Source organism: Paraburkholderia sp. JHI869 (genome assembly GCF_038900775.1).
Lineage (GTDB): Bacteria > Pseudomonadota > Gammaproteobacteria > Burkholderiales > Burkholderiaceae > Paraburkholderia.
The window spans coordinates 1-49,024 of sequence record NZ_JAYMSC010000051.1 but is presented as its reverse complement, the minus strand read 5'-3'; the positions used below and the strand labels follow the sequence as shown (position 1 = coordinate 49,024).

The window sequence follows — 49,024 nt, the reverse complement described above, 5'->3', positions numbered from 1 at the left end:
ACGGATCGTCTCATACGTGACCACAACACCACGCTCAAGCAGCAACGCCTCGACGTCGCGCAGGCTCAGGCTGAACCGGAAATACCAGCGAACCGCGCAGCTGATGACGACGGCAGGGAAGCGGTGGCCGTGATAAAGCGGTTTTGCCTTCTTCATTACGTCATTTCTACCGCCCCCTCTCCATCAACCTGACAGAGCCGAATGCGGTCCTGTTTGATCGATAAGCCTTCCTACGTATATGAACTTTCTCAACCTGCTTACCTATTTTCACCAGAACCGTCGTGGACAGCCACAACAATGGCCTTGTTGTCTGCCGTCACGGGGCGGCAAGAGCCCGATCTTCTTCCGAAAACCTTTGCTCGCGCGTTGCGACAGCACCGACTTGCCCCACGCAACAGCCGTGGGTGCCCGACATCACGTGAATTGTATGGCCGTCGCCCTTTAGCCCCGCAGCGATCTCCTCAAGAGCCGCCGCGACGTCCCTTACGTTGCCTTCTCCATGGAACCCCCCAAATTTGCACAGCACCAAGGGTGTCACCGGTAATTTTTGCGAGCTCTGCCATATAAATTTACGAAGGAGATATTGGAAACGCGTTGTGATGCACCGCGTAACATCAGCAAGGTGTCCAACCATTCCTGAGCAGCTAGTGACTCAACGACCATACCTGATCCTACTGATGTAAGACGTGCCGCTCACTACTCTGAATCAATCTTTCAACAGTTGGTGAGCCCACTTGGTTACCGCCCACTGCCCGCGCGAGGTAGAAGTTTGCCTCGTGGGTAGGAGAGACGCAAGACAATTAACATCAAAATAATTAATATGTAGTTCAGCCAGAACAAACTGTGTGGGGCAGCAGTTTTCTTCATGCGGTCCAGTGCAAACATTTCCACTGGCCGCCCTGACCTTGATGTAGCCTGGAGAGCGTCGAGCAGTACGGTAGCGGTCCGAATCGTGAGAATACACGACGACCTCGTCTCCACACCTGCTGCCTTCGGTATGTCAACCCGCAGCACCGGTAGTCTTCGCCGCATGACGGCCGCGCTCGCGAGACGAATTGTTCAGGGCGCCTAGTGAGAAGCCCACTTTTACACGTCTAGTCAAGGACACTGCCGGCCGCAGAATCACACCATTCTCCGTCGCGATCTCTTAAAGCGCTCTGGTGCAAATAGACGGTCCCTCAGCCCATGTCAATTGTCGCGTATTGACAGAATGCTTACAAACGAAACGACGACTGTCGCACGTCGGCGGTCCGCACAACAACCTACATTGGATACCAATCCGCCTGACAGCGTCGCACTGTGCCTGATGGCTCCTTGAGCCGACTAATCTAAGTCGGCACGATTGGTGCTCTGGAAATATGAAGCGATTTCGCGATCACGCCGTATGACGTCTCGGGCGTCACACGGTAAAGCCTAAGTTGCACCGATACGCTCTCCAAAAAAATGCAAAAGCAAATGCACATATCAACGATACAACGGCTTTTTCTGCTGCAGCGCTTTATTGGAACGAACGAGCTTCGGCGCAATCGTGGCAACACGTCGCAGCGCCGTGCATAACGACGTCGTCGAGTGAAACAAGAGCTTGTCACTCATGCGCTCCTTTGGGAAATCAAATTATGCGTCGTTGGGAAAGGTCGATATCTGTAGCCGTATTTGGTGCGTCATCCTTGGCTCAAGCACAAAGTACTGTGAATCTGTATGGCGTTCTCGACGAAGGCATCATGTACCAAAGCAACGTTGCTGATGGCAAGAGAATTTCGCTTGACTCGCTTAGCGGTCTCATAGGAAGTCGATGGGGCATGACCGGTGACGAGGACCTCGGCAGCACTCTACATGCGACTTTCACACTTGAGTCAGGCATAAACCTAAATCAAGGTCAGGCTGGTCAGGGCGGCCTGCCATTTGGTCGTCAAGCCTTCATCGGTATCAAAAGCGACAACTGGGGCGGCCTGACATTTGGACGGCAATACGACATGATCTTCTACTTTCCCGAGCCGCTCACTGCCGAAGCGCTGGTCGGAGGCGCACCTGCGGGACACCCAGGGGATCTGGACAATGCGTCCAACACTGTTCGACTGAATAATTCTGTCCGATACATGATCCCTGACATCTACGGCGCGAGCTTCGGAATTGAGTACAGTTTGGGTGGTGTTCCCGGTAACTTCACATCTACCAGTGGTTATTCTGTAGGCGCAGGTTACGCAAACGGACCATTGAAACTGGGGGCAGCATTCGAGTATTTTAAGAACCCAACCGCAGCGCCAGGCACAGGGTTTTTCACTGCCTATTTGAATGGGATCTCTACTCTTCAAGGTGCTATCAACGGTGGATATGCCTCTTCCCGAGCGTACCAGTCGGTAGTCGTAGGATCCAACTACACGATCGGCCAGGCCATCGTGGCAGCATCGTTCTCCAATGTTCAATACGCAAATCTCGGCCTGTCTCATCTGTACGGAACAGTTATATTCAACAACTTCGATGTCGGAATAATGTATCGCTTTAGCCCAGCGTGGACAGTCGCTGCATCATACGACTACTTGCTGTCGAATGGCATTCCAGACGTTGCGGGACGCATACTCGGAAACCAGCACTTCAACCAGGTAACGATTTCAACAGACTACTTTCTATCCACGCGCACCGACGTCTATTTTGGAATCGGTTGGCAACAAGCATCTGGAACATCGTCCCTTGGAGCCCCCGCTCTTGCCAGAATCGCCAATTTGGGCGATTCATCCAGCAATCGCCAGATCCTTGCTCGCGCCGCGATCCGTCAAAAGTTCTGACTAGAGGCTAAACATGCCGGGATGCGACGACTCACAGCGCCGATCCCAATCATCCAAATCACCTGGCTGACACGGCCAACGTTGGCGAGTCCCGCCCCCAACTTTCGATGCACAACGGATCTTTGTAATCTGATCAACATCCTGGCCGCGTTGCCTCTCATTGGTTAAATTGGCCAAAACCATCACACCAATTTCTGCCCTTGAACTTCGACAGGTTGCTACGACTCATGCATTAATTTGAATACGTTCCGCCGTCTATCCGCAATATCATCGAATCAACGAAAAATGTTGATCTTGAATAAGTACTACTTGAAAAATTATAATACTATGATTGAACGCGCCAGACGGAAATCACCACACTAAGCACCACTCGCGTGGGAGCCCACGTCTACGACAAAGTTCAATCGATCGGCAAACATAGACTGAAAGAGGATCTCTACGTCAACGACTGGATCATCGCTCGCGCGCGTAGATGCCTGTTGGGTGCCCGTGCGTCCACTAACAAACCTCACCTGGAATTCATCAGAATGCAAAAATACGACCTCCCAAAAGAAGTATCGAATCGAATCGTCGATCCGAAGTCCCACACGGACATCGATGGTCTCCATGAAATCTACACTTGGGCACGCGCAAACAACCCTGTCGGGAGAGCAACTGCTGACGGGCATGACCCGTTTTGGGTGGTTACCAAACACGCCGACGTCTCTATGATCTCACGGAACAATACTCTATTTCACAATGGAGATTATTCTGTCGTGTGTCGACCTAAAGCATCGATAGAGCATATTATGTCCGCCACCGGTTCGCCGAACATTGTTCGATCGCTCGTGCATATCGACGGCGAAGAACACAAAAGTCTACGCGCGCTGACTCAATCCTGGTTCATGCCGAACAGTATTCTCCAGCTTGAAGACCGTATTAGATCGCTAGCACGTACGATGGTCGTGAAGCTACAGCAACACAACGGGGAGGTTATCGATTTTTCAGGTGCATTCGCGTCGCAGTACCCACTGAACGTAATCATGGATATTCTCGGTGTCCCTCAGGAGGATTTCCCTCGCATACTTGCACTGACTTACGAGATGTTCGGGAGTGAGGACGCCGAATACACACGCGAGACGCAGCGCCCAGGCGACGCGAGCAGTGCGACGGGCAAGGTGCTCCTGTCTGTAGTAGACGACTTCAGAGAATACTTTGAAAGCTTGAACGAAGCCCGCCGGAAGGACCCGCGCAATGACGTCGCGAGTTTGCTAGCCAACGCGGTCATCAATGGGCAGCCTATCGATGACGTAACCCGCCTCGGCTATTATGTGATTATCGCTGCCGCAGGGCATCATACAGTGTCGTCGTCCACGTCGGTCGCAATGTGGGCGTTGTGCCGCTTTACGGAGTTGCTACCACAGCTTCAGGCAAATCGATTGCTCATTCCAAAGTTTATCGATGAATGTCTTCGATTCGCATCACCGGTTCATCATTTCATGCGTACGGCGACTGCGGATACTAACATCCGAGGCCGCAAAATTTGCAAGGGAGATTGGCTGATGTTGTGCTATGGCTCGGCGAATCGCGATGAGGAAGTCTTCCCTTCGCCATTCACATTCAATATTGATCGCAGACCAAACCCACATATCGCATTCGGTGTCGGCGCCCACGTATGCCTTGGTCAACATCTCGCGCACATGGAGATGCGGATTCTGTTCGAAGAGCTGATTCCGAGATTGCAACGCGCCGAGCTAATGGGTGAAATCGAATGCATGGAGTCAAACTTCGTTTGTGGACCAAAACACCTTCCCGTTCGCTGCATGTTGCAATAACACAACCCGCGATATCCGGATGCACGATGCAGCTAGCCGTGTATCGAACAGGCACGTCAACAATAGGGGTGGCATCAGAGCCCCGAGCAGTCACCAGCACCATGGATCTCGACAAAAAGCTCATGCGTTACATAGGCCAATTCAACAAGCAGGCGCTTCCATTGAAAGTACTCCAATCCATCGCGGCGAATCCGGTGCAATTCATCCGGGTCAACGGACTAGTTCCGTAACAACGCGACGAAATCGCCGCCGATGTTAAGCAGTTGGTTGTTACCACTTCTTTTGCCAGTCCTGACCAAAATGCCGGGAGTCGGAGGCAGAACCGCCGCCAGACCCTCACCGAGGCCTTGCACTAACCCTTCAATTCGGCAGGTCACGTGGCGACCTACGCTGGCGTCGCACCAGTTCCCTGGCTTTCAGGCTCATCTATCCGAGCCGAGCAACCGTCCAAGCGCTGCAACAACGTGCTCGGCGACTTGCTTCAATCGACCGTCGTGGTCTTTGAGACCTATCTCACGGCCTCTCTACGCACGCAAAGTCCAGCAGTCCATGCGACAAAACCAAGCGCTCATTGCACTGGCACGGCGACGCTACGACGTCCTGTTCGCCATGCGACGGGACCTTTTCCGAACACAAGTCAGCCCCTAACGCTTGATGAACCGCATAGGGGCATCCCAACATGACAATCAAGACATCGATCCACTGGCGACGCATCTTGTCGAGATCGAACAGATTCAGGATTGACCCGCCCTGACTTGGGCCTACCGGCTTCTGCGGCACGACCGGGTCGTCGTCGTCCTTCATCAGGTTGTTGTCCTGACGATACGCGCCCTGCACACCTTGAATATAGTCGTAGCGGTTCGACGTGACAGCCTGCGCCTTATCGCGATCGTCGATGATGACCGGACGCAGGAATATCATCAGATTCGTCTTTTCGCGGCTCTTCTGCTCCGAACGGAACAGATGGCCGATCCACGGCACGTCGCCTAGCAGCGGCACCTTGCTGTTGCCGTTCACGCAATTATCTTCTATCAGGCCCGCCGAGCACGATGATCTCGCCATCATCGGCCAGCACCGTCGACTGCACCGAGCGCTTGCTGATCGTCACGCCGCCCTGATTGTTCGTCGAGGCCGAATCGACGGACGAAGCTTCCGAATAAGATTTGCAGCTTTATGGTGCCCCCGTCGGTGATCTGCGGCTTCACGTGCAACACGATCCCGACATCCTGTCGATCGAACGTGTTGAATGCGGTCACGGACGTTCCAGCATTCGCGGTCGGCGTGGCGTATGAACCGGTCACTACACGCACGTTCGAGCCCACGACGATCTTCGCCTCTTCGTTATTGAGCGCGATGAGGTTAGGTGTCGATAGGACGTTCGCGTCGCTCGACTGCGATAGCGCCTGCAACAGGGCACCGAGACCGAACACGTCGCCGAAGCGGTGCAGGAGGCCTACGTTCAGGCCGTTGTCCAGCAGGTCCGTGCCCTTCGTCGCGAGCGCTGCGGCCGGGTCGTTCGCGATGATCGCCCCCTGCGCAGTCAGGTTCACGATGCCCTGGCTGCCGTTGGAATTGAAGTTGGAGTTGCCGTAGAGACCGTTGTTTCCGCCATGCGACAGCAGCACCCCCTGCCACTGGATGCCGAGGTTCGCGTTTGTCGTCGCCGACAGTTCGACGATTAGCGCCTCGATATATATTTGTGGACCGCTGCGAACCTCCTGCTGCTGCTGTGACTCGAGCGCCCTGATCTGCCTGGTAGCGAGCAACAGCCGTTCGAATTCGCGTTCGATCTCGGCGCACAGGGCTGGCAACAGCTGTGTGGTGTGCTGCGCCCACGCGCGGCCACCGATTCGCTCGGGCCGCAGGTTGTGGAGTACCAGCAGCGAGCGGATGCGGTTGCTATGGGCAGTGCGCTCCTACCGCAGGCGATCGAGTTCACGGTGTACCCGCCGCTCATCTTCCTGTTCGGGGATGGGGATACGTGCGACCGCCCAAACCCGGCGCTCACCACCGTAGTAACACATCAGCATTGACAGCAGCTTGTCGCTGTCGAGACGGTCGGTCTTGGCGCGACGTCTGCGCCGGTTCACTTCGATACTGGCTGAATCCACCACCAGGTTCGTGATCTCATGTGCTTCCAGGCAGCGGCGCAGCCAGAAACCGTTACGCCCGGCTTCATAACAGCTGCGCACCGGGGCATCGATGGTCAGATGACAGCGCGCTTTGGCCTTTGAAATCGCCGTGAAGACTGCGGCCGTATCGCCAGCGGCCACTGTGCAGCGGCTCGGCGAGCGCACCCCACCGCCCAGCGAGAGCTTCCAGCTCCTGTCACCCAGTTCAAAGGCGACATACAGCGATCCGGTGATGGTTGTATCCTGCCCATGAAGGGCCGTGCGAGGCGCATTCATTTGCGTACTCCTCTCGGGAAAACGGGTGTTGGAATCTCCGTTTTACTCCAGGAGGCTTACTTCCGCGGCCCCTCCATAGTATCTAGTCACTACGTGGAACCCATCGAAATTCTGACCGAGCCGGAGCGCCGTCGTCGGCGCACTGCGCAGGCAAAAATCGCCATCGTGCAGGAAACACTGGAGCCGGGAGTATCCGTGTCGGTGGTGGCACGCCGGCACGGCGTGAATGCCAACCAGATGTTCGGGTGGCGCAAACAATACCAAGAAGGTAGTCTGGCGGCAGTGAAGGCAGGTGAATCTGTTGTGCCCGCATCTGAACTAGCTGCCGCCATCAAGGAAATCAAGGCCCACGTAGCGCACCTCCCCACTTACGGCTACGGACGTATCTGTGCACTGCTCCGCCGTAGTCGAGAACAGACCAGCGCGCCGTGCATCAATCACAAGCGCGTGTATCGGGTTATGAGTGAGCACCAGTTGCTGCTGCGTCGCCCCGGCGTGCGGCGAGACAGTCGGCGGCATGACGGTCGCGTTGCCGTTGACTGTAGCAACATCCGCTGGTGCTCCGATGGCTTTGAGTTCCGGTGCGACGATGGCATGCCGCTGCGCGTCACGTTCGCGCTGGACTGCTGCGACCGGGAAACGATTAGCTGCGCGGCGGCGACCGGTGGCCATAGCGGTGATGTGGTGCGCGACATGATGTTGGCCGCCGTCGAACAGCGCTTCGGCACCACGCAGGCTACACAGCCCACCGAATGGCTGTCGGACAACGGCTCGGCCTACATCGACCACCGCACACGCAGCTTCGCTCGTGAACTCGGACTTGAGCCGCTGACCACGCCGGCCCGTTCGCCGCAGAGCAAGGAGTAGGCTTCACATTGCACCTTGTCCGGTAGCTTGACCGGTTATAAAGGTTGGTTGTGTTGCTTTGCGTCCGCCTGTGCCCCTCACAAGCACGACGTCGCCGAGGGGTTCGTACAGGCACCGATGATCGTGCCCGTAAATCTGGCGCCTTAGAAGCCCTTGCCGTCCCCATTGATGAACGGTTGTCTGGCTAACTTCGAGCTGCGCAGCGAGTTCTGCACCGGTAAGCAGGCCGCGCGAGCGCAGTCGCTCAAATCGGCTCGGAAGCCTGTACGTCGTCCGAACCAATGCGACCTTCCTCGCAGTGAATGCCTGATGTTGCCAGTTCGTATGCCCGAGTTCATTGAGTCGCGTAGCGACCTCCTGATCGGTACAGGTCTCCAGAAGCTCATCGATGACCGACACGACAGCCGGTTGTGTCTTGCGAACAAGTGCCATCGGTTTGGGTTTGTCGACTTCGAGTGACGTCGTGCGGCCTCCCCGGAAACGCACGTGAATCGAGATCCTCTCCGACTTTACCAGAGTAACGTCTTCAATCAGGAGTCCGAGGATACGCTTGCGTTCGACAGATTCAACACGGCTGTCGTTCCATATGTTGGCGAAGTCATCCGAGAGAGCACGGATACGAGTGCGGGCCTCATCGCCGAGTAGTTTCTGGTCTGACTGTCGTAAGCGATCATGTTCTTGCTGTAGTGCGTCGAGCCGACGCAGTCGGTCGTTCCAGTCGGCCTCAAGCGTATCGGCAACCATCCGGTTTGCGGGATCGACATTCATATAACGACGGCGGGCGAGTTCTGCTTCGTAACGCGCGCGCTCCAGTTGTTTCAGACGCATGGATTTGGCTTGCTCGATACGCCCGGCGATCTCGTCTTCGACTGCGAGCGCTACTTCGATGGCGGCCGGTCGAACCATCTCCATGAGTAATGGACCAATGACATCATCGATTGCGCGCCCCCGTACCGACTGGCACGGCTTACCCGCATCGTGAGCGGCGACGTCGTGACATACGTAGTATGGTTCCAGTCTTCCGCTGACCCTCTGATAGCGCACACGCATGCGATTGCCGCATCGGCCGCAAATGACGCGCCCCTGTATCAGCCCGTCTCCCTCCCGAGGGAACGTCCCTCGCACGAGTTCCGAACCAAAGCCGTTTGCACTTTGCCTTAGCGTCACCTGGTTACGCTCGATTTCGTCCCAGTCGATATAGCCGACGTGAGCGTCGCGTATTAGAACCTGTCAGTCGGATTGCGCGACCCTCAGTTGCGTACTCGTCAGGTCGGCCTTGCGTCCAGTCCTTGTGCGACCGTAAACAAACGCGCCAGCGTATCGGGGATTGTGGAGGATTTGCAGCACGTGCGACGTGTTCAGCGCTCCCCAATGTAGATGCCCATCGATGGGTAAAGTGCTCAAGCGCGTCCGCCCCCCCAACTCAACGAACCGCGACGGCTTGGAGTTTTGCGATGTTGAGCGGTAAGCGCTCAATTAAATGGCAGCGGGTTAGCGGCAATTCGGTGACCACGTGCACGAGGTAGGCGTGTCGATGAACGTTGCGATCTCAGCATACGAGCACGACTCCGCCCACGGATCAGCTACCTGCGCTTAATCTAGATACGATCGCCGCGCGCTCCTGCCTATCCGGTTCCCGGTGAACATCGAACTGCTGAGCCAGTACGGCCAGCGCGCCTTTGCATCGAACGGCGGCCAACACCAACCTCTTCCCTAAGCCGTTGATGAATGCGCGAGCCATTTTTGTCAGCGCACTGGTTTCCCGTCAGCATTTGCGAATGCCCAATAATCAGTCGATCGCGCCGCCGCGTGAACTCCAGCCCCCCCCGCCGGGCCACCAATGGAGGGTAAAACTCTCTAAAGGGTTTTCCGCCTCCTGCCACGTGCATTCCTTATCCGAAGCAGCAGCCAGCACCGCCGCCCCCACCAGCGCGGCGGCCATCAGAGCACCACAGAGCACCCTCTTTAGCTTCTTCATAACTGCCCCTGTCGTCCAACGTTAATATTCCTAATCGTCTTCGTTTCATATCACTCGCCGTACTGCCCACCATATCACATACATTACGTGACTCTTCCTGTCACTGACAGGATAACGAAACAAATATATCTATGTTAATCGAAGTCGCCACTGATCCGAACATTCATTCCGGCCCAAAGCAACTGGAATATTCCGCACAGTCCCCACAGCTTGAGGCCCGGCAGGCGTTCAACGCCTCGCTTCCGCAAAGTTCCTTGTAGAGAAATTTCTTCCACTTCATGCCGTGAACGTTCTTTTCAGCAAGCGCCGGAAACCAGTACTCGAGAAGCGCCGACAATTCGTCGCGCGAAGAAAGGCGTAGCTCCTGCCACAAATGTTTTTTTCCTGCGCAAGCGCAGACCAGCGCGTGAGAAATGCAATTGATCTCGGTCGTTGTGCCTGCCCCCGGATTGGCGTGTGTCTTTAACAACATTACAAGATCGATGTCATGATAAGACGGTCCTAGCTGTGAATCCGCAGCCGACGCGCCAAAGTAAAGACCCAGAGAACTCTCGGCATGGGGGAACCAGCGAGCAAGCAGCCAATGTGTCTCCGCGGCATCCAGTCCTGGGATAGGCAATCTTTCCGTACCGCCTTCGTCGACCGCCGCTGCGAGCACGCCGGCGACCGCCAGCACCGTCAAGTCGTCCGGGTTTGTCGCATGGCACATTAACGCCGCATAGTAATCCATAGGAATCCTCACTTGCTCACAATTGAGCCGCAGCATGTGTGTAGCACCCTTTCGGGCACATCTTCGCACATGCCATACAGCCAACGCAGAGACCTCGATGCGCAATTGTCATGACCTTCTTTTCATGCTCGTCCTCGTCTTCATCGTCATCATCCAGTGGAACATGATCGCCCGCTTCATCGATGCCTAACAGTTGAAGTACGCCGCGAGAACACACCCGGAAGCATCGCCCGCAACCGATGCATTTTTGTTCATCGAGTGAATCAACAAAGTGCGGTATCCAGGCCTCTCCGCTTGGGAGTGTCACACTAAAAAGATGGCTCATTTGGAGGTCCGGAGTTTAATCGGAAGCCGAAGCTGCGGTCTGACGTGCCTGCATCAACGCGGCATGCGCGTCGTGACAGCGTTGCGCGACTACCATTATCTGCTCCCAACCCGTTGGCAGATCTTCTGACAGATCATGCAAATCCATCTTGGCCTGCGTGGCAAACGCGTTGAGCTTTTTCAGGCGCGTCTTAAGTTCCCGAGAATCGTTACTCATCATGTCCTCCTTATCGGACGACGCACTACAGGCGTCACTGGCAGCAAGAACCGTCATACTACGGAGATCGGGTTTAGCCAGGCGGCGGTTCATCGTCCCCTGCAAAATCGTACGATCTGCCACGTTCCCTGGCGAGCTTCTTGCGCAACCACGGAGGCGGCGTGCCTTTCAGAACCCTGTTCAGCTTGTTTAGAATGTCTTCGATCGGCAATGGCTGCGAAACTTTCACTGGATGGATCTTAAGTGCTACTACGCGCGCAGCCGCAGTACCGCCTATGGCCGCGACATACAAGATCGCGCAGTCGCGGATCACTTCGAGCTTCGGCGCAAGTTTCTCATCTTCACCGTCCTGCATCAGCTTGTCGCCGAAATCAAAAATCTGTAAAAGTGTATGCCCTTCCGTCGTCACGTCGTAGACGGCAATGCTTTTCGCCCAGCCAAAATGAGCGTCGACGTGCACTTTGTCCTGTGTCGCAAAGGCGATCTTCATGCGCTGGTCTCCTCATCAAGTTCAAGTTACGGCATGTAACACCCTTTCTCTTAAACCTAACCATGAACCGAAACATCAAGACCGCCTGATGATTGCGGCAGTCTCCAGTCGCCGGGATGAGGTTGCGAGATTCTCTCGAACATGAGATTGGCAATCTCGAAAATAAGATTCATTGTGCCGCGATAACCTATCTGGCAACGATGGGCGTTGCCGACGCGGTCAAACACAGGAAAGCCCACGCGCATCAGCGGCTTTCCGAGGCGACCGGCCATCTGCCTGCCGTGCGAATGCGTGATCAGCAGGTCGCAGGTACTCGCGCCTCGTTCCATGTCCTCCAAGTCCCCCAAGATGACTTCGCTTGCTGGCAACAGCGCATGCGATGCCGAAGCAGTGGTACTGATGCAAACAGATAGTTCCGCACCCATTTCACGGAGCAGCGAACCGATCGAAAGCAACATGTCCGGCTCCGCTCCAATCGCCACTTTGAGACCACCCGTATAAAAATGGCTGTCGAGCATCGCATCCAGTAGTTGGCTGCGCTGCCGGCGATACCGGGCCGGGACTGCACGCCCCGAAAGTTCGGCAAGGCGTTGCAAGAACCGGTCGTTCGGCTCCAGCCCCGTTAGCCGCTCGAGGATCTCGAACGGCACGCCGGCAATTGCTTCGAGCGTCTTGGCGGCGTCGCGCGTTTGCTCACCGACGCCAATTGTGAATGACGACGCCCCCGCGGCACGGATCTGATCAATCGTCGTTCCGCCCAGCGTCGTGCCACGCCACGCAGAATCAAGGTGGCCGTCGAGGGAGCCGGAAACATCTGGAAGCACAATCGGCTCCAGCCCGAATGCGCGAATAATCTCGCGAAGCTCGTCGATGTCGCCAGGCGATAGATGACTGCCCGGCACCAGATTGATCTGCTGAGGTACCGTCGGCAACGGCTTCACCAGTGTCTCGACGATCGCGGTCACAGTGCGCCTGTAGCCGTCCTCAAAGGCACCAATATAGTCCGGTGTCGATACGAAGATGAGTTCAGTATCGTCCAGTTCGCGCTTGCGTTTTCGCACCATCGCAAGGTGCCCCTGCACATCTTCGCCGTTCGTCTCAGTCAGGCCAGTCGTGCAGAGCACAATGATCTTAGGCGCCGCGCGCTTGCGAATGTTCAGCAGCGCTGTCTCAACGTTCTCGTATCCGCCGAGAATCGTGGTGACCTCGCTCATCGCCGTTGTTTGCAGCGGAATGGCTTCTTTGAAATGGCGCACCAGTAGTACGAGCGCGAACGACGTACAGCCTTGCGAGCCGTGCATTACCGGCATGCATGCATCAAGCCCCATGGCTGCATACGTCGCGCCGAGCGGTTGACTCATTCTTAGGGGATTAACGGTACAGGCTTTTTCTGACTCGACGACTATCGCCATGATATGTGCCCCACTCCGAAACTCAACTCGATACCGCCGCGCGGAAGTTCCAATCGTATGCCTCACCGTCTGCGCCCCGCGGAATCGGATTGATGTGCGCGTACGACTTAAGAATCCACTCGCGATGCACTTCCCCTTCGTCGTCCCACGGCGCAGGAATACGCACCTGCTGCCAGACTGGGTTCTGGATTGCACGGTCGATCTCCTGCACCAATTTAACAATGCCCTCGTAGCCAGCGTACGGATGGTGTCGCTCCTGATTCACGTCGAGCCACGGCATGCGCGCCTTAAGCGCGACAAACTGCGAGCGCCCGCCAGACAGCATGATGTCCGCCTTCGCATCCCGGAGCATGTTGTACATCTCGCGAGCCGTCAAATTGTCGACCATACGCGTATCATTGCCCATGATCTCCTTGATTCTTTCCTTATCCCCCTCCGTGCTCTTCTTCACACTAGTGCCGACGATCTCGAGCCCGGCCTCCTGCAGCGCCGCGACCACTGACCATGACTTCACGCCGCCCGTGATGAGCAGCACACGTTTGCCATCGAGCCGCTGCCTGTAAGGAGCAACGCGCCCCCATACGCGCGCCTCTTCTGCCTTGATCAGGTGCTCGGTGCGCACGATAAGATCGTCCGCCGCACCCTGCTCCACCAGTAGCCTCGCGACCCCGCGCAGCGCGTCGCTCGTGTCGCCAATTCCGTAGAAGGAACCCTCGAGGTATGGAATACCGTACCGCTTCTGCATATTTGTCGCAACGTTGAGCATGGACTTGGAGCACACCACCATGTTGACCTTCGCGCAGTGTGCGCTCGCGATCTCGCTGTAGCGGCCGTCTCCCGAGATGCAGGACAGGATCCGGATGCCGAGCGCCTCGAACAACGGCTTTATCTGCCACAACTCGCCCGAGAGGTTATATTCACCGATAAGATTGATATCGAATGGTGTCTTGTACGCCGGCTCGCGCGTGCCGATGACGTAATCGAGGATCGTCTCTCCTGCGAGCTTGTTGCCGAAGTTTTTGGATCCTGCGAAGCCGGGCGCATTCACCGGTATGATGGGCTTACCGAACTTTTCCGACGCGTGCTTGCATACGGCGTCTATGTCATCGCCGATCAAAGCGGTCACGCATGTCTGATAGACGAACACGGCGGGCGGATCGTACTTTTCGAAAATTTCACGCAGACTCCTGAAAAGCCGCCTCTCACCGCCGTAAATTACATCGAGTTCATTGATATCGGTTGTGAACGCGGTGCGGTAGAGAGTCGGCCCAGACGATGCCGAATGGCGGTTGTCCCAAGAGTTTCCTTCACATGCAATAGGCCCGTGCACCAAGTGTGCAACGTCGACCACGGGCTGCAATGCGATCCGCGCGCCGTCGAATGCGCATCCGCCAGCGGCCGCCCCCGGCGAAGCCTGCTTCGAACAGCCTTGCTTGCGCTCCTTTTCGCTCTTCGCCAGGTTCTTTGCGCAACCCGGTTCGTTGAAGATCTCGACAGCGCTCGTCTTTAGCCACATCGTAGATGTCCCGACAATAGAAGTCCACGACTACAGGCAAATTGCGTACCACCATCGTAGCCCACGCTAGCGGTCATAGCGGCGCTATGCCGACGCCGGATTTGTCGTCCTTGTTACCTGCGTTGAAGAAGTTGAACCAATCACTACAGTGATGCGACAGGCAAGAACCTGCCGGTAGTCTTCTCGCCCAGTCTCTCCAAATGCATCCGCGCAGCCGCCGCGGCCGTCAGAAGCGGCGCAGCTTGATCCCGTGTTTACGCAGTGCGTAGCCGATCTGCCGCGGCGTGATATGTAGGAGTCGTGCGGCCTTCGCTTGCACCCATCCACAGCGCTCCATTGCCCACACAAGCTGTTCCCGCTCGCTCCCCGGCATGTCGCTACCGTTTGGCGTCTCGAAGCTACCCCCATTCCAATCACCGGCACTTACGCTCGCCAGGGCATTCGGCACTTCACTGTTTGTAGCGTCCAACGTGCGGGCAGCACGCACAGCGTCTTCTCGTTCGATGTAATGTAGTCCTTTGGTGAGGCACCGGCCTCTCTCACACAGAAAGGAAAATCGATCTATCGTGTCGTGATCCGCCATGGTCGCGGTACGCTCAACGCAATTTTCCAGCTCACGCACATTGCCAGGCCAGTAGCAGCTGGAAAGAACCCGAAACGCTTGTTCATTGAAATGCAAAGATCGACGATTGTCGCGGTTAAAGCGATCCAGAAAGTGCTGCGCCATTGCCGGAATGTCCTCACGGCGTTCGCGCAGCGGCGGCAAAAGGATACTCACGACGTTGATGCGGTAGTATAGATCCGCACGAAATTCCCCCGCCTTCACCATTTGTTCGAGGTTGCGGTTCGTGGCAACGATCAGCCTCACGTCGACTCTTACCGGAGTGGTGCCACCCACCCGTTCGAACTCTCGTTCCTGCAAAACTCGCAACAATTTGGCTTGGAACGAAGGCGAGATGTCGCCGATCTCGTCGAGGAAAAGTGTCCCGCCGTGTGCTAGTTCAAAACGCCCTTTGCGTTGATACTGCGCACCGGTAAACGCTCCCTTCTCATGGCCGAACAATTCGCTTTCTAGCAGTGTTTCAGTGAGCGCCGCACAGTTCACTGATATGAACGGCTGGTCCTTGCGGGGCGATAACCCATAAATCGCGCGCGCGATCAGCTCCTTTCCCGTTCCGCTCTCGCCGCGCAAAAGCACCGTCGTCCGCGCGGGCGCTACTTGATGAACTTGCGAAAAGACGCGTTGCATAGGGGCAGATTCTCCGAGCACATTGTCGATCCGATACGAAGTCTGGTCTGCGTTGACCGCTCGTCTCATCTCCTGTCGCGCGGTTTGGTGCATCTGCCCCGACGCACGATCAAGCAGAAGTGCCTGGCCCATCGGCGCCGCGACGACCTTCATGAGTTGGAGGTCGCTAGCAAAGGCGCGCTGTCCGTCCGTGTTCTCGCAGAACGCAACGAGTACGCCGAGCGGCCGCCCTTCATACCTGATCGGCGCCCCGAGCAGTGCCACATGCTCACCTTCCAATTCGTCGAACATATCGATGCTGTTCACGAAGAGTGGTTCATCACGCAGTCTCGCCACCACCACGGCCGAGTCGTTTGTGTGTATTCGCCCCAATACCCCGTCATTGGGCAGGAAACGCAGACGTTCACGCCAGCCCGCTGACAACCCCGTGCCACACAGCCCGCCCAGATGGCCGTCTGGGTCAGCGACCGCAATAAACGCGGAGCGCCATCCACACGCATATGAGAGGTAATGCAAAGATCTCTCCAACGTTCTTTCGGTATCTCGTGACGAGGTCAACGTCTTTACTACTTCGTAGACCACATCAAAATTGAGATGACTCTCATTGACATCGAGATGCGACATAGGTCTGAACTCCGGAAATTGCACGTTAGCGCCGCGGGACCCGAGTCCCAACACAATGAATGACGGCGCTACATTTGCGCAAGCCACGGCGAATTCTTGCCGCAACGGGCACGAAAGCCGACAAAGCAGACAGAGACGACACAATCGCAGTCGCGGTGTCAGAAATACGACAAAAACACGAGGTATCTTTGTGCGCAGATGGTATGCTACCGGAAAAAAGCGTAGGTTTTACGACAAATTTAGATTTGTGCGGCAGTCTATGTTTATAGGTATGAGTCGCACTTGATTTGTGGGGAAATAGCATGACTGCGCGTGAATTAGAAAATACGCTTCACGTAGCGTTAATGCTGGATTCAAAAGACAGGACGTTATCGTCTGAACCTCCTTTTGGCGCGCCGAAGTTCGGCCCTTCGACGCGTTTGCCTCAGAGGCTCATTAGTTTGAAGCACGCAATGGCAAGCCTGCTGACGCTCCGTCGTGTGCACCGTCTCCAAGAGTACTCAGTTGCAGCGAACGAAAGAGAAAACGCTGAAGTGCGTTGGCCGCAGACGAGCGGTCTTCTAATCGCCCAGGACTAAAGAGACCGAATTCCGCCACCGGCGGCAGCGGCAACCCTACTGCGCTGGGATCGATCGCACGCATCGTATCACGGCGCACCTGCCAATCCAGAAGTAGCGCAACGCCGAGCCCAGCTTCAACGGCTGACTGAACCGCAGAGAGGCTCGTGCTTTTGCAGGCAACGCGCCAAGCGATACCTGCTTCAATCAACGTGGCAAAATAGCTCTCCTGCCACCTGCATGCACCGGCGAATGCAACAATCGACAGCGGACCGTCTCCGAGATCATCATTGCGCGTGCGCGCAGCCGCCCAGCGAAGGGGATGTCGCCAGGTGACTAGCGGTTCCGCGGGGATCTGGGCTGGATCACCAATCGCGAAATCGAGTGTGTTGCTCATGAGCCGCTGCGATAAGGCCGGACTCGCATCAACGACGATCTCCAGGGCTACATCAGGAAACAACGTCGAAAATTGCCGCAGTGCATGGCGGAGGTGACTCATTGCGATGTCCTCGGGAAGTCCAATTTTCACGGTACCCACAACTTCACCCGAAGTAAGGGCGGAACGCGCCGCAAGGCCAATTTCGAGCAGCTTGTGTGCATACGGCAACAGAACATTGCCCGCAGAGGTCGGCTTCACGCCGCGCGGTGAACGCTCAAGGAGGCGCTGGCCGACTTCGTCTTCGAGCCGCCGAAGGGCCATGCTGACGGCAGCCTGTGTACGATGCAGCTCCATGGCAGCATTGCTCACACTGCCGGCTTCCACTACCGTCACGAACGTACGCAGTAGTGCGCTGTCGAGATCGCGAATCATCAATTTCCCTCATGTAAACATAAACATTATCAGCTTATACCACGCATACCGCTGCAGTTAGTATCCTTCCGTCGCCCACGTCGAGAAGCATGGGTGAGCAAAAAAACGAATGAGAATGAAGCCTAGATACCTGTTGCAAAAAGCATTCGCTGTGTTTAAGCAAACGATTGGGTCAGTTGTCGGTTGACAGCAATCATTTCGATGCGATGGCGTTTGCCAAAGCAGACCGCTCTGCAAGGAGTGACCCAATTTGAGGCCGCCCGTGAGCGGTCGGCCTTCAACGCCCTCTCGTTGCATGGCGACCGGTGCGCTGCTTCGAGGCAAAGCGTGGGACTTTCGCAATCCGAGGGAACCACCATTGCTTCGTGCGACGAGCAGTTCGTGTCTCCGGTTCATTCGCCGCCGACCCGCAACCCAGCGCGCCGCGTTCGCTCCTTCTCATCTTATCTGGAGATCACATGAATACACCCAACGATCGGGTTCGCTTCGAGGAGCTTGCCAAGCACGCCATGGACCAGGCACTCGCAATTTCGCCGGAAACCGCTTCGTTCCACTGCGGCGACTGGATCGACAGTGAGTACTATCGCCGCCATCTCGTCGAAACCGTGTTGCGCATCCGGCTCAATAACGAGGTGGGCGCATTCGCGCTTTACAAAATAGGCTGCCAGGATAACTCGCTCGCGCAGATGCTGGCGCAGCACCTCGCACAAGAATATGGGCAAGAATGCCTTCTTCTGCATGACCTCGAGAGGTTCGGCCTGACTGCAGCAAGCGTGGACAGCATTAGACCATTCAATAGCACAGACAAGCTAATCGGATATCTCTACCTCAGCATTGTCCGCGACGGCCCGCTCCCTACGATGCTCTTGAACTGGTTGCAGGCATGGTATTCGGGCCGCTACAACAAGGTCATCGCGGAATCAGCCGCGCGCGCATTCGGGCACGATCACGTAAAGGGTACACTCCGCCACATTGAGTACGCCGAATCGCGCAGCCTGGAAGACTCCACATGGATCGCTCTGAAGCTCGCGATCGGCGGCTGGGGCGGAATGGGGAAAGCAGAAATCTATTTGAACAACTTTGTCGAAATGATTCACGAGTATTTCGAAGAGTTGCGTGTGACGACCCTACCCCGGCCGGAAACCGGCACTGAACAGGCAGCGATCAAATGACCGCCATCATCGTGATTGAGCCGCGCGCGTCCGGGACCGCACTTGTCGCCTCAGCTGTGCGCCTTGGCGTGGCCACCCACGTGTTTTCGGCCAACGGCGATGAGCCCCCCCTGTCACGCGAACCGCAGGCCGCTGCGGTGTCGTACACGATGGTGGACACTGCCTCGCCGAACGCCGTGGCGGTCGCCGCATGCGCCATCGGCGTCGATGCGATCGTACCCGGTTGCGAATACGCAACAGGCGTAGCAGCTGAATCAGCTGCGCTCCTTGGTCTTCCACATTTGCAGCCGGAAGCGGCAGCACTCACGCGTGATAAATACCGCAGCCGCATGCATCTCGCCGCCGCCGGACTGGCGGTTCCTGTGTTCGCCCTCATCGCACATCGTTGCGACGTCATGACAGCCGCTTTACACGTAGGTTTTCCAGCCGTCCTTAAGCCTGTCCGCGGCGGCATGCATGTGACGTACGTCAATTCTCTTTCCCAGTTGCAACTTGCGGTCGAGTGCGCCATGCATCACGGCGTTGTCGATATAGGCCACAAGACCGGCAACGTGTTGCTCCTTGAGCAGTATCTGGAGGGCCCAGAGTACTGCATCGAAGGCTACATCAGCAGCCAGTACGGACCCCGCGTCGTCGCAGTAACCGAAAATCTTTTGGGCGCAGAGCAGAATCTCGCAAAATTGGGCCACTTTGTCGAAGCCTCTTTGAGCGCGGACCAAGGAGCCGCGCTCGTCAATTACGTCGAGCACACCGCGGCGCAGATCGGACTGACCCTCGGTGTTTTCCACGCCAAAGCGCGCATAACACGCGACGGTCCTGTGCTGATCAAGATCGCGGGGTGCCTCGGAGGTGATCGCATCTATCGGCTGATCGAACTCAGCAGGTCAATCTCTCTGCCGGACATAGCGATACGCAGCCACCTCGGCGATCCTGAGCCAGCCCCCGACGCCGATGCAAAACCTGCCCTGTGTGTCAGCGGCGTACGGTTCTTCGCACCGGTAGGCGACGCGGCCGCCGTCGAACGCGTTCGCGCCATACCAAGTTTCCAGGAGGTGGGGGTCCATTCTCATATCGGCGGCTCAGTCCCGCAACGAGCGGCGACGAGCGGCCGTGTCGGCCATGTGTTGTTCATCGCGCCTGATCGCCCGACCCTTGATTTGCGTCTTGCCGAAGCGCTGAGAGCGCTCGGATCCCGCCGCGCCTGTAACGATATCTGAACGGTTTGCCCTTCATGACAACCAACAACCACGCCCCGCGTCGCCGCATAGTCGTGCTTAACCGTTGGTCCGACGGCTTTGCCGCTTACCATCGCTACATCGATCATGCGACGAATAACGTCGCTTACATCTGCACGCCGAACGGCGCGGCTGCGCTCGACACCTCTCAAACCGCGCATGTCGAAGAGCTATCAGACATCCTTGATGAAGATGCGCTGCATAAGGCCATGAGCTCCTGTCAAGCGGCGCTCGGCGGCATCGACAGGCTGATCGCATTGTCCGAATTCGACCTTCTGAAGGCCGCGCGACTGCGCAATTCGTTCAATATTCCTGGCGCTCTTCCAGATACCGTCGTCCGCTTTCGTGACAAGACCGCTATGAAGCATACCGTTGCTGCCGCGGGCCTGCGTGTGCCACGCGTTGCAGCGTTGGAAGATCTGGCCTTTGCGAAAGCAAATTCGTCCCCTGTGATGCGCTTTCCGATCATCGTAAAGCCACGTACCGGCGCGGGAGGCCTAGACGTACCGCGCATCGACACCCGTGCGCGGTTGGATATGTTGTGGCCGACACTACCGCTGGTTGAGTACGAGTGCGAGGAGTACATCGAAGGGCCCGTCTATCACGTTGACGGTTTCGTGCGAGACGACACATGGGTAATTGCGCGCGCGTCCCGCTACATCAACAACCGTCTTCAGTTTGCACAAGGAAAACCCCTAGGCTCGGTGATGCTCGACCCGGGGCCGCTCAATGATGCGGTGCTTGAATTCGCGGCGGCATGCCTGAAAGCGCTCGCCTTGAGTAATGGACCGTTTCATCTCGAGATAATCGGAGCTTGCGACGGATTCTATTTTCTGGAAGTCGGTGCCCGTGTCGGCAGCGGGGAAATTCCCTTTCTTTTCCATGAATTGTACGGCGTTGACCTCTTCGACCTCTGGGTCACTCACCAATCAGGTGACGAAGCGCGGTTCGCTGCACGGGCGCAGGCGGCGTTAATCGCGTCAACCTCGATCACACGCGGTGGATTTCTGATGCTGCCCGAGCCAGTCGGCAAGATATTCGTCGACGCGCAATTGCCGAACGCTATCCCGGGGCTTTACGAAGCTGTCTTCCCGGCGAGACGTCACTTGTTCAGTGGTTCCAGCCACTCGGGCAACATCCTCGCACGCTTCCGCTATCGCGGCGCATCGGAGGAAGAAGTCGACAGGGCAATTCGCGCGACGTTGCGCGATTTCCGCTACACGCTGGCGGAGAGTGTGGGCTCGCCGAATAGCAGTACACATGACATCACGCTAAGCAAGACTTTGCGCCTCCTCCAGCAATAGCTCGCGCATCCAGATACTTGCAGGATCACCGTTATGCAGCGCAGGCCATTGGATAGCCTCAGTAAAAGTGGATAGCGGAAGCGGTACTTCGGCGATCCGCAGAGGAGAGGCTTCCCCGAGATGCCTAGCAAGCCTCAAAGGGATCGTCGCAATGCGACGGGTACCCGTTAGCACCGACGGAATGAGGTGAAAGGTCGGGACGACGACCTCTTCGCGCCGTTTGAGACCGAGATCCAGTAGGAAAAACTCTTCGATCGAAGGCCTGCGTGCCCGCCCGAACCTCACCGTCACGTGTCCCATGGACATATACCGGTCGAGCGGAAGCTGCTCCGACAACTGCTTGTTGGCAGGACAGCCGACACACACAAGCTTCTCGTCGAAGAGCGGCGCTTTCGGGTGAGTATCCGGCAGGAATAGATCGGGCAGAATCAAAAAATCGGCGTCGCCACGCCGCAGCAAATCCCCAGGCTCGTCATCTGGGAAAAGCAATTCGAAACTGACCGCGGGAGCTTCGCGTGCAACGCGCTTAATGACCTTCTGGAAATAGACGAGCGTCATGAAATCAGATAGGCAGACCCTGAACCGGCGATCCGACTTGGCCGGCTGGAAAACGTCGCGCGAGATGATGGAAAGCTGGATATGCGATAGAGCCTCCCGCACCGGTCCGGCAAGCTCTATCGCTCGTGATGTGGGCACGAATTCTCGGCCTCTCATCACGAAGAGGTCGTCGCGAAAATAGTCTCGCAACCGCGACACCGCTGCGCTCATGGCAGGCTGACTCAAATTGATGTCGCGTGCCGCAAGCGTGACGTTACGCTTCGCCATCAATGCGTCCAACGCGACGAGAAGATTCAGATCGAGGCCTTTGAAGCGCATCTTTAATTATCCGCGTTATGGATGACACATATCGAAACAATCGATTGTACAAATTTATTGAGGCACCGCAAAGTTACGGCAATTCACCTTGACATGCAAGTCATTAATATGAGCATTCCTGTCGTTCTACTGAACGACACTCGACATCAATTCCCAGATATTGATCTGCTACGCCGCATTTCGCGTTGCGATTGGGGATGGTTCCAGGGTAGACGGTGACTCATCAAAAGATGAGTGAAAGACCATGAGAAGACTCAGCGATTGTGAAATGCCCCAATTTATTGCAGAAGTGTTAAACGAGCGTAAACGTAACGCTGAGCGTAAGGTTTACCTTACCTTTGACGACGGACCACACCCGATATGGACGCCGAAAGTACTAGATCTGCTGGCGCGGCAAGAGGTACCGGCAACCTTCTGCGTACTCGGTGCCTACGCGGCTGAGCATCCGGAACTTATCCGGCGCATGGTTTCCGAAGGCCACGATGTCGCGAATCACAGTCTCTCCCATCGGGATTTGTCGAAATGTGAGCCAGATCAGATACGGCACGAGATAGCAGAAGCGAACGCGCTTATTCAGCGTGCTTGCCCAGCGGCAGCGGTGCGATATATGCGTGCGCCATATGGAAAATGGACGAACGACGTTATCGCCGAATCCATGAAATCGGGACTAATGCCACTCCACTGGTCGGTAGATCCACGAGACTGGTCCCGTCCGGGTGCCGAGGCGATTGTCGATTCCGTATTGGCATCAGTGCTGCCCGGCTCGATCGTACTGCTGCACGACGGGGCTCCTCCCGAAGAGTGCGACTTGCATGATTGCGATGCTTCGCGCGCGCAGACTGTCATTGCACTATCGCGCCTGATTCCGGGATTGAAGGAAAGGGGCTTCGTCATCGGTTCACTTCCGTAAGTTCAACAGAAAATCTCGCTTTACGAGTATCTCAGACCCCACGCTGGTCGACAAGTAGACGATATGCTCCACTAGAGACGTTTCACCAATAGCTTCAAGTATGCGCGTGATCCGCGCGCGGACGATCATGGATAGAACTAAGGAAATACTGACCCAGAAGCAGGCATTGGCTGATCTGACTTTCAGCCGACACCGATGGAAGCGTCTTGGACGACCTCGCTACCATGAAGTGCGTTACTGGAAATTTCTCTCGTACGCCATAACAGCGTCTTTCCTGCCCCATGAAGAAACGCCAACTCTACAGGCACGAGAATAATTGCCCCTCGAATCATGCATGAACCTGGATGGTATTACCGCGCCTGAGTCCCGCGCGATCGCTCACGGCAGGCCTGTACTGAGAATCCCAACGTCTCCTAGCACACTGACCCGATGAACATTCCTGCCGCAATCAACACGACATCTGTCCTATTATACGCGTCACTTTCGGCCATCTATAAAAGCGCGCAGGTTCTTCACACTCTACCGACTAGCGGCCCACCTGCGTGCATCAAGGTATTCGACATAGAGTATTTGCCAGACATCGACGTCATCGTCCCGTGCTTTAACGAAAACCCCGAAACGCTGCGGGCGTGTCTCGACTCGATCGGCGCCCAGGATTACGCGGGCGCCATCAAGGTTCATGTGGTCGATGACGGATCCGCCAACCGCGATGCGTTGAACGTGGTGTATCGGGAGCACGAGCATGATCCGCGATTCAAGGTCCTGCTTCTTCCACAGAATGTGGGAAAGCGTAAAGCGCAAATCGCCGCGATACGTTCTTCGACCTCAGAACTCATACTTAACGTAGACTCGGACACCACTCTGGCGCCGGACGCAGTAAAGAAACTCGTGCTGACAATGAGCGACCCATCGGTCGGTGCAGCCATGGGTCAATTGGTAGCCAGCAATCGCAGCGACACGTGGCTGACCCGCCTGATCGATATGGAATACTGGCTTGCGTGCAACGAGGAGCGCGCGGCGCAAGCGCGCTTTGGCGCTGTGATGTGCTGCTGCGGACCGTGTGCAATATACCGGCGCACAGCGCTTCTGCTGCTGCTGGACCAGTACGAAACGCAAATGTTCCGGGGCAAGCGCAGCGATTTCGGCGAAGACCGCCATCTGACAATTCTCATGCTCGCGGCGGGCTATCGAACGGAATACGTTCGAGATGCAGTCGCCGCGACCGTGGTTCCAGATAAGCTGCGACCATACCTGCGCCAGCAATTACGCTGGGCGCGCAGTACCTATCGCGACACGCTGCTCGCTCTTCGCCTTTTGCCTCGTCTTGACCGCTATCTAACTCTTGATGTGGTAGCGCAGAACATTGGCTCTCTGCTGCTCGCCATTTCAATGATCTCCGGCTTTCTGCAGATCGCGCTCACAGCCACTGCTCCTTGGCAGGCATGCGTCGTTATTGCTTCAATGACGATGGTCCGCTGCTCCGTTGCTGCCATTCGCGCTCGCGAGCTTCGATTTCTCGGATTTTCAGTGCACACACTCATAAATATTTTGCTCCTGCTTCCTGTAAAGGCATACGCTTTATGTACATTGGACAACAGTGACTGGCTTTCCCGCAATTCTGCCGTCCACGACAGCGACGAGCACCATGTTCCCAAAAGCGAGTAAGGCGTAGCCTCGCGCGCGCTACGGAATCTTCCTAAAACAGTGGTCTGTATACTTTTCTGGCTCCATGTCTAATGCAGCGATCACCTTCTCCAGTGTAAGGAAATCTTATGGCGGTAAGCTTGCCGTCGACGGATTGTCCTTCCGTGTAGAGCCCGGCGAGTGCTTCGGTCTGCTCGGGCCTAATGGTGCCGGCAAAAGCACTACCACGCGAATGGTGCTGGGTATGGCGCTGCCTGACGCAGGCGTGATTACCGTCCTCGGAGAACCGGTGCCAGCGCGGGCACGCCTGGCGCGCAGGCGCATTGGTGTCGTTCCGCAATTCGACAACTTGGAGCCAGGTTTTAGTGTGAGCGAGAACCTGAAGCTCTTCGGGCGCTACTTTGGGATGAGCACAGGCGAAATCGAGGCGGCGGTTCCATCCTTGCTGCAGTTCGCACGTCTCGAGGACAGGGCTCACGCACGCGTCACAGAGTTATCGGGTGGGATGAAGCGCCGCCTAACCATTGCACGCGCGCTCATCAACGATCCGCAACTTATTGTCATGGACGAACCGGCAACCGGGCTAGATCCGCATGCGCGCCACCTCATCTGGGATCGTTTGCGCTGTTTACTCGCACGCGGTAAAACAATTCTTCTCACTACTCATTTCATGGAAGAGGCAGAGCGATTGTGCGATCGGCTATGTGTAATCGACAGGGGACGCAGCATTGCTGAGGGTGCACCTGATGCATTAATCCAGGAGCAGATTGGAAGTCACGTTCTCGAGATATACGGCGGCAACCCACATGAACTCAAAGCGCTGCTGATGCCGTTTGCGCAGCGTACAGAGGTCAGCGGTGATGCACTGTTCTGCTACACGGCGGATCCACAACAGGTGTGCGCGCGACTGCGTGAGCGTAAAGGTCTGCGTATTGTGCAGCGTCCCGCGAACCTGGAGGACGTTTTTCTTCGGCTGACCGGACGAGAAATGAAGGATTGATAATGCGCGAAGTGTTTATGATTACCCTACCCGGCAACGCCTGGAACTGGCGCACAATATGGTGGCGCAATTATCTGGCGTGGAGAAAAGCGGCACTTATCTCCCTTCTCGGCAACCTGGCTGACCCGATGATGTACTTGTTCGGTCTCGGCTTCGGCGTCGGAATAATGATAGGTCATATCGATGGCACTCCTTACATTGCATTCCTGGCGGCTGGAATGGTTGCGACAAGCGCCATGACCTCAGCGACTTTCGAAACGATTTACGCTGCCTTCGCTCGCATGCAAGTTCAGCGCATGTGGGAAGCCGTGCTCTGCACCCAACTGACGATTGGCGATGTCATTCTTGGCGAATTGGCATGGGCCGCTACAAAAGCCCTTCTCGCGGGCTCCGCCGTGATGGTAGTTGCGGCGACGCTTGGTTATGCGGCGTTTTCGAGCATCGTATCTGTGATCCCTGTTGTTTTTCTAACTGGCCTCGCTTTCGCGAGCGTGGCAATGGTACTCGTTGCGATCGTGCCGAGTTATGACTATTTCGTTTTCTACCAGACGCTTGTGCTTACGCCCATGTTGTTCCTGAGTGGTGTCGTCTTCCCTGTGGGCCAACTGCCCGGCGCGCTTCAATACCTTGCACAGTTCCTGCCGCTTGCCCACTCCGTTGAATTGATCCGTCCGGCGATGCTTGCACGTCCGGTCGGCGGCATGGGGCTGCATCTGGGCGTGCTTTGTGTCTACACAATACTGCCGTTCTTCCTGTCTGCGACACTGGTCCGCCACCGGCTGATGTCTTGATGCCAACGGCGTTGCGCCTCAGCAGCAGTCTTGTGACAAGCGTCGGACTGGGGCTACATCCGAACCACCGCTTTCAACCTAATGAAATCCACGCCATGACCCACTTCATGCCGAAAACTCAGCCATTCGTGATTCTAGGGATGCCCAGAACCGGCACTCACTATCTGGAAGAACTGCTGAATGCTCATCCGAGCGTCTTGAGCAATGGCGAGTTGCTCAACACCTACGACACCAATTGGCCTGATACCAACCGGCTTAGGTGCAGCAATCTGGAACTTCTCGAACTTGCCTATCTTCGCTATCCGGTCCAAAAGGGAAAGGCGCACGCCACGCATATCGGTTGCAAGATCAATCAGCCGCAATTTCTGGAACGCCCCGGATTCTTTGAGGAATTGGCACGGTGGCCATGCCTGAAGGCGATGCTTGTAGTCCGCAGGAATACGCTGGAATCGCTGCGATCCCTGGTGCAAGCGAGACAAAGTGGTGAATGGCTGAAGTACGGTTCGGACAATGGATCAGCTCCGCCTCCTCAGGTCGCGTTGACCATTGAATTATGCGAAGCCTACTTCAAAGCTGCAGACGATTTTCATCGTCAAGTCGTCGACTCGTTCGCGCCAGAGAATCTGCTTTCAATAGACTATGAAAACCTCCTCGATGACCCCGCCGGATGCATGGAAGCGGTACAGACGTACCTTGAGACTTCCGTGCATCCCTGCTCTCACAGGACGGCTCTTCAAAGGCAGGAAGTACGGCCTCTGGAGCAAACCGTACTCAACTTCGACGAGTTGAAATGTCACTTCGGTGGCGGGAAGCATGAGAGATTTTTTGAAACAGCGAGGGATGGACTTTCCCGTGATGGCATGATCCATGTTCGCCCATGTTCATTTCCATAGAAGCAGCACCTAATCTATCCTTCAAACAAGTCTGCTATCTAAAGACTAATTTTACGATTTTGCGTTCCCTACTAGCGCAACATCCCCGAATGCGAGGCTTCTCCCTCCTGGGTAATCGAACGCCACGGGTTGCGCGTAAACGCAATTGAACAAGGTAACTTTCCATGTCCTCAAAGGTGCAGTGGAAACTGTGCTGGGAAAATGAACTCCAGCTTTCCGATCATCTCGAATTGGCCCAGTTTTTCCGGACGACGTATGGCCCAACCGGACCGTTCAATGCTAAGCCGTTCGATGGCGGTCGAAGTTGGGCCGGGGCGAGGCCCGAACTCCGTGCCATTGCCTACGATTCGCAGGGTGTGGCGGCGCACATGGGTTCGTTGCGCCGCTTCATCAAGGTTGGCGAAACCGATGTGCTGGTGGCGGAACTGGGTCTGTATGGAGTGCGGCCAGACCTAGAGGGGCTCGGAATTAGCCAATCCATTCGCGCGATGTATCCTGTATTGCAGGAGCTTCGCGTGCCATTCGCATTCGGCTCCGTCCGCCATGCTTTGAAGAACCACTTCACCAGGTTATGTCGACATGGAATGGGAACGATCATTCCGGGAGTTCGCGTCCGTTCAACGCTTCCCAACGTTCACCTCGATTTGCCGGCAACACGTGTTGAAGATGTACTGGCGGTGATTTTGCCAATTGATAGAGCTATGAGTGAGTGGCCGCACGGGACTGAAATCGAACGCAATGGCCCTGAGCTATGACTCGCCTGCTCTGCACCGGACATGCGATCAGCGGCTCGATTTGTCCTGCAACGAGGTTTGAACGCACACTCTCAGGTAAGCCAAATTGAAAACCGTAACGCATTTTGACTTGTTGCGACGGGAGTTGGACGCGGACGACCCGTGGCAACTGGACAGTAGTCCGTTCGAGCATGAGCGTCATATGCACATGCTTCGATTATCGCTCTCTAAAGGCCCCGTTGCCCATGCCCTTGAGGTTGGTTGTGCGGGGGGCGCGTTCACAGAAAAATTGGCGCCATACTGTGAGCGGCTCACCGTGATGGATGTGATGCCACAAGCGCTTGCGAGAACACGCAAGCGCTTGAATTCCCCGCCGAACGTGAACTGGATCGTTGCAGATGTCCAGCACTTTTCCAGCACAGAGCGATTCGAACTGATCGTAGTCGCCGAGGTTTTCTACTATCTCGCCGACATCGCCGAAGTGCGAGATGCTATCTGCAATCTGGCATGCGTACTCGCGCCTGACGGCCAGTTGATATTCGGTTCAGCACGTGACGCCAATTGTCGACGCTGGGGACATATTGCTGGTGCTGAAACGGTGCTGAAGATGCTAAACGAACGGTTCACCGAGATTGAGCGAGTCGAGTGCGTCGGCCAGTCGTCCAATGAGGATTGCCTGCTCGCACGCTTCCAGAACGCAGTGCATTTTTCCCATCAATCAGATTTCCCTCGCTAGGGTGAAAGATACCATGCTCATCTGTGGCCTCAAGCTGACACACGACGGAGCAATCGCCGTTGTCGAAGATGGAAAGCTCCTTTTTTGCATCGAACAGGAGAAGCGGGACAACAATCCGAGATATCACGATATACGGAACCTCGATGCAATTGAAACCGCATTAGCCGAGCACGGTCTACGGACAGACGACATCGACGAATTTGTGATCGACGGCTGGGACGGCGAAGTGACGTCGCAGTTTCAGGTGCTGAGCGGCCCCACCTCAATCGTCCTCGAGGGTGCCCCCTATACGGAACGAAAACCCGGCGATCTTCTGGCTTCGGTCGACGGCACTGGGCTGCTGATCGGCGGCAAGTCATATCGGTACAGGAGCTACCCTCACGTGTCCGGCCATGTCGCTGCCGCATACTGCACGAGTCCGTTCGCCCAACTTGGGCAACCCGCGTTATGCCTGGTGTGGGATGGCGGCATGGTGCCACGGTTGTACCATGTAGGACGCGACGACGTGCGGCTCATTGACCAGCTGTTCCCCATCATCGGTCAAATGTATGCGGCGGCCGGACATCATTTCGGGCCGTACGCAAAGGCGGCGGGTGCTGAGTGGGACCTGGGAGTGGCCGGCAAGCTAATGGCATACATCGCGCTGGGGTCAGTCGACGAAGACATCGTTGCTATATTTCGTCATCTTTACCTGGAACGCTTCGCAGGCGACACAGAACTCGCGCGAAACTATCGCCAAAATCTACACCTTCCGAGTACATCGCTCGCAGCGATACGCGATTTCTTCCACGCATGCGTGCCGGAGCTGCAGGCTAAGCCTCCCGAAGACGTACTCGCCTCTTTCCATACTTTCCTTGAACGCCTACTCGTCCGCGAAATGGAGAATGCCCTGCGGCGCCATTGTATTCCTGGGCCGCGCAACCTGTGCGTATCCGGCGGATGCGGACTCAATATCAAATGGAACAGTGCATTACGCACTAGTGGTTTGTTCGATGCTACCTGGATTCCGCCCTTTCCGAACGACAGCGGTTCGGCGATCGGTACCGCATGCTGCGCGATAGCCGCGAACGAGGGCTTCATGCCGTTAGAGTGGTCGGTATATAGCGGCCCCGCAATGAAAACGGGCATCCGAGTGCCCGGCTGGTCTGTGTCGCCTTGTTCCTTAGCTGAACTTGCACATATTCTCGCCGAAAATAGACCCGTCGTTTTTCTTGCCGGACGCGCCGAGCTGGGCCCACGAGCACTTGGGGCGAGAAGTATTCTCGCCGCTGCGACTTCGCCGAGCATGAAGGCTCTTCTCAACGATGTCAAGCATCGGGAATATTTCCGTCCTGTGGCACCCATATGTCTTGAAGACCGGGCGCCTGCTGTATTTCTCCCCGGCACTCCAGACCCCTACATGCTGTTCGATCATCAAACATGCGACGAATGGCGGGACAAGATACCTGCCGTCGTGCATCTCGACGGTTCTGCGCGATTGCAGACCATTGCAAGGTCATCCGAACACCCTGTTGCGCAGCTGCTAATCGAATATGAGAAGCTCACAGGCCTTCCCTTGCTGTGCAACACCAGCGCCAACCACTTGGGACGAGGCTTTTTTCCCGATGCTGCGTCGGCGTGTGAATGGGGACGTGTCGAACACGTTTGGTGCAATGGTCTTCTATTTACCAAGACATGCAGAAACGAGATTTTGGCGTCAGTCGATGAGTCGGTATCTTTTGGGCTCGCATGAATTTGGATCTTCACCGCAATGCCGCAACAAGTGAGCGCTAGCTCATACCCCGACTGGACCGATCTAAGTAGGCAAGTATGGCGAATGAGCCTTCCACTTCAGAGTTGTATGCGCACGGCTTCCGGGTTCCCCCGGAGGCAAGAGCACGCTTGCTTCGGCAAACGCCGGCCATTCTCTGGTTTACCGGCCTATCAGCCGCGGGAAAGTCGGCTATTGCTGACACCGTGGAGGCGCGTCTCCATACAGCTGGCCGACTCACCTACATTCTTGACGGCGACTCCGTCAGGCTAGGTCTATGCAAAGACCTTGGCTTTACCGATGCAGACCGTCACGAGAACGTACGGCGCGTCGCGGAGGTCGCAAAATTAATGGCCGACGCCGGCATCGTAGTTTTGGTATGCCTCATCTCGCCGTTCCGCCGCGATAGGGAACTCGCCCGCTCTACGGCGGGCCGCCGTAATTTCGCCGAAATCCATGTCCACGCGAGTTTAGCCGCGGCGGAGGCCCGTGACCCGAAAGGGTTGTATCGGCTGGCAAGGCGCGGCGCAATCCAGCGCTTCACCGGCATCGACTCCCCGTATGAGGAGCCGACGGATCCGGACGTCTTCATTGACACATGTTGCAAGTCCATCGACGAAGGTGCCGATATGGTCCTGAATTGGCTCCACAGTTCTGACCGTTGCCATCATTCGTGATTGCATACACGCTTCGCAGCAACACCGTTGAAACTGGGGGAGTTCTGCATCCGACAATTGAGAACACTCATCGCTCGCAAGCCAGGTAGATAGATGAATGACGAGGTCCATTGCAGCTCCGGTCGTGCACGTTTGCATCCGCAATCGTGCGCGGTAGCTTTTCACTGCACAACAGGCCGAGTTGTCACGCGTGCCGCAGTAATCGCTGTAGTGTTTCCACTGCTCGGCTCGCTGACCGGCTGCACGGTCGGCCCCGAATACCACACGCCAGCGCCGCCCGCGATTCAGCATTACACAGCAACGCCTTTACCTGATCGCACGGCTTCGTCGCAGGGCGAAGCGGGTCTCGAGCAGCGGTTTGCGGCCGGCGGCGACCTGCCCGCTCAATGGTGGACGCTCTATCACTGCGAGCCGCTCAACACGCTGATAAGCGAAGCACTTAAAAATAGCCCAACGATCGCAGCAGCCAGTTCCGCGCTACGCCAGGCCGCCGAGAATCTGAGCGCACAAGCAGGCAGCGCACTCTACCCCTCTGTCGATATCAAGCTCAACGCGATACGTGAGAAGCTGAACGGCGCGACGTTGGGGCAGCCCAACGTCAACAAAATACTGACTCTATACAACACATCAGTAAGTGTTTCGTATGATCTGGATCTGTCTGGTGGAGTTCGGCGCGAGCTCGAATCGCTGGGCGCGCAGGTCGATTTTGAGCGCTTTCAGCTGCAAGGCGCCTACCTAGCACTGTCGGCAAACATCGTCACGACTGCCGTCAAGGAAGCGTCGCTGCGTGAGCAGATCAGCGCGACCGAGAACATCGTAGCCGACGGGGAGACGCAGCTTGGCGTTTTGCGCAAGCAATTCGAGTTCGGCGGTGTGGACCGGATTGCCGTGCTCTCGCAAGAGACGTTAGTCGCGCAAACACGGGCGACGCTACCGCTGCTGCGGCAGTCGCTCGATCGGACTCGACACCAGCTTGCGGTGCTTTCGGGCAGATTACCGAGCGAAACAGGTGTGTCCGAATTCACGATGTCGATGTTCACGCTACCGCAGACCTTGCCGGTCAGTCTGCCTTCCTCGCTGGTCCGGCAGCGGCCGGATATTTTGGCCGCTGATGCCGTGCTGCACCAGGCGAGCGCCGAGGTCGGCGTCGCCACGGCAAACCTCTATCCACAACTCATGCTCTCCGCGAATTACGGCCCGCAGTCTTTAACGCCGGCTGGCATGCTGAAGTATGCCGACATGATCTGGAACATTGGCGCGGGACTCACCCAACCAATATTTCATGGTGGGCAGTTGACCGCAAAAAAAAGGGCGGCGGAAGCCGCCTTTGACGAGGCCAACGCGCGATATCGGCAAGTCGTGCTGCTCGCATTCGAAGATGTGGCGGACACGTTGCGCGCACTCGATCACGACGCGGCTGCTCTTGCCGCCCAAACCGACGTCTGGCGCTCGGCTAGCAGTTCACTGGACGTGGCGCGCGGACAGTTTCGAGTCGGCGGAGTCAGCTATCTGTCGCTGCTCGACGCACAGCGCCAATATCAGCAGGCCGTCGTGAATCTCGCGCAGGCGCAAGCAGCTCGCTATGCAGATACAGCTGCTTTATTCCAGGCACTGGGTGGCGGTTGGTGGAATGACACGGCGTATGACGAGAAGGGGCATGCCAACGCCGGCCCCCGCTCCCAGTGACTGCTCATGACGATTGCTGCGCGCCGCATACGTTTCACGGGTAGCGCGCCAAAGACGCCTGTGCGTCGTGAGTTTGCCGTGCAAGGACACTACGATGACGATGAAAAGATCAACTGGAAAACGGATGACCATTATGCTGATCTGCGTGGGCAGTCTGCTCGGCACGCTGATCGGCTTCAATCTTTACAAAGCGCATATGATTAAAAAGTTCATGATGCGCGATGGCATGGCCGCCGCCACGGTCACGTCAGCTGTGGTCAGCTATCAGACTTGGCAGCCACAGTTTTCCGCCACGGGCAGCCTGCGCGCGGTGCGCGGCGTCGACGTGACGACAGAAGTCGCAGGCCTCGTGCGCGAGCTCGAATTCAGTTCCGGTGAGGAGGTGAAAGCCGGACAGGTTCTCCTGCACCTCAACGACGACTCTGATCGCGCACAGCTCGCATCGCTACAAGCTGCCGCGGACCTTTCGCAAACGGTTTACACGCGCGACAAGGCACAGTATGACATCCAGGCCATCTCAAAAGCCCAATTGGATGCCGACACAGCCGAACTGAAGAGCAAACGGGCGCAAGTCGAACAGCAAGCTGCCCTCGTCGCGAAGAAAACCATTCGCGCACCTTTCGCAGGACGCGTGGGGATCACCACCGTTAATCCCGGCCAGTACATCAACCCGGGTGACGCAATTGTTACCCTGCAAGTCGTCGATCCCATTTACGTCGACTTTCACCTACCCCAGGAGCAACTGGGGCAACTCGAGGCCGGACAGCACGTCACCGTAAATACAAGCACATTTGCGAACCTTAGCTTCGGTGGCCAAGTCCGCGCGATAAATCCGCGCGTGGACAGCACGACCCGCAACGTTCAGATCGAAGCGGTCCTGGACAACCACGAGCGCAAGCTGTTGCCGGGCATGTACGCGAATGTGAAGATCGATGTGGGTAGCGAGCAGCGCTATCTGACCTTGCCTCAAACCGCGATCGCGCACAATGCGTACGGTGCAACGGTATTCGTCATTAGACCGAGCGAGCACAAAACCGCGCACGGTAAAACGATGCCGGTGGCGCAACAGGTATTCGTGACGCCGGGACTCACGCGCGGCGATCAGGTGGCAATCCTGAGGGGTCTCGACGAAGGCGCGCAGGTCGTCACGAGCGGTCAGCTCAAGCTACAGAACGGCACACCGCTCATCATCAATAATCGTGTGCTGCCTGCGGACAGTCCTGCTCCGACGCCTCAGGAGCAGTGAGAGGCCTCCCGATGAAATTCACCGACATTTTTCTCAACCGGCCGGTCCTCGCGTCGGTACTGAGCGTGCTGATCCTCGTACTAGGCTTGCGTTCGCTCTCCACGCTGAAGGTCAGTGAATATCCTCAAACCCAGACGGGCGTAGTCACGCTTACCACTTCCTATTACGGTGCGAACGCCGACACAATGGCTGGGTTTATCACGCAGCCGCTGGAAGCCGCCATCGCCCAGGTGCGGGGCATTGACTACATGTCGTCGAAAAGCAGCACGGGCGTGTCGACGATCAACGCGACGCTACGCATGAATTATGATCCGAACCGCGCACTCACCGAGATCAATACACAGATAGCGTCAGTGCGTAACCAGTTGCCGCGCGAGGCCCAGCAGCCGGTGCTGACGATGCAGGCGGGTCAGACCACCGACGCGATGTATATGGGCTTCTACAGCGACGTGCTGCCGCCCAACAATGTCACCGACTATCTGCTGCGCGTCGTGAAGCCGAAGCTCGACTCCGTTCAGGGCGTGCAGACCGCGGAAGTACTGGGCGGTCGCCAGTTCGCATTGCGCGCATGGCTCGATTCAACCAAGCTCGCAGCGCATAATGTCACTGCTTCTGATGTCTACACAGCACTCGGAAACAATAACTACCTCTCGACACTCGGCACAACAAAAGGCCAGATGACCAGCGTCAGTCTAAACGCGCGTACCGACGTCCATTCGGTGGAGGACTTTCAGAAACTGGCTGTCAAACAAAAGAACGGAGTGATAGTGCGTCTCGAGGACGTTGCCAATGTCGTGCTAGGCGCGGACAATTACGATTCCAGCGTCGCATTTGGTGGCACGCGTTCTGTGTTTATCGGAATTAAGGTAGCGCCTGACGCAAACGAGCTCGATGTGGCCAGACGCGTTAAAGCCGTGTTTCCCGATCTGCAGAAGCAGTTCCCGACGGGGATGGCTGGTGACATCGTCTACGACGCGACAGACTTCATCAACAGCGCGATTGATGAAGTAGTGAAGACGCTCGTCGAGGCGTTGCTGATTGTCACGGCCGTTATCTTCCTCTTCTTCGGTCGTTTGCGCGCCGTCATCGTACCCGTGGTCGCGATGCCGCTTTCGCTGATTGGCACGTTCTTCATGATGCAGTTGCTCGGTTACTCGATCAATCTGTTGACGTTACTCGCGATGGTGCTCGCGATTGGGCTGGTGGTCGACGATGCGATCATCGTCGTCGAGAACGTCGACCGCCACATGAATGAAGGAAAGTCTCCCATGGAAGCCGCGCTAACCGCCGCGCGCGAGCTTGGCGGCCCGATTCTGGCAATGACCGCCGTGCTGATCGCCGCATATCTGCCTATCGGCTTTCAGGGCGGCCTGACAGGCACCCTTTTCACTGAATTTGCGTTCACCGTTGCGAGCGCCGTCGCGGTGTCAGGCGTGATTGCGCTAACCCTGTCGCCGATGATGTGCTCGCGCATTTTCCAGAACGTGCACGAATCCGGGCGTTTCGCCGTTTTCGTCAATCGACAGCTGGATCGTGTGCATGCCGGCTATGCGCGGCTCTTGCATGCGGCTCTCGACACATCTTCCGTGTTCGTCGTCATGGGAGTTATGCTGCTTTGCGGAACCGTGTATCTCTTTTCGACGTCTCAGGCAGAGCTTGCGCCGCAGGAGGACCAAGGCATCGTCCTATCGCTGATCCAGGGGCCGCCGAATGCCACAGTCCAGCAAATGCAGACATACGTCGATCAGGTATTAGAAATCTCGAAGCGCTTGCCCGAGTATGCCCAGATGTTTCAGCTAACTGGTCTGCCAACATTGAATCAGGGCTTCGGCGGCGTGCTCTTCAAGACTTGGGACAAGCGGAAAAGAGGCGCAACCGATCTACAACAGGAGCTCCAGCAGAGGTGGAATGGCATTGCTGGTGCTCGCGTCGCCGCGTTCCAGCTCCCGCCTTTGCCGGGCGCACAGGGTTTCCCCGTGCAATTCGTGATCAGCACGACAGAGCCCTTCGAGAATCTCGACGAGGTGACGAAAGCCGTACTCCAGAAAGCGCGTGCAAGTGGCATGTTTCTCTTTGTCGATAGCGATCTAAGGATCGACAAGCCAGAAACGGTCGTCATAGTTGACCGCGACAAGATCGCGTCACTCGGCCTCACGCAAAGCGATGTAGGACAGGCGCTAGGCGCTGCACTCGGCGGTAACTACGCAAACTACTTCTCGATCGCGGGCCGCTCCTACAAGGTGATTCCGCAAGTCCAGCAAATAGATCGACTGAATCCGTCACAGGTACTCGACTATTACTTGCGCACGCCGGACGGCAGCATGATTCCGGCGTCGACGGTTGCGCATCTGAAGCAAGCGGTCGTCCCCGAATCGATCAATCGGTTCCAGCAACTCAATGCGGCAACGATCTCCGCTGTGATCTCACCTAGCGTCTCCCAGGGCGAAGTTCTCGACTTCCTTCGTAAGTCCACGACCGACGCAGCTCCGGCAGGTTACAGCACCGACTACGCAGGGCTATCGCGCCAGTTCAAGCAAGAGTCCGGTAACTTCCTGGTCACGCTCATGTTCGCGGCGATTATCGTGTTCCTTGCGCTTTCAGCGCAATTCGAAAGCTTCCGCGATGCCCTGGTCATTTTGGTGTCCGTCCCGATGGCGCTCTTCGGTGCTCTCGTCTTCATCAATGCCGGCTTTTCGACGCTCAACATCTATACGCAGGTTGGACTTGTCACGCTCATGGGGCTCGTCAGCAAACATGCGATTCTTGTCGTGCAGTTCGCGAACCAGCTTCAGCGCGTGGGCCGGGGCAAGCGAGAAGCCTTGGAGGAAGCGGCAGGTGCACGCTTGCGCCCGATCCTCATGACGACGGTCGCCATGGTGCTCGGCGTACTGCCCTTAGTCGTCGCCTCGGGCGCGGGCGCAGCAGGCCGCAACGCAATGGGCCTGGTGATCTTCACCGGACTATCGATTGGCACCGCGTTCACACTGTTCGTGGTACCGGCGATGTATATGTTGCTGGGTGCAAATCACCAAGGGACGCCAAAAGACCAGTCATGACCTGGTTGTCCATCTGTGCAGTAGCGATGTCTTCGTCTAATCAAAACACGCACTCCCCGGCACCCGTGCGTCAGCATGAATGCAGCGTAAGGACGAGCGATGCGCTGCTTGGCTTTGGATTTCGCCGAGCACGCCTAACCCACCCTCCTGCAGTTACGGAAGCCAACGCTGGAAGGTCCACCGGTCGTGCTCGTCGAGCGCTATTGAGCTCACAGGCAATGAGCTGGTCAAGAGGACGATAAAGCGTCAAACGCTTGCAATGGCACCTGGATCAAGGTGCTGGCGTCGTGACCCTACGCAAACGCGCGGACGTGACGAGGTTTCTGACTCGATGAAAAGACCATCGTTGTCAGCGCCCTTAAGGTTGACCCAGAGCACATCGTCGGACCTCAGGTATAGCATCTCCATTTTCACACTATCGGCACAACTATCCATAGCCCGCGTCAGATTGCTACAGACATCAATTTTACTTGATTGATTTCGCTACAGCAGATTGCTATCGTCGAATGCATAGACATTCCGGCGCGGCATTTTCTACTGACGAGCAACACGTTATCGGCAACGTAATATAGGATCTCGACCCGTTCCATCGAGATTCGTGCGTCACATCCTGCCATCATCATCGTCTTTCGCGTCGATGCATTGCCATCACAGGAGAGGAATTCATGGAAAACTGCGTCGCATCTTCAAAAGTACCCTCGCCGACCGTCGATCTATTGTATGACTATGCTCCGTTTTTGGACCGAGGCGCAACTGTAGGGGCTATCGGAACTCTCTCCTCGAATATCGCAAGTCCACGCGTTGCTATTGTGGGGGCTGGCATCAGCGGCCTTCTGGCGGCGAACGAACTGATGCGAGCAGGTGTATGCGACGTCACTGTGTTTGAAGCTCGCGATCGCATTGGCGGCAGGTTGTGGTCACAGGCGTTTGATTCAGAGCATCCACATCTCATCGCCGAAATGGGCGCGATGCGGTTTCCTCCAAGTGCGACCGGTCTTTTTCATTACCTTGACCGGTACGATATTCCCGCCACAGCAACGTTCCCCGATCCTGGAGTCGTTGATACAGAACTGCATTATCGCGGCGTGCGCCATATCTGGCCGGCCGGAAATCCACCGCCGCCTCTATTCAGGCGAGTACACGAAGGCTGGAGAGCTCTTTTGCAGGATGGATGCGTGATCAATGGCACAGCTCTCGTCGCGCCAGCCGAAATTACTGCCATGTTGAAATCGCAGCGCTTTAACGAAGCACGCGCCGCGTGGCAAACATGGCTGGATTTATTTCGCGACAGCTCGTTCTATGCCGCCATCGTCACCATTTTCACGGGTCCATGCCCGCCTGGAGGTACTGTTTGGGAAAGGCCGTACGACTTCGAACTGTTTGGGTCTCTTGGGATTGGTTCGGGTGGCTTTCTCCCTGTCTATCAGGCCGGATTCACCGAAATTTTGCGTCTCGTCATTAACGGGTACATGGACGATCAGCGCCTCATCTCGTGCGGAATTTCAACATTGGCTGAACGCATTGCAGGCGAGAATATTTACGGAAACACCGTCTCCGAACGAGTTCGCTTCAGCGGCGTCGGTCGCATCTACAAAGAAGGTGCAGAGATCAAGCTCGTGACCGACGATAACGAAATTTCGACCTTTGACCGAGTGATCGTCACCAGCAACAACAGGGCGATGCAGATGGTTCATTGCTTGACAGATGATGAAACGTTTCTCAGCCGCGACGTATCCAGAGCAGTCAGAGAAACTCATCTGACCGGATCGTCAAAACTCTTCATGCTCACCCGAGACAAGTTCTGGATAAACAAGAAACTGCCCGTAACCATCCAGTCTGACAGCTTCGCACGTGGCGTATACTGCCTTGATTACGAACCTCACAACCCAGATGGTCGGGGTGTGGTTTTGCTCAGCTACACTTGGGAGGACGACGCTCACAAGTTGCTGAGTGTTTCAGACAAAAAAGAGCGGTGCGAGTGCTTCGTCGACGACCTGTCAACCTTCCATCCAGAACTTGCCCGTCACCTCGTCCCTGCAGATAAGGACTATGAACGCTGCGTCCTCCATCATGACTGGCTGACCGACCCGTATTCGTCAGGCGCCTTCAAGCTCAACTACCCAGGCGAGGACGTCTATTCGCAGCGTCTCTTTTTTCAATTCCAGACGGCAAACGATCCAGCAAGCGATACAGGACTCTACTTGGCAGGATGCGGCTGTTCTTTCACCGGTGGGTGGGTTGAGGGAGCCGTGCAGACAGCGATCAACAGCGCATGCGCCGTTATACGTAGCATCGGGGGTGATCTTTTGCCTGGCAACCCTCTTGACGATATACGCAGTGCCTACAGCTACTAATAGCCTACTCCCCGATCTCTCACTTGCATAATTTCATGCATTTTCACAGCACTCTTGAATCACTTTGCGACGTCATAAGGTCTGGAGCAGTTACAGCGGAAGAGATCCGGGATCGCGCACTCAACGCCGACGCTAACCTGACACATCTAAACTGTTTCATACGTGCTCGCAGCCCGGAGGCGCACTTCGCGAGAGCGAGGGACAATCTGAGAGGCGCGCCACTCTACGGCATTCCTTTTTCTACAAAAGACAATATCTGCGTCAAGGGACTCCCTGTAACCGCCGGGACACCGGGCATGGAAGATTGTATAGCCACACGCGACGCACTTGTGGTCAGAAAGCTCAAATCCCTCGGTGCCGTCGTCGCCGGCAAGAACAACATGCATGAACTGAGCTTTGGAATCACGTCCGTCAATCCCCATTGGGGAACCGTGGGCAATCCGGCGGCTCCGGGCCATTTGGCCGGCGGAAGCAGCGGCGGCTGCGCCGCAGCTGTGGCAGCCGGTATTGTCCCGATGGCGATCGGAACCGACACTGGCGGCTCGGTGAGGATACCCGCGGCCTTTTGCGGCATAGTGGGTTTCAGACCAACAAGTGGCCGGTGGTCTTCATCCGGGATCATTCCGGTTTCACGCACGAAGGATTCACCGGGCCTCCTGACGCGGACGGCAAAAGACGCATTGTTTCTATACGACTTGCTGAGCTCCGATAGCCAAATCCCGTCAAAACAAACAAATACTCGCTGTCGAATCGGTCTTCCAAGCTCCATGTGGAACAACTTGGATGATGATGTTCGGAAGCATTCTTGGCAGGCGACCAGGCGTCTCACTCGCGCAGGCTTTCAGTGCGTCGACGTCGATGACGCAGTTGTTTCAGAATTAAATAAGTTCGGTACTTTTACTATTCCAGTTTACGAATTTTTTACGGACTTTCCGCGCGCACTGCTCTCGTTTGGATGGGGAAGCAGGGTTAATGCTGTGTTCGACAACATCCATGACAAGTGCGTGAGGAGCATCATTCATCAACACCTTGACGGAAGTCTGATTTCCGCGAAAGACTATTCCGCCGCAGTGGAGAACATTAACGACTTGCGGCTACGAATGAATGCGCTGATCAACGCCCAAGGGATCGATTTTCTAGCTTATCCCACTGTCCCGCGCAGCACTCCTCACGTTAGCGATGCACAGCGTCCGGGGCTGTTCGCAGAAGTGATACGCAACACCGACCTCGCCAGCAATGTCGCAATGCCCTCCATTACCTTGCCTGTGGCGCCGAACGACGCATTACCCGTGGGATTGAGCCTTGATGCCGCACGTGGCCAAGACCGCCGGCTCCTTCTGATGGCAGCCGCTGTGGAAGAGATTCTTGCTACGTAGCGTACGCGATTTTCAGCCGCGCTAGCGCTGGACTTCCAAACACTCACGCACTGCTCGGAGGTAAACAGTTCATGCAGATTTCGTTGCAAAGAGTTGACATGCTTTTTGACGCGGGCAGCTTTGTGGAACATGATCCAAGAGCGGACGCCCACTTCCTCTGCGGCGAGGGACTAATCAATTCGGTCAAGTCGTTTCTGGTCATGAATCGTGGACAAGACTGTATGTTCAAGGGAACCGGACAATGGCGTACCGCCGAGCAAATCATAAGCACAGTGACTCAGGCCCGGGACCAGCGGGCTCCGTTGATCTACATTCAGGACCATCCGGGAGAGGTTGGCAGTTTCGATACAACGAAGGTAATTTCATCGGATATGTCGAGATTGCTTTTGTCTCCGGCAGGTATGGGCAGGGTCAGCGCGTCGCTCGCAGAGTTAGCAGAAGCCAATCTGCTGATCTCAGCAATACTAGGACCGACGTCAGGCCCGTTGGCTCTTCCGATCATGCTCGCCGATCTGGTGTTGATGACTGAGAAAGGGGCTCTATGTATGGGCCGTCCGGATATGGTGAAGGCGATGCTGGCTGAGCAGTCGGATCTGTATTCGCTTGGCGGAACAGACGTTCACTGCCGGGGCTCGGGGTCAGTTCAACTCGCGTTCAAAGATGAACGCCGTTTGTTTGAATGCGTAAGAGATTTTCTATGCTGCCTCGTCAAAGACACAGCGCCGACCGCGCTTGAATATGAAGAACCCGACGCAGTCGATTTTGAAAATCTGATTCCGTCCAATCATGGCACCCCCTACGACATGCATCATTTGCTGCTTTCTTTTGTGGACAAAGGCAGTTTCACTGAAACAAACGCCGAATACGCACGAGAAGCATTGACGGGCTATGCGCGCATTAAGGGACATTTCGCGGCAATCGTGGCAAACAACCCGCGATTCAACAGCGGTGCCATCCACCGGAAATCCGCGGCCAAGATGGCAAAAATTATAAACATTGCTGCAAAGACCAGCATGCCAATCATCTTCCTTGCCGACATTCCCGGGTTCATGATAGGCAGGGAAGCTGAAAATAGCGGCATATTTTTGGCAGCAGCGGAGTTGTTCAGAGCACATGTCAGATGCCACGTACCTAAGCTACTCCTTGTCGTCCGAAAAGCCTACACCGGCGGTGTGTATGCGATGAGTGGTCCTGGATTCGATCCAATAGCCGTGCTGGCGTATCCGCAGGCACACATCGGCGTTTTTAGCCCGGACACGATGAGCAAAGTGATGTCTGGTGCTGAAGGCGCTATTAAAGACACGATGCGGAAGCTATCTGACGAGATCCGGAATCCTAATCTTTTAAAGGCTGATGGACTGATTACTGACGTAATAGAAGTGGAAGAGACTAGACAACAGGTTGTCAGATATCTGTTTCCGACGTGACACGGTCCGTTCCTCACGGAAGATTTGAGCGTACGGTCGCGCGCAATGGCGCCTCGAAGAGGACCGTTCTGCACCATCAAAAGCCCTCAGAAAGTTTTCGTAAAATCGAGGCATCTGACGATGCGCAATCAGCCAGACCTGATCGCTTACGAGCACATAGAACCAGACTACCGCCGCAGAATTTGGAAGAAGGTCGCAGAAACTCAGGCGCTCATGTCAAGTTCCGCGCCTGCGCCTGACTGCCCTCGCGACGTTCCACGTGCGTTGCCATGTCCGAGTTCCTGCATCGTGTCGGTAATTTGCGCGCATGCCCCCCCTGTTTCACCCCCTCGTCTGTCGGGGACAACGTGGCGAATACCGTCGCGCGTGCCAGCGAAATTTCTATCAGCCGCTAATCGTCTGCATTGTCAGTCCGGCACCGGGATTTCGGACATTTCCGCCCCGAGTACACCACGTCGCTGGACCATACGGGCCCCCTTCAACAAGCGACCGTTGGTTCTTCCGCACCTGGCCATCCGCTCAATTATGATGTAGGACGATATCGGTGCGTCAGCCAGGAAAATCAAATCGTTGAATGCCAGCTGTGGTTTCTCGCGTCTCCTAGTGGCCAGATGTCCCTGAGAGACGGACTCGCCGCTGTGGGTTTCCTGCCGCGCCAACCCCACTGTGACGGCATAGGAAGGACGGTCGACCGCGATGAGGTTGCCGTCGTGTCCGCAGAAGATCAGGGTCGTTGAACAGTGTGGCGATCAACTCCTGCGACAAGTCAGTTGTGGCTGAATGACGCCAGTACCTACGACGGAGACGAAAACGGCATTTAGAATCCGGATTCTTCCTATCCAAACAATTTATTTTCGCAATGGCGCGAAGGGATGCATACTAAAACCTACCGTGCAATCGTCACGGTTATAGTTTGAAGTGCTACGGTACTGATGTTGCTTAATCTGCTAGGTCCAACCCACGCACTACCGCCCTCACATCGAATGGCATGCCGAGTCGGCATTTATAGGACGCGCCGGACCAAATAGTTTCGGACCGGTGAGCCGACAGCTGTAAGGCGGCTGGCTGACGATTACCGCTTTAACCTAGGCTCGCGCATAGAGCGACGATTCGCCGGAGCAAATGAATGCAAGTTGTCGATATTGATCAGGTGGCCCGGTTCTTCGTGAACTCATTTGGGCTCGTGATGGTCTTCGCTAACGTCTGCGTCGTACTCGAGCTGATCTTCCCGGCCTACCGCTACAGTTTTGCGTCATACATTCGGGGCGTGCGGAACTGGATAATCCGCATTGGTTGTGGTGCATTAATCTGGCACCTTTACGCGATGGGGCTGCAATGGTTAGGAGTGAAACCACTCCTGACAGTCGATCTTGGGGCGTTGCTCCATTCCGGCAACACGATTGTCGGCGTGTTTATGGCGGTTCTTTCTGGCGTTCTGGTTGCAATTGCCGGCGACTTCTTTTACTACTGGATGCACCGCGCACAACACGCAATGCCGTTCCTGTGGCGCTTGCATGCGACTCATCACTCGATCCGCGAGCTGACCGCGTGGAACTGCAATCATCACATTTCCGAACCGATTGTTTACGCGGTGTTTGTAGCACTGCCACTCGCGCTAATCCACTTCAAGTCCGGTGTCGTGCCCGCGATTGCCATGGCGCTAATTAGTTTTCAGGCACATCTTTCTCACTCTAGCACGCGCGTGAATCTCGGGCCGCTCCGATACATCATCGGCGATAACCAGTTTCACCGCATTCATCACTCAATGGAGTCGCGTCACCGGCACCAAAACTATGGGTTCTTCACCACCATCTGGGACACGGTTTTTCGCACGGCATACTGGCCGGATAAAGACGAATGGCCGGAAGTGGGTCTTCGCAACCAACCGGAACCGCATACGGTTCGCGACTACGTTCTGTTCCCGTTTGACCAACGCCGCTGGTTCCGACCGGCAGTCAAAAGTGGCAATAGGATGAATGAATGACAGTTCCGCAATGTTACTGCTCATATCGCCGCTAAAAGCCAAGGCCGCTAAAAGCCAAGAGAGACCAATCTCAACTGACATCATCCACCGTATAGGAGGCAGCAACCTTATGCAGCGAATGCCATTCCTCGCCGGCTGTGCCGCCACAGCTTTGATGGTTTGCAGTGCAGAAGCACAGGCCGAGGGCTGGTCTGCAACTTCGCCCGAAACCTCGTCCTGCTATCCGGCCGATCTCCTTTTTGCTTCTAGCTCCTACGGTAGCTATACCTTCAACAATGACGTTTGGGCGCCCTGCCAAGGTGTCGCCGCAGGCAAGCAGACGATCTGGGCCAAGAGCAACCTTGACTGGGGCGTCTCTTCAAATCAACCCGACACCGCCCGCATCAAGTCCTATCCGCACATCGGATATGCGGTCAACAAGCCACTCAGTTCGCTTAACTCGCTGACCGCTGTCGTCTCAGCGACCACGCCTTCCGGCGGCGCTTGGGAATCGACCTTCGATATCTGGGCCGGAAACAAGGCGCACGAAATCATGGTCTGGCTCAACTATACCGGATTGCCTGATGGCTGCGGCAACGTCAAACCGATTTCCGCGAACTGGACGTTCTCAGGCTGTGCGATCCCAATTCAGAAAGATGTCCCGCTGTCGGGTGGTACCTGGAATGTCTACGTGGGCAGCAACGGCAGTAACACGGTCTATTCGTTTCTTCGCACAACAAAGACCGACCACACCACGCTCGACGTGCTGGCGTTCATGAATTACCTCAAGTCGCGGAATTATTTCGATGACGTCGTGCTCGGCGAGGTTCAGTACGGCTTCGAGATCACGTCGTCGCCTAGTGGTCTGTCTTTCGCGTCCAAAAACTTCGCCGTCACCACCGAGTGATGTCGGCGCCTCCTGTCCTCGCGTAAGCGTACCGGTCGCCGCTTTGCGCGGTAGCATTGAGGCTGACGTTGGCCAGCCACGCGTTGACCGGGGCGCTCGAATTGCGCCCGTCGATCTTTGCGTAGGCGCCCGGCAGCGACTGGGGCGCATACGCGCCGTTCACGACGCGGTACGACAGCGACCGCCTGCCGCCTGCCGTGCAGGTGTGGTAGTTGGTGTCCAAGACGATCAGGTGCTTTACTTCGAACATGCAGGTATTGAGGTAGCTGACCTGGCTCACCGTCAGCGCGCACGGCTCGGTCTTCACATTGATGCCGTTGGCGTCGGTCGACAACGTCCCGTTCAGATCGTTCCCGTACACGTAGTTGTTCTGAAACAGGATGTTCGACACGGTGTTCTTGTCGATACCGCCCACGGAAAGGCCATGCGTGCCATGCAGCCGGGTATTGGCAATGGTGACGTTCGCGACGTTGCCGGAGTTGGCCCTGATCGCGATCCCGTCGTCGCCGGCCTCAATGTCGGAGTTGATCACCGATGCGTTGGTGAGACTATCGATATCGATCCCGTCGGAGTTCTTGCGCGTCGCGGGCGTATGGATGGACACGCCCCTGGCGTTGAAACCGTTGCCGCCTTCCACGTACAGATTCGAATGCGCGGCCTGCACCAGCCTCGCCGTTCCGGAGATGATGTCGCCGCGCCCGTCGATGGTTCCCGGTCCCATCAGCGATGCATTGGTGCCCGAGAATTGCAGCAGGTTAATATTGCCCGCATAGTTGTTGCCGTTCAGCGCCGCGCCCGAGCTGATCTCGAGGCCAGCGTCATTGATCGTCAGCCTACCCGTGTAGAACACATCGTTGGAACCCGATGGCGCAAGCACCACGATTTGGCCAGTTCCCGCGCACTTAGAGACGGTTTCATAAAGACTGCTGAACGCGCTGAAGCGTGTTCCAGCAGATCAAGCAACAGCCGAGTTTGAGGAACGCCTCATGAATGTCGGCGCGACGTTCGAAGCGAATACGTAGACGGCGGAAATTATGCAGCCAGGCATGTGTACGTTCGACGACCCATCGGACTTTTCCGAGGCCACTGCCATGCGGCTGGCCGCGCCGCGCAATGCTGGTGGGAATGCTCCGCTCGTGAAGAGCGCGTCGGTATTTGTCGTGGTCGTAACCCCGGTCGGCGTAGACGCAACCAGGACGGCTCAAAGGCCGCCCGCGCCTGCCGCCGATCGGCACAATGGCCTCGATCAACGGAACGAGTTGGGTGACGTCGTTACGATTGGCGCCAGTCAGGATTGCCGCGATCGGCGTTCCGTTGGCGTCGGTGGCGACGTGGTGCTTGGATCCAGGTCGCGCTCGATCGGTGGGGTTCGGGCCAGTTTTTCGCCCGCCCCAACCGCGCGAATCGACGACGAATTCACAATCACGCGCGAGAAGTCGATCTTGTCCGCCGCTCGCAACTTCGCCAGAAGCACTGCGTGCAATCGATCCCATACGCCGGCTTGCTGCCAATCGCGTAACCTGCGCTAGCAACTGACGCCGGAGCCGCATCCCATCTCCGCTGGCAAATCCCGCCACCGGATACCGGTCTTCAGCACGAACAAGATGCCGGTCAGCGCAGCCCGATCTGGAACCGGCTTGCGGCCCGGATACTTGAAGCGGCGTGGCTTCGCTGGTGGTAGGAGTGGCTCGATCAGTGCCCACAGTTCGTTATCGATGATTGGTTTGCCCATCTCCTCGATCCTGTTGTCACGACGATCGAGGTTAACAGGTTGCGTTACGGGTTAACAGCCCCTGCGAAGCCTTTTTGAAACCGTTTCTTATTCAGTGTATCCTGCAGGCGGCTCGTGTCGTCGGTAATTGGAGGTGACGAGTATTCCGAACTTGAGGAATTCGCGTAGAGCATCTCACAGACGCCGAGATGCCCGGTTCGCTGACCGACCGGCTATCGACGGTCACAAGCGATTGCGCGCAGGCGGACGACCAACCCTGCGAGCGCCGCGATAGATGCGGAACTCGTCGATCGCCCCGTTGAAGGGCCGCCGCGAACTGCGAACGTTCGATCCAGTTCTGCGCGCTCGTGCCGAGACGCCAAGGCGCCACCACCACGCCCGTCGTCTGACCCGTCTGGCTGCCGTTGACGTACAGGGTGAAACCAACGTCTGCCAAGGCAGTCCGGTCACCATCGCACGCAACTGCTCGGGATTGAGCGCAGTCGCGATCGTCTGCTCACCGTTCGTCCAGACGAACCGGCCCTTGTTCAGGCGACGCGCGGCCAGCCAGATTCCGAACCCGTTATAGACGAGCACCTTCATGCGCGTCGAGTGCCTGTTGGCGAACAGGTAGGCATGATGGGGACGCGCTGCGCCGAATACCTTTACCACGCGCGCCAGAATCGTATTTGTGCCAGCGCGCATATCCAGCGGTTCGGTCGCCAGCCAGATCGCGTCGATGCGGATCACCGCAGCCATCCCTGCAACCACACCGCACAATCGCTGGCCGCAGATAACGGCCAACGTACCGTCACCGTTGCCGCGCAGACGCCTTCGCGTCCCGCCGCTGTTACCGCCTGCTCGGATTCCAAAGATCCCTTTGAGAACACTACCTTGCGCCGAATGTCATGCGTTGCGCACGGCCTGGACCTCAAATCTCTCAGTAGTTGATCGTCTGATATGGGCTCGGTAGCAGTCCTGCTGCCCTCTTACACCGGCAGCGTAAGATACGCAATTTCCGCGAAGTATCTCGCTCCAGCGAGCAGAATGTCGTCGTTGAAGTCGTACGTCGCGTTATGGAGCGGCACTCCCCCGCGTCGTTGGCCACACCGTTCCCGATGAATACGAAGTCGCCCGGCACGACCTGTAGAAATGCGCCGAAGTCTTCCGAAATCATCATCGGTTGCACGTTCGCGTCGACATTTTGTTCGCCCGCCACACGTGTGGCCGCTGCAACGGCGACTTCGACGTACCGCGGAGTATTCACCGTGTGCGCGAATTCATGGGTGTACTCGAATTCGCAATCCACTCCGTGCATTCGACAGAGCCTCTCGCAGACCTCACGCATACGCGTCTCCAGCAGTTGCTGAACTTCCGGCGCATAGCTGCGTGTGTCGCCTTTGATGGTGACATTCAACGGAAACAAATGCCTGCCGAGCGTAAGCGTGGCACCAGCGACGTCTTGACTGGAGATCGTGATCTTCAGGCTGCCGTGCGGAGCTGAGCTGCAACGACCCACGGTGTGAGTTCGTCGATGCGGTTGATGGCATGGTCTGCGATGCGCGCGAGCACGTAGCGCAGATACGCTTCAGGATCGAGGCCGTTGAGTTTTGCGGTGCCAACGAGGCTGTAGATCGCAGCCGCACGTTCGCCACCGGAGTCTGCGCCGGCGAACAGATAGTTGCGGCGACAATGCACATATTTGCATTGAAGACGTTATGCGTAGCCGAGGATTATGTTCAGTCCATCTTTGGAGAAGAACGCGATACAAATCGCCAGGCCGATGGACAGCGATT

Annotated in this window: 38 protein-coding genes and 8 pseudogenes; 24 read left to right on the top strand and 22 right to left on the bottom strand. The window is 56.4% G+C overall.

Annotated elements, in window-relative coordinates; all coding sequences use genetic code 11:
• A pseudogene (locus VSR72_RS41630) lies at positions 1 to 156 on the bottom strand (IS6 family transposase); the annotation flags it as partial.
• Positions 157 to 1,464: 1,308 nt separating this feature from the next.
• Complete coding sequence (locus VSR72_RS41625; RefSeq protein ID WP_342958005.1) at positions 1,465 to 1,593, bottom strand: hypothetical protein; 129 nt, start codon at positions 1,591 to 1,593, stop codon at positions 1,465 to 1,467.
• Positions 1,594 to 1,616: 23 nt separating this feature from the next.
• Between VSR72_RS41625 and VSR72_RS41620 the strand changes: the two genes are divergently transcribed.
• The 3 genes and pseudogenes from VSR72_RS41620 to VSR72_RS41610 all read left to right on the top strand — a co-directional run.
• A complete protein-coding gene (locus VSR72_RS41620; RefSeq protein WP_342958004.1) occupies positions 1,617 to 2,783 on the top strand; it encodes a porin in 1,167 nt (388 codons plus the stop codon).
• A gap of 521 nt (positions 2,784 to 3,304) precedes the next feature.
• Positions 3,305 to 4,597: a cytochrome P450 gene (locus VSR72_RS41615; RefSeq protein WP_342958007.1), complete on the top strand. Its 1,293-nt coding sequence runs from the start codon at positions 3,305 to 3,307 to the stop codon at positions 4,595 to 4,597.
• Positions 4,598 to 4,827: 230 nt separating this feature from the next.
• A pseudogene (locus VSR72_RS41610) lies at positions 4,828 to 5,252 on the top strand (transposase); the annotation flags it as partial.
• Between the two features lie 47 nt (positions 5,253 to 5,299).
• Here the strand turns inward: VSR72_RS41610 and VSR72_RS41605 are convergent.
• Positions 5,300 to 6,297: pseudogene (locus VSR72_RS41605) on the bottom strand (type II secretion system protein GspD); the annotation flags it as partial.
• A gap of 216 nt (positions 6,298 to 6,513) precedes the next feature.
• Positions 6,514 to 7,005, bottom strand: coding sequence for a hypothetical protein (locus VSR72_RS41600; protein ID WP_342958003.1), 492 nt, complete (start codon positions 7,003 to 7,005; stop codon positions 6,514 to 6,516).
• A gap of 102 nt (positions 7,006 to 7,107) precedes the next feature.
• Here VSR72_RS41600 and VSR72_RS41595 point away from each other — a divergent pair.
• A pseudogene (locus VSR72_RS41595) lies at positions 7,108 to 7,863 on the top strand (DDE-type integrase/transposase/recombinase); the annotation flags it as partial.
• A gap of 12 nt (positions 7,864 to 7,875) precedes the next feature.
• Here the strand turns inward: VSR72_RS41595 and VSR72_RS41590 are convergent.
• The 12 genes and pseudogenes from VSR72_RS41590 to VSR72_RS41535 form a co-directional block, all read right to left on the bottom strand.
• Positions 7,876 to 8,784 carry a hypothetical protein gene (locus VSR72_RS41590; protein ID WP_342958008.1) on the bottom strand — a complete coding sequence of 303 codons (909 nt, stop codon included), beginning with the start codon at positions 8,782 to 8,784 and terminating at the stop codon, positions 7,876 to 7,878.
• Between the two features lie 24 nt (positions 8,785 to 8,808).
• A pseudogene (locus tag VSR72_RS41585) lies at positions 8,809 to 8,997 on the bottom strand (zinc ribbon domain-containing protein); the annotation flags it as partial.
• Between the two features lie 105 nt (positions 8,998 to 9,102).
• Positions 9,103 to 9,276 (bottom strand): recombinase family protein, encoded by a 174-nt coding sequence (locus VSR72_RS41580; RefSeq protein ID WP_342958002.1) that lies wholly within the window; start codon positions 9,274 to 9,276, stop codon positions 9,103 to 9,105.
• Between the two features lie 385 nt (positions 9,277 to 9,661).
• A complete protein-coding gene (locus VSR72_RS41575) occupies positions 9,662 to 9,850 on the bottom strand; it encodes a hypothetical protein (RefSeq protein ID WP_342958001.1) in 189 nt (62 codons plus the stop codon).
• Between the two features lie 163 nt (positions 9,851 to 10,013).
• Positions 10,014 to 10,580 carry a nitrogen fixation protein NifQ gene (locus VSR72_RS41570; RefSeq protein ID WP_342958000.1) on the bottom strand — a complete coding sequence of 189 codons (567 nt, stop codon included), beginning with the start codon at positions 10,578 to 10,580 and terminating at the stop codon, positions 10,014 to 10,016.
• A gap of 16 nt (positions 10,581 to 10,596) precedes the next feature.
• On the bottom strand, positions 10,597 to 10,905 hold the full coding sequence (fdxB, locus tag VSR72_RS41565) for a ferredoxin III, nif-specific (RefSeq protein WP_342957999.1): 309 nt from the start codon (positions 10,903 to 10,905) through the stop codon (positions 10,597 to 10,599).
• 15 nt (positions 10,906 to 10,920) lie between these two features.
• Positions 10,921 to 11,121, bottom strand: coding sequence for a CCE_0567 family metalloprotein (locus VSR72_RS41560; protein WP_342958006.1), 201 nt, complete (start codon positions 11,119 to 11,121; stop codon positions 10,921 to 10,923).
• Between the two features lie 73 nt (positions 11,122 to 11,194).
• Positions 11,195 to 11,611 carry a nitrogen fixation protein NifX gene (gene nifX, locus VSR72_RS41555; protein ID WP_342957998.1) on the bottom strand — a complete coding sequence of 139 codons (417 nt, stop codon included), beginning with the start codon at positions 11,609 to 11,611 and terminating at the stop codon, positions 11,195 to 11,197.
• A gap of 56 nt (positions 11,612 to 11,667) precedes the next feature.
• On the bottom strand, positions 11,668 to 13,023 hold the full coding sequence (nifN, locus tag VSR72_RS41550) for a nitrogenase iron-molybdenum cofactor biosynthesis protein NifN (protein WP_342957997.1): 1,356 nt from the start codon (positions 13,021 to 13,023) through the stop codon (positions 11,668 to 11,670).
• A 22-nt stretch (positions 13,024 to 13,045) separates the two neighbouring features.
• Positions 13,046 to 14,539, bottom strand: a complete 1,494-nt coding sequence (gene nifE / locus VSR72_RS41545) for a nitrogenase iron-molybdenum cofactor biosynthesis protein NifE (RefSeq protein WP_342957996.1) — start codon at positions 14,537 to 14,539, stop codon at positions 13,046 to 13,048.
• A gap of 226 nt (positions 14,540 to 14,765) precedes the next feature.
• The gene (gene nifA, locus VSR72_RS41540) at positions 14,766 to 16,412 is read right to left on the bottom strand and encodes a nif-specific transcriptional activator NifA (protein ID WP_342957995.1); all 1,647 of its coding nucleotides are present in this window, start codon (positions 16,410 to 16,412) and stop codon (positions 14,766 to 14,768) included.
• Positions 16,413 to 16,847: 435 nt separating this feature from the next.
• Positions 16,848 to 17,780, bottom strand: a complete 933-nt coding sequence (locus VSR72_RS41535) for a LysR family transcriptional regulator (protein WP_342957994.1) — start codon at positions 17,778 to 17,780, stop codon at positions 16,848 to 16,850.
• 458 nt (positions 17,781 to 18,238) lie between these two features.
• Between VSR72_RS41535 and VSR72_RS41530 the strand changes: the two genes are divergently transcribed.
• From VSR72_RS41530 to VSR72_RS41520, 3 genes are read left to right on the top strand one after another with little or no spacing between them, the layout of a single operon-like run.
• Positions 18,239 to 18,952, top strand: a complete 714-nt coding sequence (locus VSR72_RS41530; RefSeq protein ID WP_342957993.1) for a hypothetical protein — start codon at positions 18,239 to 18,241, stop codon at positions 18,950 to 18,952.
• On the top strand, positions 18,949 to 20,169 hold the full coding sequence (locus VSR72_RS41525) for an ATP-grasp domain-containing protein (protein ID WP_342957992.1): 1,221 nt from the start codon (positions 18,949 to 18,951) through the stop codon (positions 20,167 to 20,169). Before VSR72_RS41530 ends, VSR72_RS41525 begins: the two co-directional genes overlap by 4 nt.
• A gap of 14 nt (positions 20,170 to 20,183) precedes the next feature.
• A complete protein-coding gene (locus VSR72_RS41520; protein ID WP_342957991.1) occupies positions 20,184 to 21,491 on the top strand; it encodes a biotin carboxylase in 1,308 nt (435 codons plus the stop codon).
• Here the strand turns inward: VSR72_RS41520 and VSR72_RS41515 are convergent.
• Complete coding sequence (locus VSR72_RS41515; protein ID WP_342957990.1) at positions 21,459 to 22,367, bottom strand: LysR family transcriptional regulator; 909 nt, start codon at positions 22,365 to 22,367, stop codon at positions 21,459 to 21,461. The two genes, VSR72_RS41520 and VSR72_RS41515, sit on opposite strands and share 33 nt — an antisense overlap.
• A gap of 244 nt (positions 22,368 to 22,611) precedes the next feature.
• On the opposite strand from VSR72_RS41515, the gene nodB reads away from it, so the two are divergent.
• The 17 genes from nodB to VSR72_RS41430 all read left to right on the top strand — a co-directional run bounded on the left by nodB (position 22,612) and on the right by VSR72_RS41430 (position 45,517).
• The gene (gene nodB / locus VSR72_RS41510) at positions 22,612 to 23,277 is read left to right on the top strand and encodes a chitooligosaccharide deacetylase NodB (protein ID WP_342957989.1); all 666 of its coding nucleotides are present in this window, start codon (positions 22,612 to 22,614) and stop codon (positions 23,275 to 23,277) included.
• A 429-nt stretch (positions 23,278 to 23,706) separates the two neighbouring features.
• Positions 23,707 to 24,942 (top strand): chitooligosaccharide synthase NodC, encoded by a 1,236-nt coding sequence (nodC, locus tag VSR72_RS41505; protein WP_342957988.1) that lies wholly within the window; start codon positions 23,707 to 23,709, stop codon positions 24,940 to 24,942.
• A gap of 64 nt (positions 24,943 to 25,006) precedes the next feature.
• On the top strand, positions 25,007 to 25,921 hold the full coding sequence (gene nodI / locus VSR72_RS41500; protein WP_342957987.1) for a nodulation factor ABC transporter ATP-binding protein NodI: 915 nt from the start codon (positions 25,007 to 25,009) through the stop codon (positions 25,919 to 25,921).
• A 2-nt stretch (positions 25,922 to 25,923) separates the two neighbouring features.
• Positions 25,924 to 26,712, top strand: a complete 789-nt coding sequence (locus tag VSR72_RS41495; protein WP_342957986.1) for an ABC transporter permease — start codon at positions 25,924 to 25,926, stop codon at positions 26,710 to 26,712.
• 95 nt (positions 26,713 to 26,807) lie between these two features.
• Entirely contained in the window at positions 26,808 to 27,605 is a 798-nt protein-coding gene (locus tag VSR72_RS41490; protein WP_342957985.1) for a sulfotransferase, read from the top strand.
• A 164-nt stretch (positions 27,606 to 27,769) separates the two neighbouring features.
• The gene (locus VSR72_RS41485) at positions 27,770 to 28,360 is read left to right on the top strand and encodes a NodA family N-acyltransferase (protein WP_342957984.1); all 591 of its coding nucleotides are present in this window, start codon (positions 27,770 to 27,772) and stop codon (positions 28,358 to 28,360) included.
• A gap of 85 nt (positions 28,361 to 28,445) precedes the next feature.
• Complete coding sequence (gene nodS / locus VSR72_RS41480) at positions 28,446 to 29,075, top strand: nodulation methyltransferase NodS (protein ID WP_342957983.1); 630 nt, start codon at positions 28,446 to 28,448, stop codon at positions 29,073 to 29,075.
• 13 nt (positions 29,076 to 29,088) lie between these two features.
• Positions 29,089 to 30,807, top strand: a complete 1,719-nt coding sequence (nodU, locus tag VSR72_RS41475; protein ID WP_342957982.1) for a nodulation protein NodU — start codon at positions 29,089 to 29,091, stop codon at positions 30,805 to 30,807.
• Positions 30,808 to 30,884: 77 nt separating this feature from the next.
• Entirely contained in the window at positions 30,885 to 31,502 is a 618-nt protein-coding gene (gene cysC, locus VSR72_RS41470) for an adenylyl-sulfate kinase (protein WP_342957981.1), read from the top strand.
• A gap of 93 nt (positions 31,503 to 31,595) precedes the next feature.
• Positions 31,596 to 33,188, top strand: a complete 1,593-nt coding sequence (locus VSR72_RS41465) for an efflux transporter outer membrane subunit (protein WP_342957980.1) — start codon at positions 31,596 to 31,598, stop codon at positions 33,186 to 33,188.
• A 94-nt stretch (positions 33,189 to 33,282) separates the two neighbouring features.
• Positions 33,283 to 34,434 (top strand): efflux RND transporter periplasmic adaptor subunit, encoded by a 1,152-nt coding sequence (locus VSR72_RS41460; RefSeq protein WP_342957979.1) that lies wholly within the window; start codon positions 33,283 to 33,285, stop codon positions 34,432 to 34,434.
• 11 nt (positions 34,435 to 34,445) lie between these two features.
• Entirely contained in the window at positions 34,446 to 37,490 is a 3,045-nt protein-coding gene (locus VSR72_RS41455; RefSeq protein ID WP_342957978.1) for an efflux RND transporter permease subunit, read from the top strand.
• A 665-nt stretch (positions 37,491 to 38,155) separates the two neighbouring features.
• Positions 38,156 to 39,844 carry an NAD(P)/FAD-dependent oxidoreductase gene (locus VSR72_RS41450; protein ID WP_342957977.1) on the top strand — a complete coding sequence of 563 codons (1,689 nt, stop codon included), beginning with the start codon at positions 38,156 to 38,158 and terminating at the stop codon, positions 39,842 to 39,844.
• 35 nt (positions 39,845 to 39,879) lie between these two features.
• Positions 39,880 to 41,220 carry an amidase family protein gene (locus VSR72_RS41445; RefSeq protein WP_342957976.1) on the top strand — a complete coding sequence of 447 codons (1,341 nt, stop codon included), beginning with the start codon at positions 39,880 to 39,882 and terminating at the stop codon, positions 41,218 to 41,220.
• A gap of 71 nt (positions 41,221 to 41,291) precedes the next feature.
• Complete coding sequence (locus tag VSR72_RS41440; RefSeq protein WP_342957975.1) at positions 41,292 to 42,647, top strand: carboxyl transferase domain-containing protein; 1,356 nt, start codon at positions 41,292 to 41,294, stop codon at positions 42,645 to 42,647.
• A 1,126-nt stretch (positions 42,648 to 43,773) separates the two neighbouring features.
• Positions 43,774 to 44,631 carry a sterol desaturase family protein gene (locus VSR72_RS41435; protein ID WP_342957974.1) on the top strand — a complete coding sequence of 286 codons (858 nt, stop codon included), beginning with the start codon at positions 43,774 to 43,776 and terminating at the stop codon, positions 44,629 to 44,631.
• On the top strand, positions 44,624 to 45,517 hold the full coding sequence (locus VSR72_RS41430) for a glycosyl hydrolase (RefSeq protein ID WP_342957973.1): 894 nt from the start codon (positions 44,624 to 44,626) through the stop codon (positions 45,515 to 45,517). Before VSR72_RS41435 ends, VSR72_RS41430 begins: the two co-directional genes overlap by 8 nt.
• On the opposite strand, the gene VSR72_RS41425 is transcribed toward VSR72_RS41430, so the two are convergent.
• The 5 genes and pseudogenes from VSR72_RS41425 to VSR72_RS41405 all read right to left on the bottom strand — a co-directional run.
• Positions 45,504 to 46,397, bottom strand: a complete 894-nt coding sequence (locus VSR72_RS41425) for a glycosyl hydrolase family 28 protein (RefSeq protein WP_342957972.1) — start codon at positions 46,395 to 46,397, stop codon at positions 45,504 to 45,506. The genes VSR72_RS41430 and VSR72_RS41425 overlap by 14 nt on opposite strands.
• Positions 46,398 to 46,431: 34 nt before the next feature.
• Positions 46,432 to 47,249, bottom strand: a pseudogene (locus tag VSR72_RS41420) (IS5 family transposase).
• Positions 47,250 to 47,471: 222 nt separating this feature from the next.
• On the bottom strand, positions 47,472 to 47,987 hold the full coding sequence (gene tnpB, locus VSR72_RS41415) for an IS66 family insertion sequence element accessory protein TnpB (RefSeq protein WP_342957971.1): 516 nt from the start codon (positions 47,985 to 47,987) through the stop codon (positions 47,472 to 47,474).
• 230 nt (positions 47,988 to 48,217) lie between these two features.
• Positions 48,218 to 48,672, bottom strand: a pseudogene (locus tag VSR72_RS41410) (M20/M25/M40 family metallo-hydrolase); the annotation flags it as partial.
• A 38-nt stretch (positions 48,673 to 48,710) separates the two neighbouring features.
• Positions 48,711 to 48,917: pseudogene (locus tag VSR72_RS41405) on the bottom strand (transposase domain-containing protein); the annotation flags it as partial.
• Between the last annotated feature and the right edge of the window lie 107 nt (positions 48,918 to 49,024).

What these genes read in the sequence shown, in the direction of transcription:
- tnpB (WP_342957971.1), bottom strand. Translation starts at nt 47,987, where the DNA reads ATGGCTGCGGTGATCCGCATCGACGCGATCTGGCTGGCGACCGAACCG.
- VSR72_RS41465 (WP_342957980.1), top strand. Translation starts at nt 31,596, where the DNA reads ATGAATGACGAGGTCCATTGCAGCTCCGGTCGTGCACGTTTGCATCCG.
- VSR72_RS41560 (WP_342958006.1), bottom strand. Translation starts at nt 11,121, where the DNA reads ATGAGTAACGATTCTCGGGAACTTAAGACGCGCCTGAAAAAGCTCAAC.
- fdxB (WP_342957999.1), bottom strand. Translation starts at nt 10,905, where the DNA reads ATGAGCCATCTTTTTAGTGTGACACTCCCAAGCGGAGAGGCCTGGATA.
- VSR72_RS41460 (WP_342957979.1), top strand. Translation starts at nt 33,283, where the DNA reads ATGACGATGAAAAGATCAACTGGAAAACGGATGACCATTATGCTGATC.
- VSR72_RS41575 (WP_342958001.1), bottom strand. Translation starts at nt 9,850, where the DNA reads ATGAAGAAGCTAAAGAGGGTGCTCTGTGGTGCTCTGATGGCCGCCGCG.
- VSR72_RS41495 (WP_342957986.1), top strand. Translation starts at nt 25,924, where the DNA reads ATGCGCGAAGTGTTTATGATTACCCTACCCGGCAACGCCTGGAACTGG.
- nifE (WP_342957996.1), bottom strand. Translation starts at nt 14,539, where the DNA reads ATGTGGCTAAAGACGAGCGCTGTCGAGATCTTCAACGAACCGGGTTGC.
- VSR72_RS41440 (WP_342957975.1), top strand. Translation starts at nt 41,292, where the DNA reads ATGCAGATTTCGTTGCAAAGAGTTGACATGCTTTTTGACGCGGGCAGC.
- VSR72_RS41515 (WP_342957990.1), bottom strand. Translation starts at nt 22,367, where the DNA reads ATGCGCTTCAAAGGCCTCGATCTGAATCTTCTCGTCGCGTTGGACGCA.
- VSR72_RS41435 (WP_342957974.1), top strand. Translation starts at nt 43,774, where the DNA reads ATGCAAGTTGTCGATATTGATCAGGTGGCCCGGTTCTTCGTGAACTCA.
- VSR72_RS41490 (WP_342957985.1), top strand. Translation starts at nt 26,808, where the DNA reads ATGACCCACTTCATGCCGAAAACTCAGCCATTCGTGATTCTAGGGATG.
- nodC (WP_342957988.1), top strand. Translation starts at nt 23,707, where the DNA reads ATGAACATTCCTGCCGCAATCAACACGACATCTGTCCTATTATACGCG.
- VSR72_RS41450 (WP_342957977.1), top strand. Translation starts at nt 38,156, where the DNA reads ATGGAAAACTGCGTCGCATCTTCAAAAGTACCCTCGCCGACCGTCGAT.
- nodU (WP_342957982.1), top strand. Translation starts at nt 29,089, where the DNA reads ATGCTCATCTGTGGCCTCAAGCTGACACACGACGGAGCAATCGCCGTT.
- VSR72_RS41600 (WP_342958003.1), bottom strand. Translation starts at nt 7,005, where the DNA reads ATGAATGCGCCTCGCACGGCCCTTCATGGGCAGGATACAACCATCACC.
- nifN (WP_342957997.1), bottom strand. Translation starts at nt 13,023, where the DNA reads ATGGCGATAGTCGTCGAGTCAGAAAAAGCCTGTACCGTTAATCCCCTA.
- VSR72_RS41430 (WP_342957973.1), top strand. Translation starts at nt 44,624, where the DNA reads ATGAATGACAGTTCCGCAATGTTACTGCTCATATCGCCGCTAAAAGCC.
- VSR72_RS41620 (WP_342958004.1), top strand. Translation starts at nt 1,617, where the DNA reads ATGCGTCGTTGGGAAAGGTCGATATCTGTAGCCGTATTTGGTGCGTCA.
- cysC (WP_342957981.1), top strand. Translation starts at nt 30,885, where the DNA reads ATGGCGAATGAGCCTTCCACTTCAGAGTTGTATGCGCACGGCTTCCGG.
- nodB (WP_342957989.1), top strand. Translation starts at nt 22,612, where the DNA reads ATGAGAAGACTCAGCGATTGTGAAATGCCCCAATTTATTGCAGAAGTG.
- VSR72_RS41485 (WP_342957984.1), top strand. Translation starts at nt 27,770, where the DNA reads ATGTCCTCAAAGGTGCAGTGGAAACTGTGCTGGGAAAATGAACTCCAG.
- nifA (WP_342957995.1), bottom strand. Translation starts at nt 16,412, where the DNA reads ATGTCGCATCTCGATGTCAATGAGAGTCATCTCAATTTTGATGTGGTC.
- VSR72_RS41525 (WP_342957992.1), top strand. Translation starts at nt 18,949, where the DNA reads ATGACCGCCATCATCGTGATTGAGCCGCGCGCGTCCGGGACCGCACTT.
- nifX (WP_342957998.1), bottom strand. Translation starts at nt 11,611, where the DNA reads ATGAAGATCGCCTTTGCGACACAGGACAAAGTGCACGTCGACGCTCAT.
- VSR72_RS41590 (WP_342958008.1), bottom strand. Translation starts at nt 8,784, where the DNA reads ATGGAGATGGTTCGACCGGCCGCCATCGAAGTAGCGCTCGCAGTCGAA.
- VSR72_RS41445 (WP_342957976.1), top strand. Translation starts at nt 39,880, where the DNA reads ATGCATTTTCACAGCACTCTTGAATCACTTTGCGACGTCATAAGGTCT.
- VSR72_RS41530 (WP_342957993.1), top strand. Translation starts at nt 18,239, where the DNA reads ATGAATACACCCAACGATCGGGTTCGCTTCGAGGAGCTTGCCAAGCAC.
- VSR72_RS41520 (WP_342957991.1), top strand. Translation starts at nt 20,184, where the DNA reads ATGACAACCAACAACCACGCCCCGCGTCGCCGCATAGTCGTGCTTAAC.
- VSR72_RS41455 (WP_342957978.1), top strand. Translation starts at nt 34,446, where the DNA reads ATGAAATTCACCGACATTTTTCTCAACCGGCCGGTCCTCGCGTCGGTA.
- VSR72_RS41535 (WP_342957994.1), bottom strand. Translation starts at nt 17,780, where the DNA reads ATGATTCGCGATCTCGACAGCGCACTACTGCGTACGTTCGTGACGGTA.
- nodI (WP_342957987.1), top strand. Translation starts at nt 25,007, where the DNA reads ATGTCTAATGCAGCGATCACCTTCTCCAGTGTAAGGAAATCTTATGGC.
- VSR72_RS41570 (WP_342958000.1), bottom strand. Translation starts at nt 10,580, where the DNA reads ATGGATTACTATGCGGCGTTAATGTGCCATGCGACAAACCCGGACGAC.
- VSR72_RS41625 (WP_342958005.1), bottom strand. Translation starts at nt 1,593, where the DNA reads ATGAGTGACAAGCTCTTGTTTCACTCGACGACGTCGTTATGCACGGCG.